Annotated in this window: 46 protein-coding genes and 1 pseudogene; 18 read left to right on the top strand and 29 right to left on the bottom strand. The window is 48.8% G+C overall.

Annotated features, from left to right (window positions below):
* The 8 genes and pseudogenes from BM091_RS14055 to BM091_RS03750 form a co-directional block, all read right to left on the bottom strand.
* Window positions 1–395 (bottom strand): annotated as a pseudogene (locus BM091_RS14055) (hypothetical protein); the annotation flags it as partial.
* 89 nt (window positions 396–484) lie between these two features.
* Entirely contained in the window at window positions 485–1,351 is an 867-nt protein-coding gene (locus BM091_RS03780) for an ABC transporter ATP-binding protein (RefSeq protein ID WP_093393615.1), read from the bottom strand.
* Window positions 1,352–2,197 carry an HDOD domain-containing protein gene (locus BM091_RS03775; RefSeq protein WP_093393614.1) on the bottom strand — a complete coding sequence of 282 codons (846 nt, stop codon included), beginning with the start codon at window positions 2,195–2,197 and terminating at the stop codon, window positions 1,352–1,354.
* Between the two features lie 19 nt (window positions 2,198–2,216).
* Entirely contained in the window at window positions 2,217–3,374 is a 1,158-nt protein-coding gene (locus BM091_RS03770) for an MFS transporter (RefSeq protein WP_093393612.1), read from the bottom strand.
* Window positions 3,375–3,464: 90 nt separating this feature from the next.
* Window positions 3,465–3,767 carry a hypothetical protein gene (locus BM091_RS03765; RefSeq protein ID WP_093393611.1) on the bottom strand — a complete coding sequence of 101 codons (303 nt, stop codon included), beginning with the start codon at window positions 3,765–3,767 and terminating at the stop codon, window positions 3,465–3,467.
* On the bottom strand, window positions 3,764–4,081 hold the full coding sequence (locus BM091_RS03760; protein WP_093393609.1) for a LapA family protein: 318 nt from the start codon (window positions 4,079–4,081) through the stop codon (window positions 3,764–3,766). Before BM091_RS03760 ends, BM091_RS03765 begins: the two co-directional genes overlap by 4 nt.
* Window positions 4,078–4,569, bottom strand: a complete 492-nt coding sequence (locus BM091_RS03755) for an HIT family protein (RefSeq protein WP_093393608.1) — start codon at window positions 4,567–4,569, stop codon at window positions 4,078–4,080. Before BM091_RS03755 ends, BM091_RS03760 begins: the two co-directional genes overlap by 4 nt.
* 9 nt (window positions 4,570–4,578) lie before the next feature.
* Window positions 4,579–5,076, bottom strand: a complete 498-nt coding sequence (locus BM091_RS03750) for a metallophosphoesterase family protein (RefSeq protein ID WP_177193516.1) — start codon at window positions 5,074–5,076, stop codon at window positions 4,579–4,581.
* Window positions 5,077–5,413: 337 nt separating this feature from the next.
* On the opposite strand from BM091_RS03750, the gene BM091_RS03745 reads away from it, so the two are divergent.
* Window positions 5,414–8,071: a 1-acyl-sn-glycerol-3-phosphate acyltransferase gene (locus BM091_RS03745; protein ID WP_093393605.1), complete on the top strand. Its 2,658-nt coding sequence runs from the start codon at window positions 5,414–5,416 to the stop codon at window positions 8,069–8,071.
* A gap of 2 nt (window positions 8,072–8,073) precedes the next feature.
* Here the strand turns inward: BM091_RS03745 and BM091_RS03740 are convergent, their stop codons facing one another.
* Both BM091_RS03740 and BM091_RS03735 read right to left on the bottom strand, forming a co-directional pair.
* Entirely contained in the window at window positions 8,074–8,766 is a 693-nt protein-coding gene (locus BM091_RS03740) for a hypothetical protein (RefSeq protein ID WP_093393603.1), read from the bottom strand.
* A 31-nt stretch (window positions 8,767–8,797) separates the two neighbouring features.
* On the bottom strand, window positions 8,798–10,129 hold the full coding sequence (locus BM091_RS03735; protein ID WP_093394258.1) for a glycerate kinase type-2 family protein: 1,332 nt from the start codon (window positions 10,127–10,129) through the stop codon (window positions 8,798–8,800).
* Between the two features lie 245 nt (window positions 10,130–10,374).
* Between BM091_RS03735 and BM091_RS03730 the strand changes: the two genes are divergently transcribed.
* A complete protein-coding gene (locus BM091_RS03730; RefSeq protein WP_093393601.1) occupies window positions 10,375–11,715 on the top strand; it encodes an inositol-3-phosphate synthase in 1,341 nt (446 codons plus the stop codon).
* A gap of 21 nt (window positions 11,716–11,736) precedes the next feature.
* Here the strand turns inward: BM091_RS03730 and BM091_RS03725 are convergent, their stop codons facing one another.
* Complete coding sequence (locus BM091_RS03725) at window positions 11,737–12,876, bottom strand: pyridoxal phosphate-dependent aminotransferase (protein ID WP_177193515.1); 1,140 nt, start codon at window positions 12,874–12,876, stop codon at window positions 11,737–11,739.
* Between the two features lie 217 nt (window positions 12,877–13,093).
* On the opposite strand from BM091_RS03725, the gene BM091_RS03720 reads away from it, so the two are divergent.
* The 6 genes from BM091_RS03720 to BM091_RS03695 all read left to right on the top strand — a co-directional run bounded on the left by BM091_RS03720 (window position 13,094) and on the right by BM091_RS03695 (window position 20,149).
* Entirely contained in the window at window positions 13,094–13,921 is an 828-nt protein-coding gene (locus BM091_RS03720; protein ID WP_093393598.1) for a DUF169 domain-containing protein, read from the top strand.
* Window positions 13,914–15,206: an efflux RND transporter periplasmic adaptor subunit gene (locus BM091_RS03715; RefSeq protein ID WP_093393596.1), complete on the top strand. Its 1,293-nt coding sequence runs from the start codon at window positions 13,914–13,916 to the stop codon at window positions 15,204–15,206. The genes BM091_RS03720 and BM091_RS03715 overlap by 8 nt, the downstream gene beginning before the upstream one ends.
* Window positions 15,207–15,219: 13 nt before the next feature.
* The gene (locus BM091_RS03710) at window positions 15,220–15,915 is read left to right on the top strand and encodes an ABC transporter ATP-binding protein (protein WP_093393595.1); all 696 of its coding nucleotides are present in this window, start codon (window positions 15,220–15,222) and stop codon (window positions 15,913–15,915) included.
* Window positions 15,912–17,123, top strand: a complete 1,212-nt coding sequence (locus tag BM091_RS03705) for an ABC transporter permease (RefSeq protein WP_093393593.1) — start codon at window positions 15,912–15,914, stop codon at window positions 17,121–17,123. Before BM091_RS03710 ends, BM091_RS03705 begins: the two co-directional genes overlap by 4 nt.
* 78 nt (window positions 17,124–17,201) lie before the next feature.
* Window positions 17,202–18,638, top strand: coding sequence for a CoA activase (locus tag BM091_RS03700; protein WP_245735253.1), 1,437 nt, complete (start codon window positions 17,202–17,204; stop codon window positions 18,636–18,638).
* Window positions 18,635–20,149 (top strand): Rne/Rng family ribonuclease, encoded by a 1,515-nt coding sequence (locus tag BM091_RS03695; RefSeq protein ID WP_093393591.1) that lies wholly within the window; start codon window positions 18,635–18,637, stop codon window positions 20,147–20,149. Before BM091_RS03700 ends, BM091_RS03695 begins: the two co-directional genes overlap by 4 nt.
* On the opposite strand, the gene BM091_RS03690 is transcribed toward BM091_RS03695, so the two are convergent.
* From BM091_RS03690 to BM091_RS03665, 6 genes are all read right to left on the bottom strand, one after another.
* Complete coding sequence (locus tag BM091_RS03690; protein WP_093393589.1) at window positions 20,101–21,741, bottom strand: bifunctional aminoglycoside phosphotransferase/ATP-binding protein; 1,641 nt, start codon at window positions 21,739–21,741, stop codon at window positions 20,101–20,103. The genes BM091_RS03695 and BM091_RS03690 overlap by 49 nt on opposite strands.
* On the bottom strand, window positions 21,741–22,520 hold the full coding sequence (folE2, locus tag BM091_RS03685; protein WP_093394255.1) for a GTP cyclohydrolase FolE2: 780 nt from the start codon (window positions 22,518–22,520) through the stop codon (window positions 21,741–21,743). The genes BM091_RS03690 and folE2 overlap by 1 nt, the downstream gene beginning before the upstream one ends.
* Window positions 22,521–22,565: 45 nt before the next feature.
* Window positions 22,566–23,342, bottom strand: a complete 777-nt coding sequence (locus tag BM091_RS03680; protein ID WP_093393587.1) for an ATP-binding protein — start codon at window positions 23,340–23,342, stop codon at window positions 22,566–22,568.
* 13 nt (window positions 23,343–23,355) lie between these two features.
* On the bottom strand, window positions 23,356–24,006 hold the full coding sequence (locus tag BM091_RS03675; protein ID WP_093393585.1) for a DUF3786 domain-containing protein: 651 nt from the start codon (window positions 24,004–24,006) through the stop codon (window positions 23,356–23,358).
* 115 nt (window positions 24,007–24,121) lie between these two features.
* Window positions 24,122–24,412 carry an AF1514 family protein gene (locus tag BM091_RS03670; RefSeq protein ID WP_093393583.1) on the bottom strand — a complete coding sequence of 97 codons (291 nt, stop codon included), beginning with the start codon at window positions 24,410–24,412 and terminating at the stop codon, window positions 24,122–24,124.
* Window positions 24,409–25,095: a transglutaminase-like domain-containing protein gene (locus tag BM091_RS03665; RefSeq protein ID WP_093393581.1), complete on the bottom strand. Its 687-nt coding sequence runs from the start codon at window positions 25,093–25,095 to the stop codon at window positions 24,409–24,411. Before BM091_RS03665 ends, BM091_RS03670 begins: the two co-directional genes overlap by 4 nt.
* Before the next feature lie 229 nt (window positions 25,096–25,324).
* Here BM091_RS03665 and BM091_RS03660 point away from each other — a divergent pair, with 229 nt between their 5' ends.
* The 3 genes from BM091_RS03660 to BM091_RS03650 all read left to right on the top strand — a co-directional run bounded on the left by BM091_RS03660 (window position 25,325) and on the right by BM091_RS03650 (window position 31,318).
* On the top strand, window positions 25,325–26,539 hold the full coding sequence (locus BM091_RS03660) for an EAL and HDOD domain-containing protein (protein ID WP_093393579.1): 1,215 nt from the start codon (window positions 25,325–25,327) through the stop codon (window positions 26,537–26,539).
* Between the two features lie 317 nt (window positions 26,540–26,856).
* Window positions 26,857–29,541: a formate dehydrogenase subunit alpha gene (gene fdhF, locus BM091_RS03655; protein WP_093393577.1), complete on the top strand. Its 2,685-nt coding sequence runs from the start codon at window positions 26,857–26,859 to the stop codon at window positions 29,539–29,541.
* A gap of 142 nt (window positions 29,542–29,683) precedes the next feature.
* Complete coding sequence (locus BM091_RS03650; RefSeq protein ID WP_093393575.1) at window positions 29,684–31,318, top strand: FmdE family protein; 1,635 nt, start codon at window positions 29,684–29,686, stop codon at window positions 31,316–31,318.
* A 26-nt stretch (window positions 31,319–31,344) separates the two neighbouring features.
* Here the strand turns inward: BM091_RS03650 and BM091_RS03645 are convergent, their stop codons facing one another.
* The 3 genes from BM091_RS03645 to wtpA are packed head-to-tail and all read right to left on the bottom strand — an operon-like array spanning window position 31,345 to window position 34,165.
* Window positions 31,345–32,385 carry an ABC transporter ATP-binding protein gene (locus BM091_RS03645; RefSeq protein WP_093393573.1) on the bottom strand — a complete coding sequence of 347 codons (1,041 nt, stop codon included), beginning with the start codon at window positions 32,383–32,385 and terminating at the stop codon, window positions 31,345–31,347.
* Entirely contained in the window at window positions 32,372–33,160 is a 789-nt protein-coding gene (locus BM091_RS03640) for an ABC transporter permease (protein ID WP_093393572.1), read from the bottom strand. Before BM091_RS03640 ends, BM091_RS03645 begins: the two co-directional genes overlap by 14 nt.
* Window positions 33,161–33,175: 15 nt before the next feature.
* Window positions 33,176–34,165: a tungstate ABC transporter substrate-binding protein WtpA gene (wtpA, locus tag BM091_RS03635; protein ID WP_218148798.1), complete on the bottom strand. Its 990-nt coding sequence runs from the start codon at window positions 34,163–34,165 to the stop codon at window positions 33,176–33,178.
* Window positions 34,166–34,448: 283 nt separating this feature from the next.
* Between wtpA and BM091_RS03630 the strand changes: the two genes are divergently transcribed.
* Window positions 34,449–34,793, top strand: coding sequence for a winged helix-turn-helix domain-containing protein (locus tag BM091_RS03630; protein WP_218148797.1), 345 nt, complete (start codon window positions 34,449–34,451; stop codon window positions 34,791–34,793).
* 139 nt (window positions 34,794–34,932) lie between these two features.
* Here BM091_RS03630 and BM091_RS03625 read toward each other — a convergent pair whose 3' ends face one another.
* From BM091_RS03625 to BM091_RS03600, 6 genes are read right to left on the bottom strand one after another with little or no spacing between them, the layout of a single operon-like run.
* Window positions 34,933–36,306, bottom strand: coding sequence for a multiheme c-type cytochrome (locus tag BM091_RS03625; RefSeq protein ID WP_093394253.1), 1,374 nt, complete (start codon window positions 36,304–36,306; stop codon window positions 34,933–34,935).
* 40 nt (window positions 36,307–36,346) lie between these two features.
* Window positions 36,347–36,667 (bottom strand): cupin domain-containing protein, encoded by a 321-nt coding sequence (locus tag BM091_RS03620; RefSeq protein ID WP_093393567.1) that lies wholly within the window; start codon window positions 36,665–36,667, stop codon window positions 36,347–36,349.
* Between the two features lie 15 nt (window positions 36,668–36,682).
* Entirely contained in the window at window positions 36,683–37,210 is a 528-nt protein-coding gene (locus BM091_RS03615) for a NapC/NirT family cytochrome c (protein WP_093393566.1), read from the bottom strand.
* Window positions 37,211–37,245: 35 nt separating this feature from the next.
* Window positions 37,246–37,854 carry a TetR/AcrR family transcriptional regulator gene (locus BM091_RS03610; protein WP_093393564.1) on the bottom strand — a complete coding sequence of 203 codons (609 nt, stop codon included), beginning with the start codon at window positions 37,852–37,854 and terminating at the stop codon, window positions 37,246–37,248.
* A gap of 42 nt (window positions 37,855–37,896) precedes the next feature.
* Window positions 37,897–38,598, bottom strand: coding sequence for a c-type cytochrome (locus BM091_RS03605; RefSeq protein ID WP_093393563.1), 702 nt, complete (start codon window positions 38,596–38,598; stop codon window positions 37,897–37,899).
* Between the two features lie 18 nt (window positions 38,599–38,616).
* Window positions 38,617–39,099, bottom strand: coding sequence for a cytochrome P460 family protein (locus tag BM091_RS03600; RefSeq protein ID WP_093393562.1), 483 nt, complete (start codon window positions 39,097–39,099; stop codon window positions 38,617–38,619).
* 195 nt (window positions 39,100–39,294) lie between these two features.
* Here BM091_RS03600 and cooS point away from each other — a divergent pair, with 195 nt between their 5' ends.
* The 6 genes from cooS (at window position 39,295) to BM091_RS03570 (ending at window position 44,006) form a co-directional block, all read left to right on the top strand.
* Window positions 39,295–41,199, top strand: a complete 1,905-nt coding sequence (cooS, locus tag BM091_RS03595; protein ID WP_093393560.1) for an anaerobic carbon-monoxide dehydrogenase catalytic subunit — start codon at window positions 39,295–39,297, stop codon at window positions 41,197–41,199.
* 57 nt (window positions 41,200–41,256) lie between these two features.
* The gene (locus tag BM091_RS03590) at window positions 41,257–41,451 is read left to right on the top strand and encodes a ferredoxin (protein WP_093393559.1); all 195 of its coding nucleotides are present in this window, start codon (window positions 41,257–41,259) and stop codon (window positions 41,449–41,451) included.
* A complete protein-coding gene (locus tag BM091_RS03585) occupies window positions 41,418–42,026 on the top strand; it encodes a hemerythrin domain-containing protein (protein WP_093393557.1) in 609 nt (202 codons plus the stop codon). Before BM091_RS03590 ends, BM091_RS03585 begins: the two co-directional genes overlap by 34 nt.
* A 13-nt stretch (window positions 42,027–42,039) precedes the next feature.
* A complete protein-coding gene (locus BM091_RS03580) occupies window positions 42,040–43,215 on the top strand; it encodes an FprA family A-type flavoprotein (protein WP_093393556.1) in 1,176 nt (391 codons plus the stop codon).
* Between the two features lie 62 nt (window positions 43,216–43,277).
* A complete protein-coding gene (locus tag BM091_RS03575; RefSeq protein ID WP_093393554.1) occupies window positions 43,278–43,550 on the top strand; it encodes a hypothetical protein in 273 nt (90 codons plus the stop codon).
* Between the two features lie 27 nt (window positions 43,551–43,577).
* The gene (locus tag BM091_RS03570) at window positions 43,578–44,006 is read left to right on the top strand and encodes a hypothetical protein (protein ID WP_093393553.1); all 429 of its coding nucleotides are present in this window, start codon (window positions 43,578–43,580) and stop codon (window positions 44,004–44,006) included.
* A 480-nt stretch (window positions 44,007–44,486) separates the two neighbouring features.
* Here the strand turns inward: BM091_RS03570 and BM091_RS14525 are convergent, their stop codons facing one another.
* From BM091_RS14525 to BM091_RS03550, 3 genes are read right to left on the bottom strand one after another with little or no spacing between them, the layout of a single operon-like run.
* The gene (locus BM091_RS14525) at window positions 44,487–44,747 is read right to left on the bottom strand and encodes a hypothetical protein (protein ID WP_177193514.1); all 261 of its coding nucleotides are present in this window, start codon (window positions 44,745–44,747) and stop codon (window positions 44,487–44,489) included.
* A gap of 24 nt (window positions 44,748–44,771) precedes the next feature.
* Entirely contained in the window at window positions 44,772–45,389 is a 618-nt protein-coding gene (locus BM091_RS03555) for a hypothetical protein (protein WP_093393552.1), read from the bottom strand.
* Window positions 45,390–45,402: 13 nt separating this feature from the next.
* On the bottom strand, window positions 45,403–46,107 hold the full coding sequence (locus BM091_RS03550; RefSeq protein ID WP_093393550.1) for a flavodoxin family protein: 705 nt from the start codon (window positions 46,105–46,107) through the stop codon (window positions 45,403–45,405).
* Window positions 46,108–46,498 lie beyond the last annotated feature (391 nt).

Here is a 46,498-nt window from a genome sequence, read left to right as displayed (position 1 = left end):
TTATCCTGCTCGTGCCATCTGCGTACCTGCTCTTCCCATTTCTTATCCTGCTCATGCCACCTGCGTACCTGCTCCTCCCACTTCTTATCCTGCTCGTGCCATCTGCGTACCTGCTCCTCCCACTTCCTCTCCTGCTCCTCCCATTTTCGCGCCTGCTCCCTCCACTGTTCCTCCAGTCTCTTAATATGCTCGTCCCACCTGCGGTTAAATTCTTCACGATCACGCCTTAGTTCTTCAAGCAGGCGATCAAATCGGCTCTCCGTTTCCTTCTTGTCGGCAAAGTACTGCCTGGATAATTTCAAAATAAGTTCCTGCACCTCGGGATCGGTCTCAATGATCCTGGGCAGTTCCCGAACTATGATCTCTTTTATTTGCTCGTTTCCTATCGCTCCCATCGAACAAATCCCTCAGGCCGATTTTTGTTTTCATATTATCTCACGGTTCAGTGAATTCCAAGGCAAAGTAAACAATCCCGGAAACCCGCTCAGCCTACTCTCTGACCCGTAAGCGATAAAAAGACATCTTCGAGATTAACCCGCCGGACGGAAAAAGCTCCTGGATGGAGAACCGCATGCCGTTTGGCCTCTTCTTGCGTTGGAAAATACAGGGTATGCATCCGTTCATTTTCCACCACATCGAGAGCCCAACGCCCAAGGTCGTCGATCAGTTCCTGGGGTTTTCCCACTGTAATAATTGTTCCTTCGGATAAAAAAGCCACCCGATCGGCCAGAAATTCGGCCTCTTCAATGTAGTGAGTTGTGAGAAATATCGTCGTTCCATCCATCTGGATCTTCTTTACAAGTGCCCAAATTTTGCGTCTGATTGCAGGATCGAGCCCAACCGTGGGTTCATCCAAAAAGAGGACCTTGGGCTCATGAAGCAAAGCCCTGGCAATCATCACCCGACGTTTCATCCCGCCTGACAGCTCTTTAACGGGACTTTTTTTTCTATCCTTCAGACCGACATATTCCAGAAGATAATCAATACGCTCGCGCCGATAAGATCGACTCATATCAAAGAGACGTCCGTGAATATCCAGGTTTTCCTCAACGGTCAGTTCGTGATCGAGATTTATTGCCTGGGGTACATATCCGCACTGGCGTTTGGCATTAATAGACTCTTTTTCAACATTATAGCCGTTGACGAAGGCCTCTCCTTCTGAGGCTCTGGCAAGCCCAACGAGGATTTTTATGGTTGTCGTCTTCCCGGACCCGTTTGGTCCCAGGTAAGCAAAGAGCTCACCTTCTTTTACTTTAAGGGTAATCCCCTTCAGAGCTTCCACCTGCCGATAGCGCTTTTTCAGGCCCCTGATTTCAATTGCGACAGGCTTTGTGGCGGCTGATTCGGCCATCTACGACAAAATATCCCCCATCTCGTTCTGAATTTTCGAAGAGCAATCGTTTAAGAACTCTTCAATCAACTCCTGATCAAGCTGAAAGAACCGGGCACTTACCTGCTCTGCAAGATCAAGATCCGGCGTTTTTATGGGGCCGATTTCCAGCTTGTGAGCAAAACTATTGCCCAGATGAACAAGATGTGCAAGCTCAGGACTGATCTTAGCCCTGCCGGGCCAGTGATGGTAACCTATGGCTTCTTCAATTTCCTGCGCAAACTGCCACTTTCTGGCGAGAAGTTGACCTACATGGACATGAGCAAAGCCGAACACAAGATTCTCAACACCTATTGAATCCGTCTCCGCACCGGTATAAAGTTCCTGTATTACAATATACATTTTGCTTGGAGCTTTGAGCTGCAACACCACCTTACCTATATCGTGTAACAACCCTGCGAGGAAAGCCTCCTCTGTCCGCCTGAAACGAAGCTTCTCCGCAAGATAGCGGACGATAAAACCAACCGATACGGAATGCTCCCAGAGCAGTTTCTCCGTAAGCCCAAAAGGCTTGATCATTTCTCTTACGGCCGATGCAACTACTATGGACTTCAAAGTGTTAAGCCCGATCACCACAGTGGCTTCGCTTACAGTCTTTATGGTTCTGGGACGCCCGTAGAATGGAGAATTTGCAAGCTTGAGTATCCTAGCAGTGAGTGCCGGGTCCTGCAGGATAATCTTCTCGAGTTCCTTTGGACTCACTTCAGGATCACTCAATTTCTGCATAACCAATTGCGCAGTATGAGGAATCGTGGGAAGATCTCCGGTAACGGAAACGATCTTTTTTAAAAGTGGAGACGCCTTCATTTTAAACTTCCCCTATTTTTTAACCTTTTACACTCTGAGACCTTGCTCTGTGTGAATAATATTTCAAGCACAAAAACGCAAGTAAAGCGGCCGAGAAGGACAACAGGGCATTAAAAGTAATATTACCCGACCAGTGCCACACGGTGGGCCCGGTTATAGAACCGATAAGCCGACCCGTAAGCCCACAGGCATAATTGATCGATAAAATATAACCCTTTGCCTCTGGAACGACTTCAGAAACAAAGGCAAAGGACGATACAACGGCAACTTCTGAAAAAAAGAACATAAGCCAGAGCACGAAAACCACTGCCTCTATGCTCGCACTAACATAAGGAATAAGCAAGTAGACCAGGGCCAGCCCCGATAATCCCGTCGTCAGAATCCGTTTTTTCCCAAGCCGGTCACCTATAAGAGCCACAAGGGCTTCTCCTGCCAGTTCTCCGCTACCGATGATAAAAGACAAGACTCCCAGTGCACCCAGTCTGAGGCCGAAGGCCTCTTCCATCCAGGCACCGTAAACGATAATTAAATTTTCATTTGAAAACATCATAAGAAAAGACATAGTTAGCACCCAGAATGGTTTACTCAGGACTGTGACACCGTATCCTCGCGGCACAACAACGCGACGCTCTGCGGGAAGGGCATGTATCAAAAAAGCGGCAAGACAACCCCATAACGCAATTACCAGAAAGGGTCCCCTCCAGCCCCATGCATCCAGCACAAAGGCACAGATCGGCATACCCACAAACCAGCTCGTCGCCCAGGCAGTCTCGACGATACCGATACCCCTGGCCCTGGTTTCGTAAGGGAAAAAACTGCTTACATAGGCCTGAACTGCCGGGTCATATACGGCCTTTGCCAGACCGGTCGAAATAAAAAAGGAAATAATACCCCAGTAGGCAGGCAGTAAAAAAATTCCCAGAGCACCGACCAGAATTATTAAAATTCCCACAAACAACCCGAACCGGTAACTTCCCTTATCGAGAAAAAATCCCAGAAAAGGGCTTACCAGGCCACAGGCAGAACGCAATGTCGCCAGAATGGCAAGTTCTTCGAAGCCCACACCAATACCCCGGGATAGCGCCGGAAGAAAAGGGTAAACCATCCTGTAACTCATGTTCAACAAAGCTCTGCCGAAGAGCAAAATACCGAAATGACGAGGCTTGAGAGAAACCATGGAGACTTCCTTCCTGTGCGGACGTAAAAAAACCCAATGGCACTTCGTGCCTACCGGCCATTGGGATAAATGCCCATAACAATACTTGGATTAACTTCTCCGAAGGAGCCTGAAGATGTAGCGCTTGGAACCGCCCATGCTCAAGACAAAACCCTCACGGTCTTCGTCAATATGAACATCTCCCTCAAGAAACCTGTAATTTTCACCATCCCAAAATCTCACCATGTGAGGATAAGGTGTAGGGTTTGAAGAATTATCCAGAATTCGTACATGGTTAACCAGACCAAGATAACGTCTTTGTCCCTCGACTTCCAGATAAAGCCTGAAAAAGGCAAGAAGCCCTGCCTCCCCTGTTCGGACCTCCACTGGGGCTTCTGACCTCTGAGACATCATCCGGTCCCTCCTGCTTCGCTACTTACCTGTTGAGGTACTTTCTCTTCTTCCGTCATTTTTCGTTTCAGTTCATTAACCTCTCGTCGTTTACCCCAATAAAGCTTTATGCCCACAAAAAGCCCCGCAACCACCCCAATCAGCAAAGAGATCAGAACGATATCGCCTATCGAACTGTACCACATCATCTTCTGGCGGATGTAAAGGTCGTAGTGGAAAGGAACTTCCATGGAAAAGGTCGGCATATTTTGCTTAATAAACAAGGCTGCAAGCCCTGCCACAAGCAGGGTAGTAATCCACCTGAAAGCCCTGATCATAACGATACCTCCTTTTGAAAGTAAGGCCTGAGTTTTTCATAGGTGCTTCTTAAATGTTCAGGTATGCACCTTATGTCGGCAAGAGCGGCCATAAAATTGGTGTCGCCGTCCCACCTCGGTACCACATGAAAATGGATATGCTCCTTTATGCCTGCCCCGGCAGACTCACCGAGATTGAGGCCTATGTTAAAACCCGTGGGCTTCATGACCTTACGAAGTATGGAAACACTGTGCTGAATACACAGGTTTATGTCAAGTAACTCGTCACGGCTAAGTTCCGTAATGTCGGACACATGACGCCAGGGAGCAATGAGAAGATGACCGTTGTTGTAAGGATATTTGTTCATAACGACCATTATTCTTTTGCCCCGATAGAGTATCAGGCGTTCTTCATCACTGAGGCCTCCCCCTTCGGGGCAGAAAATGCAGTAGGGTTCACGTTTCCCGAGTATGTAATCAATACGCCACGGAGCCCACAGATTTTTCATTATTTCACCTCACATCAGCTCAATTAGTCGAACATCAAATCGAGCCCCACCACTTACTTCCACCAGAGCCAGGCTACTCTGAACAACACCACGCCCTTTAAAAAGAGAACCGGGATTTAACCAGATCAGCCCGTTTTCTCGGCCGTAATAGGGAACGTGAGAATGTCCGTAGAATACGGCATCAAGCGAGTTGATAACATCTCGGAAAGCTTCCCGGATAGAGCCTCTGAGGTTGGAGTAGGAGCCCCAACCGTGTATAAGGCCCACCCGAAAAGATCCAACGGTTATAATCTTCTTTAGAGGCAAACTAGAAATAATCGCCGGATGATCTGAATTTCCTGCAACCCCTTCAAGATGATACTGCATGAAGTAATCCAGCACAACCGGAGACGTCCAGTCTCCAAGATGAATAACCATATCCGCCCCTTCGCAATATCTGCTACAGATGAGCTCCAGCTCTTCCGTAACACCTGTGAGATGTGTGTCCGACAACACCACAATCTTCATATCCGCATCCATACCGAAAAGTACCTTTGCCCTTCCCCAAAACGTTAATAGCCCACGGAGACAGACATATACAAGACCTTTATACCTTCACCCGATGTAACTTCGATTCCGTACAGAGTTTTGCTTCTTCCACAAGGGCATTTCCGCGAAATTCTTGCATGTTATCGGACCCATGTCGAATTTTAAACACCTTTGCTCCTATGAACCGAGAAAACCCGGCCGCAAATTGCCTTGCACAGAACCCATCGTTGTTGTATCAGATGATCTCCCGGCATTTTTATCCGGAACCTCCAGCCCTCTGACTGCCGGGAAGTAAAAAATATCTTGGAGTTTTATCATGAACAAGATTCCTGCAAAGGACGTCACAGAAGAAACAAAAGACCTAGAGGGTCATAATAAATATGGATGCACAATTCCCGAACGCCCTTTTTATCCTTTAAGGTTTATTCTGGAACGACTTATTAGACTTGGCAAAATGCCCCCGGATCAACAAAAGGTGCTTGAGGAACTTTCAAAGCAGGGCGTCATTGTTTACGCACTGAGGTTCCAATCCCTTTTTGACCTGCTCTACATAAAGACGAGACTCTTCCAGATGGGTTTGCCTCACCCGGAATTCGTCTTTGACATGCGCCCCTATCGGCTGAGGCCCTTTGTCGATGCATGGTCGTTGCGGATAGCCCACCTGACACACTATCTCAAACACAGCGCCCTTCCAAACCCTTACGAGGACGGTCACTACAAAAAACTTATTGAAGAAGGAAAAACCGGAGCATTATTCCTGCTTACGACAGAAACCCAATCAAGGCGGGCAATTGCCTTCGGAGAAGATCCCCTGCAACACCTGATTGAAATTCAGTCATCAACGGAAAAACCCATCTACATTGTACCCTGTGCGGTTGTCTACAGCCGACATCCCGGCAGAGAGTCCTTCAACGACAAATCTTCATGGTTCACACAAAAAAATCCGGGAATATTGAGAAAAACCTTCTCATTCTTGAGAGGTTACCGTCATGCGGTAATAGAAATAGGCGACCCGGTAAATCTTAAAGATGTGCTGACGGAACTCTCACCCATTTCATCTGAAAGAAGAACCCAGATCTTTCAGCTCCGCAGAAACCTTCTGGACTCCGTAAACAGCATCTATAAAAGTATTCTAGGACCCGCATTGAAATCCAAACTGGAATTGAAAGAAATTATCCTGAATAACCCGAAGCTCCAAACCTACATGCGTAGAAAGGCCAAATCAACAGGTCGAAAAATCTGGGACATATACCGTGAGGCCGACAAATACCTCGAGGAAATCGCAGCAGACTATAGCTACTCCCTGATTAAGATAATGGAAAGAGCGCTCAGATGGGCATGGAATACGATTTTCGACGGGATCGAAATAGACGAAGAAGGCCTTCGTAAAGTAAAAAAAGCTGCCCAGCGTCATACTCTGGTATACATACCCTGTCATAAAAGCCACATCGATTACCTGATACTTTCTTACGTTCTTTTTCAGGCCAATCTTTCTCCACCCTTTATTGCTGCCGGCAAAAACCTTTCCTTCTGGCCACTGGGGCCCATTTTCCGCCGAGGAGGAGCCTTCTTCATCAGGAGGACCTTCAGAGGTCAACGATTCTATGCCGAAGTGTTCTCACTCTACGTGAAAACGATGGTTCACCTGGGTCATAACATAGAATTTTTCATAGAAGGCGGTAGAAGCCGTACCGGAAAGCTCATACTCCCAAAGCTCGGCCTTCTGTCCATCCTCATACAGGCCGTAGAAGAAGGTTATTGCAGCGATCTGGTTTTTGTGCCCACGGCCATATGTTACGATAGGATACCCGAAGAAGAGTCTTATGTACACGAGATAACAGGAGGAAGCAAACAGGCAGAAAACATAAAACAGCTTTTTGGACTGAGACGTTTTCTCAAGAGAAAATACGGCCGAGTATATGTCAGGTTCGCAAAACCCATATCTCTTGCCCAATACCTTGAAAGAAACAAACTGAACCTGAAAAAGATGCGCCCCAGAGAGCGTCACGAAGTTTATCGTGACTTTGCTTTCAGAATCATTAACAGCATTAATAACGTATCCGTTGTCACACCCCATGCTCTGGTTTCATCTTCCCTGTTAACCACGTCCCGGTCCGGCATCTCGCTCATCACGTTAAAGCTCACGATGCGAACCATGCTTGAGTATCTGTCCTTCATAAACGTAAAATTCTCCAGAACCTTTAACAACTACGATTCCATGCTGGAAGAAACCCTGACCGATCTGGAAAAAAGCAAGGTTATCGAGAGAATCCGTGAACCCGAAGATTCGGAAGAAGATATACTTATTTCTATTGAAGAAAAGAAAAGACACATACTGGAATACTACAAAAACAACATCATCCACTTTTTCCTTCCCCTTTCCTTCGTATCAGCTTCAATAATTGCCCAGAAGACCTTCCGCCCGAAATTGGAACATATCCTTGAAGATTACCGGTTTCTCAAAAAACTCTTTAAACACGAATTTGCCTACGACAACGACATACCAGACGAAAAAAACATCGAAAACGCCTGTGATTTTCTCTTAAGGCAAAATTGGATCGTAAATCTCGGCTCAGAAGGCGAATTTGAACTCAAACACGAAGGTTTGAGGGCCTGCGAGATTTTTGCATCGATAATTCAAAATTATCTGGAAGGTTACTGGATATGTCTCAGAGGATTGAGATTCCTGGAAAAAAAGGAAAAATATCAGGACAGAGAGTTCGTTAAGAAGATCCTTGCCGAAGGGCGTAAGGCCTTAAAACTGGGATTTATTGAAAGGCCCGAATCCATTTCCAAAATAATGTACGAGAATGCTTTAAAACTCTTCGAAGAAGAGGATTACCTGGGGAAGAGTGTCGAACGAGAGGGTAAGGAAAAAACCGAACCGAAAGAATTTTTTGTAAAAGGGCCGAGATATGACGAAATATCTGCTATGCTGCGGAAAGTAGGTCGTTTTTTGAGGCGTGATGGATAGCATCAATAACCTTTACCGCGGATAAACCATCCGCCGAATTTAGAAAATTCTTCATCATCACCGGCATCCCAGACCTGCACTCCCAGAAACCGAGCAAGTTTCTCCGCATCCTCTCTTATCTTCCCTACACTGCCGTGATCAACGACATTCACTCTATCGCCACTTTTAAGTACCAGATTAAGTTCGTGACTGCGAAAACGGCCGCCTATCGCTCCGCTGGTTTTCGATATAATCTGGATTGCTTTAATTTGATCCAGCGGAACCTCAATACCGGGATACCCCTCTCTGCGAAATACGCCCGCGGCTCTGTCAAAAATGAGACGCCTCTTTTGAGCCAGCTTCACCAGGCCGATCAGGCAAAACAAAAATCCGGCAACAACAGGTAATAAAAGGAATACTCTGTCGCTCCCTGAGGATCCTGCTCTTATAGTCACAACCAAAATAGTTCCGCCAATTCCCGCCCCCAGCAGGGATAAGAGCAGGTAGCAAATTTTGAGGGTCGGCGATCTGCGAAATTCCGCATAAATGGGGCTAACTTCCACAAACCTATGAGTACAGAAAGAAGCGCCTTCGTCTTTTCTTAGAGGCTCCCATTGAGTTTCCTTCGCCAGTGCCCCATTTTCGATTTCTTTCCTTTCACCCTTTCGAAGGCTTTCCTTTCTCTTTTTAAGATCACCGGACATTCGATTCAGCATGACTACCGACCCTTGCGAAACACCCTCAATATCAAGAGCCGGACGCAGCTACTATCACACACACCATATCCATCACATTAGTCCGAGTTGGGCCTATATGTAAATGGTCGCCGGTTGCCTTAAAAAAGTTGAAAGAATCGTTTCGTCTGAGATAGTCCAGAGCATCTATTCCGGCATTTCGGGCTTTCGATACTGTTTGTCCATCGGCAAAGGCTCCTGCAACATCCGTAGGACCATCCGTTCCGTCCGTTCCTGCGCTAAGAACCCATATATTATTCCAGCCGTCGAGCTCGACGGCACAGGCCAGTGCTAACTCCTGATTCCTGCCCCCGAGGCCATCTCCCTTTATGGTAACCGTCGTTTCCCCACCGAAAAGGAAACAGGCAGGCGGAGAAACGGGCCTCCCAGTGGCTGCACATTCTTTGGCTATGGCCGAGATGACCTTCGCAACTTCTCTGGCTTCTCCTTCCATCCTTGACGTCATTATAAGGGTTCTGTAACCTCGTTTTGTGGCCTCTTGTTGAGCTGCATCGAGAGCCATAAAGTTATTACCGACAATCAGATTGACGACGTTGTTGAATACGGGGTCACCCTTTTTGGGAGTCTCGGGTCTGACACCGGCCACTCCTTCCTCCAGCACCTTCAGAACCTTTTCGGGCACATCCGGACGAATGCCGTATTTGTCTATTATGCGTAAACAGTCTTCAAAAGTGGTCGGATCTGGCGCTGTCGGTCCAGAAGCTATCACATCCAGAAGATCACCGACCACGTCGGAAAGAATTAGAGAAAAGATCCGGGCAGGATAAGCGGCTCTGGCGAGCCCACCACCTTTTATTCTCGACAGATGCTTTCTTATGGCGTTGATTTCACCGATGGTCGCACCGCACGCAAGCAGTAATCTGGTCACTTCCTGTTTTTCCTCAAGTCCCACAGGAGCAACCGGAGCCGGCGTCAGTGCGCTTCCACCTCCGGAGAAGGCCGCAATGATAAGATCTTTATCTCCCGCCTTGCGAGCAATCCTCAGTAGCTCTTCCGTTGCCCGAACGCCGGCTTCATCGGGCACCGGATGACCTGCTTCAAAAAGGCGAATTCTCCTTAACGGCAAACCATGCCCGTATTTTACCGTAACGGCCCCATCGGAAATTCGTTCTCCGAGAATATCTTCAAGGGCTACTGCCATCGGGGCTGTGCCCTTCCCTGCTCCGATCACGTACACGCGTTCGATTTCCTTCAGATCAACACTATGAGAACCCAGAATGAGAAGGGAGCCTTCTTTTCTTACATGGCGCTTTATAGCCACCTCCGGATCCACCGCTTTTAACCCTGCTTGAAAAATTGCTACGAGATCCTGTTTAATCGACATGACATTCCCCTTTAATTTGCAATGATGCAGTTTACACCGTATCCCATCCCCCATTTGAGCCTCCGTTGATCTCAGTTTTACATCGATTCAATTGAAATAAAAATCCCTTCGAAAGCCCCCTCTACCTGCTGTGACAAAATCAACTAAGGAAAAGTTTCTTTTCGGAAGGCTCTGTGGTAAATATTTAGACCCGATGAATTATTTAAGCGGGCCGGGAATTAAAATCCAGAGACCACACGGAGGGTATGGCATTGAAAGAACAGGAAATCAGAAGAAAAGAAGAAATACTGGAGCCCCGAGGCAAACTGGGTGTCCTTATTCCCGGAATTGGCGGAGCCGTCAGCACAACCTTTATCGCAGGGGTTGAACTCGTGCGCCGGGGTCTTGGCGAGCCCGTAGGATCACTAACTCAGCTTGGAACCATCAGGCTCGGAAAGCGCTACGAATACAGAACCCCAAGAATCAAAGATTTCGTACCCCTTGCCGACATAAACGACCTGGTTTTTGCGGGTTGGGACATTTACGACGCCAACCTTTACGAAGCGGCTCAATTCGCAAAGGTTCTTCAGAAGGACCACATCGAACCCATAAAAGATTTCCTTGCTTCAATAACACCAATGCCTGCCGTATTCGACAGGCGCTTTGTACGGAACCTCGATGGCAACCACGTAAAAAAAGGAAAAAATCTCCGGGATCTTGTCGAACAGTTAAAGGAAGACATACGAAATTTCCAGAAAACACAAGGGGTGGATCGTTGCGTCATGATCTGGTGCGGAAGCACCGAGGTTTACATGAAGCCGGAGGACGTACATTCGTCGCTTCCCGCTTTTCTGGAAGCCCTTGAAAAAAGCGACGAGCGAATTGCTCCCAGCATGCTTTACGCTCTGGCTGCCCTGGAGCTAAACATCCCCTTCGTAAACGGCGCTCCTAACCTCACTGTGGACATCCCCGCCCTAATTGAACTGGCGAAGAAGAACAAGGTACCCATTGCAGGCAAAGACTTCAAAACCGGCCAGACACTCATGAAAACCATAATCGCCCCTGGCCTCAAAGCAAGGCTCCTGGGACTCGAAGGATGGTACTCAACCAACATCCTCGGAAACAGAGACGGCCTGGTTCTGGACGATAAAGACTCCTTCAAAACCAAGGAAGAAAGCAAGCTTTCCGTTCTGGATTACATTCTGCAACCCCAACTCTATCCAACACTTTACAAAAACTACTATCACAAGGTCACCATAAATTACTACCCACCCAGAGGGGACAATAAAGAAGGCTGGGATTGTATAGACATCTTCGGATGGCTCGGCTACCCCATGCAAATAAAGATAGATTTTCAGTGTAGAGACAGCATTCTGGCTGCACCGCTGGTTTTAGACCTGGTACTGTTCATGGATCTGGCTCAGAGGGCCAACATGAACGGTATCCAGGAGTGGTTGTCTTTTTACTTTAAAAGCCCCATGCACAAAGAAAACCTTTACCCTGAACACGACCTTTTCATTCAATTGATGAAGCTTAAAAATACTTTAAGATATCTCATGAAAGAAGAACAGATAACTCATTTTGGTCTGGATTATTACATGGAGTAAGTATCTGCAGGGGATGGGAGGTTAGTTGCCCATCCCCAATGCCCGGTTTTCCTTGCTATTCGCGGGAAGGTAATCACCGATGGTATCCCGTAGAGCGCGTACCCAGAGCTCATTAGTGCTGGAAAGCCCCAAGGCAATCCTAACGTATCTGTCCGAAAGTCCTTCGAAATTTCTGCAATCTCTAATCAGAATTCTGTGCCTCAGGAGCATCTGCTCTCGAAGCTCCGTAGAGTTAAGAGGTATTTCCTCCTTCAGCCTGATAAGCACATAATTCGCCGCAAAAGGCGATGACTCTATCCCCCGAATTTCCAGCAACTTCTCTTTAACCCTTTTCTTCTCCCGATCGAAAAAAGACAGGGTCTTATCAACAAACGATCGGTCTTTGAGACAAAAAACGGCCGCATGTTGGGCAAAAATGTTGACTGACCAGGGAGGAACAAAAAGGCGCAGTTTGTTTATTATGTCGGCACCTGCTACAATGTAGCCAATCCTCAGGCCTGGAAGAGAAAAGAACTTCGTAAGAGAACGTATCACCATCAGAAAAGGTTCACGGGCTGCAAGCTCTTTCAAGGAGTTTTCCTCGCAGAAATCAACGAATACCTCGTCAATCAGCCAGAAGTTCTGCCTTTTTCTAACGCTCCATTTTATGTAATCCAGAACTTCGCCGGACAAAAGCGTGCCTGATGGACTGCCCGGATTGGTGAGTATCACAACATCGGGGTTGGACGCATGTACCAGGGCGTCAAGTTGCTCAACGGTGGGCTGAAATCCCGTCTCCCAGGCAGTCCTCAGTTTTCTGATAATCACCCCGGCATTTTCGAGACTCCTGAGATATTCTCCAAAGACGGGCAGGACCACGGCAACACGGCGCCAGTTTAAAGCAAAGGGCAACCAGAAAAGAAGTTCTGTCGACCCATTACCGACGGCGAAAACCGATTCCGGTAGCCCGTGGTATTCTGCAAGAGCACGAATCAGCTCTAGATTATGAATATCCGGATAATGGACGATCTCGCCGAAGCGGCTCAACAGGTACTCTTTAAGCCCCTCGGGAGGGCCAAGCGGATTTATGCTTGCACTGAGATCGACAATCTCGTCGATACTCCAGCCGTAATTCCGACATATTTCGTAAACGTTTCCTCCATGAGAGGCAGTACCGATCACAGTAACCATCTCCTCTTGCTATGGGCGACACAATCCTGACCAGGCCTTGAAAGCTCCTTATATCTAAATTCTCCGACAATGCTCAATCCATATTTACCGGAAGCAGGTGGCATACCTATTGCCCTGCTATCTAGGGTACGCAGAGTTGTTATAATTTTGTATTATCAGCAATACTGGAATCAGCTGAAAGGTTCAACCCGAAACGGGAGGGACGGTCATGGAGAGCAAAATCGCCCGGGCACTGGGATTGCCCTTTCATCCCGTATCCCTGATCTGGACCAACAGGGAGCCCGAGAAGGCCAGAAAATTCCGGCCCGGAAAATGGGGATGTGTAATGTGGCTTTTCGCCGAAGTCGCCCGAAAGGGTAGCATGGCAGTTTTTTCTAAGGAAAACTTCGGCTGCTGGGGAGGTGGAGTCGGTCTGGGTTTTGGCAATCGATATGCAGACTTCCCCGGTGGAGAGGAATGCTTTTCTTATTTTCTTTCCACCGGTAACAGAAACCACAACACGGGCAGGCAGGTCGCTGAAGCACTCAAAGATCGTGCAAGCAAGAGCTTTCTCGAAGAGTTCCTTAACGGCGAAGGATATTTCGCCTCTCCTGAAGAAGTTAAAGAATTCCTGCAATTACTTCCCTTCCGGGAAATTACCGAAAAATACGTCGTTATGTGCCCGCTGGAAAAAATCGAGGAATTTGAAAACCCACCCAGGGTTGTTGTCTTCACGGCAGGGCCACATCAGCTTGCCGCCCTTATTATACTTGCAAACTACAACAGAAAAGGAATAGAAAATGTAATCGTACCGTATGCTGCTGGATGTCAGACTATTGGAATTTTTGCTTACAGGGAGGCTGAGTCGGAACATCCAAGGGCTGTTATGGGTCTTACGGACATTTCCGCCAGAAACTACGTAAGAAGACACCTGGGAGACCATGTCTTCACCCTGGCTCTGCCCTGGAAACTGTTCCAGGAAATGGAAGCCAATCTGAAGGGAAGCTTTGTCGAAAGGAACACCTGGAAAGAACTTATGAGGACGGCTCATGAATGAAATGGCCCACGATAGCACCCACGGTAAAGCAGGGAAAAAACGTGCGGGAATGGCGTTAGTCCTTGCCGCACTGGCACTGCTCTTTTTTATGATCTTCAGAAACAGCATCTTCGGAATATCCGGCTCCGAAGATGTAACACGGTTTCGAACAGAACCGGTTGAAAAAGGCGATCTTACTGTTACGGTTACGGCAACGGGAACCCTGGAACCCATGGATCAGGTTGAAGTGGGCGTAGAAGTTTCCGGAACCATTCGAACGGTTGAGGTTGATTATAACGATCCTGTGAAGAAGGACCAGGTTCTTGCACGGCTTGATACTTCAAAGTTCGAAGCCCAGGTGCTTCAGTCGCAGGCAAAACTCGACCTTGCCCGGGCAAAGTTAAAAGAGGCTCAGGCCGACATAAAGCTTGCCAGAAGCAAGCTGGAACAATACCGGAGGGCACGAAAACTTACGGGCGGGAAGTCGCCTTCCCAGATAGAAATGGACGAAGTAGAGGCACAGCTCGCCAAGGCCGTCGCCGCCGAAATGAGCGCAAAGGCAGAGATCGCAAGTGCCCAGGCAGAACTGGAATACAACAAAATTAATCTTTCCAAAGCAATCATTCGTTCACCCATGGACGGCATCGTACTTTCAAGACAGGTGGAACCCGGCCAGACGGTAGCCGCATCCCTTCAGACCCCTACCCTTTTTATCATAGCCCGGGATCTTAAAGAGATGGAGTTACATGTTGACGTGGATGAGGCCGACATAGGTAAGGTCAGGCCCGGACAAAAAGCGACCTTCACGGTGGATGCGTATCCTGACAAAGTATTCGACGCGGAGGTAAAAGAGATATGGCTTTCGCCGGAAACGAGTGATGGCGTCGTTACCTATGAAACCGTTCTCTATGTGCGAAACCTGGAGGGATTGCTCCTTCCCGGAATGACCGCCACCGCCGACATAATTGTAAGTGAGAAAAGGAATGTTACCCTGATCCCCAACGCAGCGTTGAGATTCCACATGCCCGATAAAAACACGGATAGAGAAGACAAAAATTCCAGAAGCGGGCTTCTCGGTATGATGCTTCCCAGGTTTCCGAGGCGAGGAGGAAACTCCACGGAGAGCGTTGCCAGGCATGCGGCTTCGGGATCTCAGGTTTATGTATGGGTGCTTAACGAGGGCAGGCCGGAGAAGCGCCTAATAGTTGCGGGAGAGTCCGATGGGATAAAGACCGAGGTTCTGTCGGGTGACATTAAACCCGGAGACGCCGTTATTGTGGGTATTATGCCTTCCGGTAAAAGCTAGGGAGATCCCAGGGATGAAAAGCCCCCTGATAAGGCTCAAGGGCATAACCAAGGTTTACGGCAAAGGAAGTGCCGCCTTCAAAGCCCTTAAAGGCATTGATGCAGAAATAGACAAAGGCGAGTTCGTGGCGGTAATGGGCGCCAGTGGCTCCGGTAAGTCCACCTTTCTCAACATCCTCGGATGCCTGGACAGTCCAACCTCGGGAAGCTACATTTTCAAAGACCAGCATGTAGAAAAATTTTCCACCAACGAACGGGCTCTTTTCAGACGACACCACATCGGGTTTATATTCCAGAGTTACAACCTACTGAGCCGTGCTACCGCACTGGAAAATGTGGAGCTACCGCTAATCTACCGGAGAATCCCAAAAAAGGAGCGACGCGCCATGGCGGCGGAAGCTCTGGAGGTAGTGGGACTTTCCGGGTGGGCTGATCACAGACCTCAGGAGCTGTCGGGAGGCCAACAGCAAAGAGTGGCCATAGCCAGAGCAATCGTCACGAGGCCTGAGGTGATCCTTGCCGACGAGCCCACGGGAAACCTGGACAGTGAAATGAGCCATGAAATCATGAAACTGCTCGTGGCCTTAAACAGAGACCTCGAACTCACCATCGTTATGGTAACCCACGAGCCGGAAATGGCAAACTATGCCAAACGGATTATCCGTTTTGTTGACGGTAGAATCGTCGATGGGCCGGAGTCTAAAAGATGATAAGGGATGCGCTGATAATTGCCTTTCGGGAATTGAGAAGGAATCTTCTGAGGTCGGTTTTAACATCCCTGGGTATAATCATAGGCGTTGCATCGGTCATCACGATGGTTACCCTGGGTAATGGCGCAACCGAACAGGTTCGCCGCCAGATAGCCAGCCTGGGCAGCAATTTACTGATGGTCCATGTAGGGCAGGCTCCCCGGGGACATGGAGGCGCCAGAGCCGAAGCACCACCATTTGATCTTTCCGACGCAAGGGCTATCGAAAGAGAAATTTACGGAATAGAGGCCGTTGCTCCAATGGCCGGCACGGCCATGCAGGTTATATACGGAAATCGCAACAGGCTCACATCAGTTTTCGGCACAACCAATGGTTTTTTTGAGGTAAGGGACTGGGAGATTGCAGAGGGCAGGGTATTTCTCGAAGGTGAAGAGCGTGCCGGAAAGACGGTTTGCATTCTGGGGCAGACGGTCGTAAAAGAGCTTTTTCCCTATGAGGACCCCATCGGGAAAATAGTCAGGCTCAAGAAACAGGCCTACAGAGTGGTAGGAGTCCTGAAAGAAAAGGGACTTTCATCCTTTGGTACGGACAGAGACGACATCGTTCTGATACCCATAAAAGCCTTTCACCGCCGCATCGCCGGCAACACCGACATAAACCGTATAGAAGTTTCGGTTCTGGACGAAAGCCTTATGGAGCAGGTCAGGACGGACATCGAAGCCCTCATGAGGCAGAGACGCCGCATAAGGCCCGGAGAACTCGACGACTTTCACGTACGGGACATGAGAGAAATAGCCGAGGTCCTTTCGGGCACAACGAAATCCATGACTTCTTTGCTTGCGGCAATAGCCGCCGTAAGCCTCCTTGTAGGCGGGATCGGTATAATGAACATCATGCTGGTCGCCGTAACCGAAAGAACCCGTGAAATCGGTATAAGGATGGCCGTAGGGGCACTACCCCGGGACGTGTTGCTCCAGTTTCTCGTTGAATCTGCGGTCATCTCATCTCTCGGCGGCTTCATAGGAATCTTTCTGGCCCTTGGATGCTCGGTATGGTTATCAAAGGTTCTTCTGGTTCCCTTTGTCCTGGATCCCCTAATTGTGGGTATCGCTTTTCTCTTTTCTGCCCTTATAGGAATCGCATTCGGCTTCTTCCCCGCCCGAAGGGCCGCTCATCTAAACCCCATTGACGCCCTCAGGCACGAGTAACGGCTCCAAAGCCTCCATCCCCACCTGCGGATGGAAAAGCTCCCCGCTCTTGTATTAAGCCCAAAAGCAAGATATAGAATGAGAGCCGGCAGGATTGTGAAAGGACGGACAATTACGCACTGCAAAGGCCAATCTGCAGAGATCGGTTCGATTATGGGAGACATAGTAAATTACTCGGTTTTCTCCAGATTCCATTCAGAAGTAGGAAAGTTTAACCTCAAGGGCAAGAGGCTCCTAATTCCGGACATGGCCCCTTTTGGAGCAAGGCTTCTTGCATCGTGCTTTCGTGCTTTTGACGTCGATGCCGTCGTAATGGAAACCTATAGGGGGCTTGATCTGGGAAAGGCCTATACCTCGGGCAAGGAATGTTTTCCCTGTCAGATTACTCTCGGAGACATTCTGTTGCATCTGAAAAGAGAAAAAGAGCGTCTGGGTTCTGCCTTCGACCCGAATCGTTACGTCTATTTCCTTCCCGAATCCGATGGCCCCTGCCGCTTCGGAATGTACAACAAGCTACAGAGACTGGTTCTGGACTCTTTTCCGGAATTCAAAAACGTTCGTATTGCCTACCTATCAACCGGAGATGCCTATTCCACAGAGGGAATTTTGCCCGAAGAAGATGCCTCCATTTTCAGAAAACTCGCCTTTGTTTCCACCGTTGCGGCCGACGTGATGGATCGGATAACATGGAGGGCCCGTCCTTACGAATCCCGGAAAGGCTCGGTCGACCAATTAGTACGGGAAGTTCTTGCTCACATGGAGAAGGTTATAGAAGCCAGAGGACGGGAGCTTCCCTTCGGAGAAATCTTTGACCTTCTTGGAGAAGCCGCCAGGGAAGCCTCCAACCTTGTGGATCGATCAATTCCACGAAAGCCTCTGATAGGAATAGTTGGGGAGATATACCTGAGGACCCATCCGGCGTCCAACCAGGGGCTCATACGGAAGATCGAAGAGTACGGCGGCGAAGTGGTGGACGCCTCCCTTGTGGAGTGGATAAGCTTCGTAAGCTATGAGAGGCTCAGAAAACTTGGCAGGGAAATAAAGCATTCGTGGAACATAAAGGCCCTGAAGAAGCTGAAAGAACTAGCCCGTTCCTGGGCTTCCCTGGCCCTTGAAGTAGCCTGGCAGAACCTTCGTCAATATCAGGGCTACAGGCGTGCTCTCACACACCTGGACATAGAACCGGACCACACGGTATGGCGAATCGAAAGATATCTTAAACGATACGATCTATTTTCCTTCGAAATCGGAACCGAAGCAGCCCTGAGCATAGGCGGCGCCATTGCTTACGTCGCGGAAGGCTTCAACGGCATAGTAAACGTATTTCCCTTTACCTGCATGCCCAGTACCATCTGCTCGGCCATTCTAAAGCCCATCCTTCAGAGGTTAAGGATTCCCTTTATCGACCTTGCCTACGACGGGTCCGTACAGCCGGGCAGAGACATGGCCATCCGCACCTTCATTTATCAGGCCCAGCAGCACCAGAAGCAACAGCAAAAGAGGCATCCCGGATGAGCAATCAGCTCCTTTTAATAAACGCCCTGTACCCCGAAGAATTCCGCATCGCTATTGTCGAAGGGTTCAACTTGGAAGGTTTCTTTATAGAGACGGCCTCCCAGACGAAACACCTCGGAAATATATACAAGGGGATAGTGGAGCAAATTCAGCCGTCTCTTCAGGCCGCCTTCGTAAACATAGGACTGGAGCGAAACGGCTTTCTACCTCTTGACGAAATACACCCCGAATACTTCGCCGTAGAACCCGTCGGTCAACCGCGTATCCAGGACCTTCTTCAGCCCGGTCAGGAAGTCCTGGTTCAGGTCGTCAAGGAAGGCGTCGGAAACAAGGGGCCGGCTCTCACGACCTACATAAGCCTTGCGGGACGCTATGTGGTTCTCATGCCCGGCTCTAATCAGCGAGCCGTTTCGAGAAAAATATCCGACGAAGAACAAAAAGAGCGTTTACGCCGCATAGCCCAGGAACTGACTCTGCCCGACGAGTTTGGAATAATCTTGAGAACCGCTGCTGCTTATCAGACCAAGCGTGCCATCATTAAAGATTTGAAGTATCTTTTAAGAATATGGGAAAATATTCGTGAAAAAACGGTCACGACACCTGCTCCTGCTCTCATATACAAAGAGCGCAGTCTGGTCATCAGAGTCGTACGGGACTATTTAACTCCGGATATAAAACGCATAATCGTCGATCAAAAGGATGTTTGCCGTGAGGTCAAAGATTTTCTGAAAATAATAACCCCACGGCATCAGCACATTGTTGAGCTTCATAAGCACGATACACCGATTTTCAGTCATTACGGGATCGAATCACAGATCGAACAGATATTTCACAAAAGAGTGTCTTTACCGTCGGGAGGCTATATAGTCATCGAACCCACTGAAGCCCTTGTTGCCATTGACGTAAATTCCGGAAGGGCCACATCGGAGCGCGATCCCGAAGAAACGAGCTTTCGTGTCAATCTGGAAGCGGCCGTTGAGATCCCGCGCCAGCTCCGGCTTCGTGACCTCGGAGGGCTCATAGTCATTGACTTTATAGACATGAACCTGGCAGCTCACAAGGCAAAGGTCGAGCAAACTCTTAGAGAAGCACTCAGAAAGGACAAGGCAAAGGTTTCGGTAGGGCGAATATCACGCTTCGGCATCCTGGAAATGTCACGACAGCACCTCGGGGTCAATGTGCAGTTCGGGACTTATCGAGAATGCCCCTATTGTAATGGCTCCGGTATGGTACAAACCCCCGAAGCGGCAGCACTGGCAATGCTGAGAAAAATCTGGAACTATCTGTGTCAGGGTACGGATTTCTCAGCCCTGCAAATCTCAACACCTCCCGATGTCGCTCACTACTTACTGAATCAAAAAAGACCCGACCTCCGGGCGCTGGAAAAACGATACGGTGTTCAAATACACATCTTCGGGGACCCTTCATTAAAACCTCACGAAAGCACGATCAAAACCATCGGTCACGGAGAAGGAAACGACCTCTGGCAGGCAGCCCACTCCCGTGCTTGATTTAACCTTTTTCGATAAAGCTCCCTGGTCAGATATGCCACAGAAAGCTCAAAATCCGTATCCGTTGATACCCTGATAAACTTTTCGTGGGGCACCTCATCCGGAGGTTCGTAGGACCTGATAAAGGGCTCAAGATGCTCAAGACGGGCATCGCTCAACTCTTTTTGATTCCCGCTCTCACGGCACATCAACCTTTCCTTCAGCACTTCCGGCGATGCTACTGCTTCTATCATAATTATGTGACACTTCGCTTCATCAAGACTTTTAAGGAAAAGCTCTCGCCAGCAAGCCCTGGAAAATGTCCCGTCCACCACGACAGAACGGCCTCTTTCAACCAGATCCGCCGTGCTCTTCGCCATAATCTCATAGATCCTGGAGCGTCTATCTTCGGAGTAGTCACCTGCACCAAAGGGACTCACCCTGACACCCGGATCCAGCCGCTTTCTGATCTCATCAGTTGACAGATATTCCCAATGGAAATCGTCTCTGATCCGAGCAGCGAGACGGCTCTTTCCCGAGGCAGGCAGTCCCATCAAAATTACCACGGTCGGCAGACCATAGGCCGCAGTATGCTCCGTCCCCAGTCTCATAAACTTCCGGGCTTTCTCAAAGGCAGGGCCGGTCAGACCGGCTTCACAGGACAGCGTCTCAAGACATGCCACCTTCGCCCTGACCAGGGCTCTATAAGCAGTGTAAAAATCAAGCAATCCCCAGAATTGAAAATCTCCGTTTTTTACACAGTACTTATCCAGAACGGCATAGGCCACATCCTCAAAACCGAGTCTGCACAGATCCATGAAGAGAAAGGCCAGATCCACCGCAACATCACCGAACCTCAACCTGTTGTTGAACTCTATGCAGTCCAGAATCTGTATTCCGTCACGGATGTAGATGTGCTCGGCTCGCAAATCCCCGTGACCGTCAACCACATAACCGTTGCTAACCCTTTCATTGAAAAGGGATCTATAGCGCACGGTAAAGGCATAAATGGCTTCTTTGAGCCACTTCAGAAGTTCAACCCCTCCGACCTCCCTGGCAAAAGGCAAAAGCTGATGGATGTTTTCGTAGGCATTAAACCTTACGTATTCTACACCTCCATATTTGGTAAAATGTGGATCGGAAACGGAAGCCCGGCCGTAAAAGTCCGCAAGACGTAAGCCGATTTTTTCTAGAATCGATTCATTGATCATATTCCCAAGGAGATAGTGCTCAAGGCTTTCTTCCTGAGGTAACTCCTTCATGACGACAGCATGCTCTACAGGCGACTCACAATCGCCCAGATAGAACTTTCCTCTACGACCGTCCAGGCAAATCTTTTCAACCCTGAGGTAAACATCCTCGGCAAGCCTTTTGTTCAATCTAACTTCCTGATGACAGTAAAATTTTCGCAACTCCGGGGTTTCATAATTTAAGAATCCAAAGTTCACGGGCTTTTTGATTTTATAGACCAATTCACCGGTAAGAAATACGACGGATATATGGGTTTCCCTGCGCTCAATCTTTGAAACCGGATGAGGATAAAATTCGGGATCTTCGAAGGCGAGAACTATCTCTGCAAAATTATCCTGCGATTTAGCATGACCTTCACCCATCACGCCTTTTTCCACCTTTCTATAAAAGCATAAGCACTGTGGTTGTGAATAGACTCGAAGTTTTCCACGTCCACGGCAAACCAGGTAATGTTGGGATCGGCTTTAAGCCTCAGGGCCACATCTCTTACGACATCTTCAACAAACTTGGCATTGTCGTAAGCCCTTTCGGTAACATACTTTTCGTCGGGACGCTTAAGAACGGAATATACGTCACAGGAAGCACAATCTTCCACCAGTTCTATAAGGTCTTCAATCCAGATGAACTTTTCGTAACGAACCGCTAACCTCACAATGCCTCTCTGGTTGTGAGCACCGTAATTGCTGATTTCCTTCGAGCAGGGACAAACGGTTGTTATGGGAACAATTACTTCAACTATGAGATCATAGCCCAGATTGCAGTCAAGTGCTCCGATGACACGACATCCGTATTCCATGATCCCCGTAGATTTTGTAACCGGTGCAAGCTTTTCTATGAAATAAGGAAAAGAAATCTCTATGTGAGCGGACTCAGCATCAAGCCTTTTCTGCATGGTCTCCAGAATACGAGGCAGATTGCGTATATCAAAATTACCGTAGAATTCGTTTAGAATCTCGATAAAACGGCTCATGTGAGTGCCTTTAAATCGCCTGGGAAGATTTACATACATGTTTATAGTGCCCACAGTATGCTGAAATCCCCTGGATTTATCCAGCACCGTAAGAGGGTATCGGATGTTCTTAACACCTACCTTGTCTATGGCAATATTTCTATGATCCCTCCGGCTCTGAACATCTACCACTATAGAGGGCCTAAAGTAGTACATGGAGTTCATTGCAACACTCTCTTATGATTCCTTTATTCCCAGGATCTGCTGAGCAATTTTTTCCATTGCTTCTCGTGTTGTATCAGAAACCCCACCGGCAAAAACCCCCTTCATATCGGCTTCAATAATGGCCTCATCGTAGGGTATGAAGCCGAGGAGCTGAAAATTTCTCAGGTTTTCCGTTATATATTCACGGTCGCGGTCCAACCTCACCTTATTGGCAACTACAAATATGCGCTCAAGCCCAATATCAGAGGCAAGCTCCCGAATCCGCTCGGCCGTCTCAATGCTCCTCTTTCCGGGTTCAACCACCACAATAAAAGCATCAACGCCACGGGCCGTCCCGCGTCCCAGGTGCTCAATTCCTGCTTCCATGTCCATTATGACGACATCATCCCTGCGAAGCACCAGATGATGCACGAGGTTCTTAAGAAGGACACTTTCAGGGCAGACGCATCCCATGCCGCCTTTCTTGACGCCGCCCATAACCATAAGCCGCACATTGTCTCCACACGGAACCGCCAGTGTGTCCGGAAGATCGTCCACCTTCGGGTTCATCTTGAAGAACCCGCCGAAAGTTCCGGGCACCGACTCCGTTCGTTCGGCAATAAGATCCTTCATCTGAGAAATGGGCACAATTTCGCCGGCATTTGGTATGCCAAGGGCATGACCCAGATTAGCATCGGGATCTGCATCGATTGCCAGAACCGAATAACCTCTCTGGCCAAACCATCTGGCCAGGAAGGCCGCTACGGTGGTTTTCCCCACGCCGCCCTTCCCGCTTATGGCTATTTTCATATCTCCTACCCCCTCAACCCTTCATTGATCTGGCAATTCCCATGAGCCGGTAAACCACAGCTCCGCTGAGATAGGCTATATCTTCGGTGGGAAGATAGGTATCGATGTTTCTGTCAAAAAGAATGGTTGCCTCGGGTTCGAACTCTTCGTCCCCCCGCCACAAAACAATCCGAACTTTTATCCTTGGGAAAACCGTAAATTCGTAAGCCAGATCACCCACTCCCTTAACCTCGACGCCTCCCAGAAGCGGCGCCGTCTTTGCAAAGAGATCGGGATCTGAACCAAAAGTTCTCAGGAAAGGATCCCTCGCCCGGCGTTGAAAGGCATCAAAATAAAAGTGACCCGAGGGTATGTCACGAAAAGTGATCCATTCACCCGTTTCCGGCTCACCGGAAGCGTTCAGGGCATAATGGGCAATGAGAATCTGATCCGTAAGGGATATTTCCTCTTCCGAGTCGGTTCGAAAAATGGCTACCTGTCCCGAACTCACATCGACCCTAATCGAAACGGGAATGCCAAGGAAGGGATATTGCATCTCAATGGAGCCATCGTCCGTAACCGAAACCCGAGCACCCGCTTTCCCCGCAAGATGATGAATGTTAGAAGAAGCAAGCTTTTCTTTGGCAATTCTCAGAGCTTCTTTATAATCGTCAATTCTGGGCACAGAAACTCCGCCTCCTTTAGCTTGTAAGCAAACTGTACAACCAGGTCAAAAACCTTTCAGACTATACTTCATATATTTTTCGATTAAAAGGCCTGACTGTGAAAAGATACACGTTCTATACGAAAACGAACACGTATTCGCCTTCGTTAACATCCACTATTAGCCGTCCACCTCTAGATTTCGCATAAACAACCCAGCCAGGCAGCAATTCAGAACAACAGGTCACATCGGGAAAAGACCTGTCGCTCTTGTGGTCATACCAGGCAAGTACCATGGGATCGTCAATCCTTCTCCGGGCTTCCCGTGCTGCCACTTCCTGAGCCCCAATGAAATCATTCCCGGGAAAATCCAGCGCAATCACGTCAGTCCACGCCATACTTCTGTCCCACTTTTTCGAGCACTTCATCCCTCATCCTTTCCCTTTTCGATCTCATCGATCCACCGATTTATTCTTTCTCTACCGTACACTCTTTCCCAGGCCGCCAAAATTTCCGAAACGGGGATGTCTTCTCTGTGGCCGTGGTATCTAACATACTCCATGAATCGCCTGCTTCCCGACTCTGTTCCCCCGATTTCTGGATCAGGAGCATAGGCCTGAAGAAGAGCATCATCGGTGCCGTTAAAATCCAGAGGGGGAACCCCAAAACGCCTGCAGGTATTCACGTCAAAAGTGGGAGAAGCCTTAACCCAGCGTCCTCCGATATACATCTCCACGTATCCGTGATAGCTCACAAGGTCGGTACCCAGCCTCTCCAGAAAACGTCGGGTTGCCAGATGGTTCTTCACATCGGCAAAAGCAGGTCTGGCGGGGATGCCAACGCAGCGGCACAGCGCACACATAACAGAGGCCTTACCTATGCAAAAGCTGGAACCTCGCTTAATTATCCAGCTGGCCCTGTAATGTTCTTCCCTGTAAAAAGGAGCATAGGGATCATAGCGTATTCGATCTCTGACCCAGTAATAGAGTCTAACAGCCTTTTCCACCTCACCGGAAACCGTTCCTGCTACCTCCCGAGCGACCTTCACAACCTCGGGATTTTCCGAATCTATAACACTCGTCGGCCTGAGATAAATTTTTAAGTCTTCCATCGTTTACGCCTCTTCTCTGACATCCTAATCTTAAGTACCCGACAGCAGAATCACAAGATCTCAAGCAAAAACCTTATCCAAAAAAGCCCCGGGAAGCCACCACTTTCCAGGGCCTTCTTCACCCGGGCAGTCGACGGGATAAAGACCGCACACTCGGTTTGCGGTTACCGTCAAAGTGTTGTAAATCTATGAAACAAAGTTAATTAGGACTTCCTGAGAGTGAGAAAAAATGAACGCTTTTGTAGCAAGACAGCCCATATTTGACAGAAATAAAAACCTCTGGGGATACGAAATACTCTACAGGCCTGCATCGGATGCTTCGGAAGCAAACATTGCCAATCCCGAAGAGGCCTCATACACGGTTCTTCACAATCTCTTAATGGTTCTGGATTTTGCAGAGTTTGTTGACGGTACCAGAGGTTTCATCAACTTCCCAAAAGGCCTTATTCTCGAGGGTATCCCGGCCGCACTGCCCACCGAAAACACCATAATCGAAATTCTGGAAGACACGGAACCGGGGCCGGAGGTTCTGGAGGCCTGTAAAAGGCTGAAAGATCGGGGTTACTCAATAGCCCTGGACGACTTTACACTTCGAAACTCAAAGCAACTGCCATTTCTGGAGTTTGCGGACATAATCAAGGTAGATTGTCTTGCAAGCCCTGTGGAAGAGTGGGGGGAAATAGCGAGGACTTATGGCCGCTCGGGAAAACTTCTTCTTGCCGAAAAGATCGAAACTCACGAAGCCTTCAAACAGGCTCTGGAGCTGGGTTTTCACCTTTTTCAGGGCTTTTTTTTCAGCCGGCCCGTTACCGTACTTCGTAAAGATATTCCCTCTGCCGTAATGAGCAGGATGAAGATCATGGCAGAGCTGGCATCGACAAGAGAAATGAATCCTGAAGATTTTGAAAAGCTTCTCAAGCAGGACCCAGGACTCACTTACAAACTGCTTCGTTACATAAACTCACCGGCGGTAGGAATGAGAACTCGGGTCACCAACATAAGACGAGCCGTCATATTGCTGGGGGAAAAAGAGGTCAGACGATGGTTGTTTATCGTAATCTACGGCCAGTTATTCGGCACGGCAAATCCCTACAGACTCTTCGAGCACTCTCTCCAGAGGGCCCGGTACATGGAATTACTCGCCGGGGATACATCAAAGGTTAAACCCGAGGAAGCCTTTCTTACGGGATTGATTTCCACTCTGGATGCTGTTCTGGAATGTCCCATGGAGGAAATACTTAAAAAGCTTCCGGTAGCAACCTCCATAAGGGAAGCCCTTTTGCAATTCAAAGGCCCTGCGGGCACTCTTTACCGGCTGGTTTTATCGCATGAACAGGATTCTTTAGAAGAGGTCGTAAATCTTTCAAGGCTTTTCGGACTGCCCATAAGCAGGCTTACAGAGCTTTACCTTGAGTCGCTAAGATGGGTTCAGCAGATTCTCTAACCCGGGTCGCCTTTTTTGGGTCACGACGAGTCTGATGAAAACCAGCTACCCCCGCCTTTAAGACCGACCTGATGGTTTAAGTCCCCGTGGGTTAATCCTCTTTTAAGCGGCCTGTGGGTATTTATTTATTGACAAGTCGGACTTATTTTATTATGTCATATTTGACATATAACTAGAATCCAGGCCCCTTCTGAAAAGAATCGGGAAATCCGTGAAAAAACGATGGCGAAACAGGGGGATGCACTCGGAAAAACGGGACGCCACCGTAACAGTTGATTTCAAAGAACCGGAAACCACAGGATAAAGAGGAATCGAAAATGAAACCGGTAAGGGTAAAGATTGACGGCCGTGAAGTCCTTGTCACAGAAGGCACCACAATCCTGCAGGCAGCTGAGAAGGCGGGTGTTCCTATTCCAACCCTGTGTTTTCACAAAAGGCTAGAGCCTGCCGGGATTTGCGGCATCTGTGCAGTTGAAGTAGAAGGCAACCCCGAACCGGTGCTTGCATGTAATACTTCGGTATCCGAGGGAATGTCCATCGTTACATCATCCGATAAACTAACGGCAATGCGCAGAGAAATTCTGAAAAACTTACTGGCACATCATCCCATGGATTGCCCGATTTGTGATAAGGCAGGCGAGTGTGAATTACAGGACCTGGTTTACAAGTATAATGTAACGGGAGTCGGAACCCCCAAGCCGATTTCAAAATTCACAGAAACCTATACGACCACCTTTATAAGAGCATGGCCGGAGCGCTGTATATCCTGTCTCAGGTGCGTTAGAGCTTGCAGTGAGCTCCAGGGCAACTATGCCCTTTCGGTTGTCGACGGACCGGAAGGTGTCCTAATTTCTTACGACCCTTCAAAATGCGTATCCTGTGGCGAGTGTATCCAGATATGTCCTACGGGTGCACTGACCGAAAAAAAAGCGTGGGAACGATGGCGAATCTGGCAAATAGAAAGAAAGGTTCGGACAACCTGTCCCTATTGTGGCGTAGGATGTCAGTTACTACTTCATGTGAGGAAAGGGAAAATCGTAAAGGTAACGGGCGTGGAGGATGCCGAACCCAACCGGGGTCGACTATGTGTAAAAGGGAGATACGGTTTTGATTTTATATATTCTGAAGAACGTCTGAAGACCCCTCTTATCAGAACGAGCGCAGGATTTAGGGAAGCTTCGTGGAACGAGGCTCTGGATCTAATAGCCAGACGTTTTAAAGAAATCATCAAGCTCCATGGGCCCGATGCGATAGCCGGGGTAAGTTGTGCCCGAAGCATCAACGAAGATTCCTACAATATGCAAAAGTTCTTCCGCGCGGTGATCGGAACCAACAACATCGATCACTGCGCCAGGACCTGACATGCTCCAACCGTCGCCGGTCTGGCGGCTGCTTTCGGATCAGGAGCGATGACCAATTCCTTCGGCGAATTTGCCAGGGCAAGGTTATTCCTCGTCATAGGATCCAACATGACCGAGGCTCATCCTGTAGCGGCCACCTTCGTAAAGGAAGCGGTGAGAAAAGGGGCTCAGCTTATCGTCGTCGATCCGAGACGGACCGGCATAGCAGAACATGCCACAGTTCATCTTGCACTGCGAGTAGGCACCGATATCGCTCTGCTGAACGCTATAATGCACGTGCTCATTGAGGAAGATCTTTACGACAGAGAATACGTAGAGCGATGCACAGAAGGCTTTGAGGAACTGGCGCAAAAAGTTAGGGAATATCCTCCTGAACGGGCTGCCGAAATTTGCAGCATTGACGCTTCCACCATCCGAAATGTGGCCAGACTACTCGCCTCCGTTAAACCGGCCATGCTGATCTATACCCTGGGAATTACCGAGCACACCTGTGGGGTAAACAATGTTCTCAGTTGCGCAAACCTACAAATGCTACTCGGAAATGTGGGACTTGAGTGCGGCGGCGTTAACCCTCTTCGAGGTCAAAACAACGTTCAGGGGGCCTGTGACATGGGCGCTCTGCCCAATGTATATCCTGGCTATCAGAGGGTTGATGTACCGGAAATTCGCAAAAAGTTCGAGTCCTTTTGGAGTGTCCCCCTGCCTCCAAATCCCGGTCTTACCATTCCGGAAATGCTTGACGGCCTTCTCGAAGGTAAGGTCAGAGGGTTTTATGTATTCGGCGAGAACCTGGCCAACACGGAGCCCAACATCCGACACGTTGAACGATGTTTAGAGGCAGCGGAATTTCTGGTGTGCCAGGATATTTTCCCCACAGAGACCACCCGCTTTGCCCATGTAGTATTACCGGGAGCAGCCTGGAGCGAGACCGATGGTACCTTTACCAATAGCGAACGGCGGGTTAACAGAGTCAGGGCCGTGAGCAGACCACCGGGACTGGCAATGCCCAGCTGGTTGATATTTAAGGAACTGGCCCGTCGCTTCGGACACGATTGGTCATCAAACAGTGCCAGAGAAATATGGGACAACGAAATCCGAGTCCTCTGCCCTCAATTTGCCGGAATAACCTATGCCAGACTGGAACAGGGCGGGCTACAGTGGCCGGTGCCACAGGAGGATCACCCGGGAACGGTTTATCTTCATAAAGACGGTAAGTTCCTTCGGGGGCGGGGGCGCTTTCACGCAGTGGACTGGACGCCTCCAGCAGAAATCCCCGACGAAGAATACCCTTTTGTGCTCAGCACGGGGCGACGCCTCTATCACTACCACACACGCACGATGACCGGCCGCTGCTGGGGTCTGGATGAATTGATGCCCGAGGAAACCGCTGATATTTCACCAGAGGATGCTGAAAGGCTGGGTATAAAGGACGGAGAATTGATAAAGGTTCGATCCCGTCGCGGCGAAGTCGTAATAAAGGCAAGAGTTACGTCTCAAGTACCCCGGGGCATGGTGTGGATGTCCTTCCATTTTCGCAGCACCGATGCCAACTGGTTAACAAACCCGGCATTTGATCCGGTAACAAAAACGGCAGAGTACAAAGCCTGCGCTGTGCGTATAGAAAAATTAGACTCAAACTAAAGTCCATCGGAGGCGGACAGGACAACGTAGTGGTCTGATGGTCGATACCTGAAACGGGTAATGCAAAGGTCAGGACAGGAAGTCTGACTTTGTCGGTTCTGTTATGTTAAAATAAACATATATGACGATTCGGAGAAGCCCTATGAAAATAGGACCCCACGACTTCGACCGATTCATCGACGAAATAAAAAAATTTCACGGTTCCGTCGCTCCCGGCGTGGTTATTGGGGGCTACATGGTGGAAGTAGCACGGCAGTCAATGCCTGAAAACGTTCTCTACAATGCCATCGTCGAAACACGCAAATGTTTGCCCGATGCCGTCCAGCTGCTCACACCCTGTACATTGGGTAACGGCCGACTGCGTGTAATTGACCTTGGACGATTTGCCCTGAGCCTCTATGACAGACGCACGGGCAGGGGGGTTCGGGTTTCAATTAACATGGATGAATTGGACAAATGGAGCGAAATCAGAGCCTGGCTTTTGAAAATCAAGCCGAAGAGCGAACAAGATACATCTCTGTTGCTGAAACAGATCCGAGAGGCCGGCCACGAACTATATCGAAGATCCTTTATAAGGATTTCAGACCGATTTAAAGAGCCCAAGATTAATAGACAAATTGGGATATGTCCTCAATGTGGAGAGCCCTACCCTGCGGAACATGGGCGCATATGTAAGGCCTGTCAGGGAGAATCACCTTATGTGTTTTCACAATCAGCACCCTTTCAGGATGCCGAAACCCTGCCGTTTCTTTGCAAGCTTCCCCTGCAACTCGCTGTCGGGCATACGGCCTTGCATGATATGACTCAAATAGTTCCCGGAGTCACCAAAGGAGCTGCCATCACCCGTGGTCAAAAGATCACTGCAAAAGATCTATGCCGGCTTCAGCATATGGGACGGCGCACCATCTACGTAGCCTGCGACGATTGGTCTTCGAATGGGTTCATCCACGAAGACGAAGCGGCCCTTGCTTTTGCCGAAGCCATGGCAGGTCCAGGAGTTCGCCTAAACTTGCCAGCCAGAGAAGGCAAAATCAATTTATTTGCCGACCGAGACGGCCTCCTGGTTGTCGAGGAGGATCGCCTGGAGCAGTTCAACATGATAGAGGGTGTAATGTGCGCAAGTCGCAAGGGTTATGTACCGGTAAATCACAATGAGATTGTTGCGGGCACTCGTGCCATCCCTCTCTTCTTGGCCCGCAAAACCTTTGACAGGGCCATGGCAGTTCTGGAAAAGGGTCCCTTTTTTAAGATACTGCCCCTGCGGCCCTCCCGCGTAGGCATTGTGATTACCGGAAATGAGGTCTTTGAAGGGCTTATCCAGGACAGTTTCACGCCCCTCATAACGGCCAAGGTGGAAAGGTTTCAATGTAGGGTCATACAGAGCTGTATTGTGCCTGACGATAGGCTGGTCATTCGACAGACTGTACTAAAGCTAATAGACAGAGGCGCTGAGCTCATTGTAGTGACTGCCGGTCTATCCGTTGATCCTGATGATGTAACAAGATGTGGGCTCATAGATGCAGGAGCTGAGGACATAATTTACGGGGCGCCAATCCTACCGGGAGCCATGACACTGATAGCCCGCATAGGCGATATTCCCATAATAGGCGTCCCCGCCTGTGCCTTATACTTTAAGACCACCAGTTTTGACCTGTTGTTGCCACGATTGCTTGCCGGGATACCTGTAACCCGAAAGGATCTGGCCCGTCTGGGGCATGGCGGTTTGTGCCTGAACTGCAAAACCTGCACATATCCCAGGTGTTCCTTCGGTCGCTAAAGTGCAAAAGAATGGATTGCCGGTATTTAAAATATGTGGATTGCTTCGGGAGGTATTACCACCGTTATATACTGCCCTTCCGATATCCCCATGTTCAGGGCCATAGCCATAGGAACATGGACGGTAAACTGAACAGAGCTAACTTTTACAGTAATCTCACAGGTAAAACCTTTTTTAGCGCAACTCGTAACCGTGCCTGAGAACACGTTGATCTGTGCCACTGATGAATCTAATCTCGGCACTATCCTAATGAGTTCCGGCCTAAAAGCCAGCTTACCAATCTTCCGGTCCTCAGGTTTAGGAGGTTGAATTAACAAACCATTAATAAAAGCATGGGTGCCGTCAAATCGGGCATCGAAGACATTTCTCATCCCCACAAAATGTGCCACAAAAACGGTAGCAGGACGTTGGAAGATGTCCCATAAGTTACCCACTTGCTCTAGCCCCCCCTTATTCATAACAGCTCCCCGGGTACCCAGAGAAAGGGCCTCGGTAAAGTCATGGGTCACCATAATAAAAGTGGCACCCGTGTATTCCCATATATCCTTTAACAACATGCCCATTTCATCACGAAACGATGGATCCAGTGCGGAAAGCGGTTCATCCATAAGCAGCAATGAAGGTCGCACAGCCAGAGCCCTGGCCAAAGCTACACGTTGCTTCTCGCCGCCGCTGAGGTTAACGGGCTTTCTATGTAATAGGTGGCGAATGCCGAGTTTTTCAACCAGACGGGCAACATAACTTGTTGTGCTTTTCACATCACGATCTCGAAACTTAAGCCCATATTCTATATTTTCTTTGACGGTAAGGTGCGGGAAAAGGGCCTGATCCTGATATACGATGCTTATCCCGCGTTTTTCAGGGGGTAGTTTTGTCACATCCCGGTCGTTAATTAAGACTCGACCAGATGTTACAGGAACAAGCCCGGCAATGGCTTCTAAAACGAGGGTCTTTCCAGCACCAGTAGGTCCCATAAGAACAAAAAACTCTCCTTTATTTACCGTAAAACTGATGGGCCCTACCTGAAAGAATCGAAGTGAGATATACAAATTATCAATCAAAATCATTATTGTTCTTTAGGGTTATCCAGCGAACTACTATAAATAGAACCATACATACCCCTACAAGTAACACTGCCACAGGCTGAGAATACCTAAGACCATAACTTTCGAAACGTTCGTATATCAACACGGGGGCTGTAACCGGATGATAGGCTATAACAACCACCGCACCGAATTCGCTAATAGCCCTGGCACCGCTCATGATTAATCCCGCAACAACGCTACGCCAGCTTAAAGGGAGCGTGACTCGCAAAAACGTGCTTGCCATGGAAGCCCCTAGGCTTCTCGACACATTCTCTAGCCTTGGAGAAACTGCTTCAAATCCGTCTCTTACCGTGTTTATGTAAAAGGGAAAACTGACGAAAGTAAGTACTATAACTATACCGGTAACACTACCCATTATTCTAATTCCTGCGTCTAGCAGAATTTTCCCTATAATATGATCCCTACCGACTACCCCCAATACGGCAATTCCCACTACTGGATGTGGGATCACCACGGGAAGATCTATCACGGCCTCCACCAATCTCTTACCCAGGAAATTAAACCTGGCCATCAGGTAAGCCAGAGGCGTTCCGAAAACAAAGACAATAAACGCCGAAATCCCTGAAGCAATTAAACTCAATCGGATTGAGTTAATGACATCCCTATCTTTTACTGTTTTAAGCAAAACATCAGCCGATGACGATGTGACCAGCTCAAGCAAAGGTAGAAAAATACAAACCAAGACAACGCACCCACAATATAAATTTATTCGGTAAAAAAGCCCCTTAGGAATCATGGAACATCCGACCAATTACCGATCCACATCCACGAGGGCTCTAAGGACCTCGGGTAGTTTGTCCTTCACATCCTGAGATGAAACCTTACAAGGTATAAGAGGAGGTTGTCCCATTGCTTTCAGAATTTTTAAACCACCCTTTGGATCCAGCATATAGGCCAAAAAAGCGATAGCAGCTTTTCGGTTGGGGGCGGATCTCAGAAGCGTAATTCCATAGGTACAAGATTTCCCTTTCATTTCAATGAAAGAGCCCGGCTTTTCACCTGCAACCCGAACCACAGCCTGAGCATAAAAGGGATCATAAGCATAATTACCTAAGTTGATCTGGTCAGGTAGAGTAACATACTTTAAGCCATGTTGAACGGCCACAGACAGGTACTCCCAAGCATAATCCATGTTGCCTGTCTGAAGGAGACTTACAAGTTCGACGGATTTTGGTCGAATCTGAGGCCGATTGGAAAGAAGTTTGTTATACAGTCCCGGAAGCCTATAATACTTTTCAGCGAGTTGCATCACCATCAGAGCCCGATAACCGCAGGGGTCCAAATTAGGGTCAGAATGTCCCCATACAACATCTTTACGCTGAAGGATCTGATACCAGTTCCGGGCATTTATTTGAGTTGCGTAGCGACTTTTCTTGGTATAGCACAGAACAAGCTGATTCGAGGCAAAGCGGATATTCCAATCTGCATATAGAGGAATAAGAATCTTGTCAATTACTTCATAATCAGCTGAAGCCATAATATCGCATGGCTTATGCAACTCCGAAATCTTTCTTGCAGCCTCCACACTGCCGCTGGCTTCACGGACTATGTCAATTTCGGGGTGGGCTTCTTCGAAGGCCCTCTCCATAGCTTCGAAGGGAACAGAAAGACTACCCGCATGAAAAATAATGACCCGACCCTGTAGCTTTTCACCCGCCCAAGAGTAATGAATGATTACCCCCAGAAGCGCTGTGTAAAATACCATCACCATTATCAACGCCTTAAGAGATCTCATTCCCATCCCTCCAATAATTATTAGTTACTTTATGACACTTGAAATGTCTTACTGCGTTATATGTCATTTTAAGCATATATCAAGGCATCTGGAGGAAGTCAACAAAAATCTAGGAAAGCTTTGGAATTGACGAAGTTCAAAGCAAATGCTACGTGTTTATGTCGCTTTGAGCATAACTAAAGAAAACTGCATAAAGACCCTCAATGGAGCCTTAACAATGGCAAGGGGCAATAGAGATTGCCATCATGATACAACACATGCCCAAACAAAAAAGCCGTTGAAAGTTCGTATGAGGATCCATCTGTGGCTGGAAGCCGAAGAAGGCCAGATTTTCGGTCTGGGCCGGGCACAACTACTGGCCAGGATTGCCGTCCACGGTTCACTTAAAAGGGCAGCAGAAGACCTGGGTATGTCCTATAGAGCCGCCTGGGGAAAGGTTAAGAAAACCGAAGATGTCATAGATGCCAGACTCATAAAACGAAGCGGCACCAGGAGGGATGGATACGAACTCACCGAATTTGGCCGGAACTTACTGGATTCCTTTAACATCTGGTTCGGCGAGGTAGAAGAGATAGCACTTCAGAAAGCCAGAACGCTATTCCCCTGGAGTATTGAAAAATACGGCGACGAATAATTAAAATCGAAAAAACATAACATTACCGCCAAATCCAGGGCGGCTTTTTCCCTCTTCGGGTTCAAGACCCTTCTAAACCGATGGGACGTTGCAGCAGGCCATTACCGGACAGAGCCGGCAATCGCCTCGGTTCTCTCCGTTATTTCTCGGCCTTTCCGAAGACCTCTGGAGGCCGCTCGGTACTTCCCGTGGCATTGGGATAGTCGGGAGCTCTATAAGCCTTCTTCCCCGTCTCCAGAAGATGCCTGGCCTCTTCCATAAAAGCATTGTAGCGCTTCTTGCACTCATAAAAGCCGTGCCACCAGGCATAATCGGGGGCCATCATGGCTGCTCCCATTCGGGCTCTCCTGCCTTCATGATGCCATAGCTCATAGAACTCAACCTCAAGCCTCTCGTCGAAAAACTTCGTCTTGTCCAGCAGTCCCTTCTCATACAGTCTGTCCAGCATCTCTTTGGCAGGTTTAAAATAAACCTCGTTGTATTCCCGAATTACCGCATCCATCTTCGCGTAATGATCTTCCACCCATGTTTTCCCATGACACTGCATGCATATAGCCTGCATCTTCTGCCGCTCCACCTCCCAGTTGGTCTTTGCCGGAAAGGCCTGGAATTCCGAAGGACGCACCGTGAGAGGAGCCTGGGTCTCCCAGGAGAGCCGTTCCGTTACGTCATGGGAGGTGAGAACGGTACCTGCACCGGAGATGTGACAGGATGCACAGGTTGGTCCCCTGAAATCCACTCCCGGAGTCCAGGTTCCCGGAGCAGCATCCCAATTATAACCGTCTCCAAAGGCGGTGTATATGTCCCCGTGCTTGGATTCCATGTAGATCTCGATCTGGGGATGATCCGGTCCGAGATGGCACTGCCCGCAGGCCTCCGGCTTTCTCGCTTCCATCACGGAGAATCTATGCCTGGTATGACAGCTCGTGCAACTTCCACGACTGCCGTCGAGATTTACACGCCCCACGCCGACGTTCGGCCAGGTAGCGGGATCAAGTCTTCCATCCTTCATCCTCAGCACCGACCCGTGGCAGTGGAAACAACCAGACTGCCTTTCAACGTCGCTGTTCATCCCCAATTTAAGCCATGGGTCAATTTTCCATATTATTTCAATCGTGTTTGCGTGTTTGCTTCTCGAATACTGGGTTACCTCATCAGGATGGCATCGCGAACAATCCTTAGGGGTTACGACGGCCGAAACGGGAACCCGATATTCCTTGCGCCCATAAGGGGTATCGTTTCTTTCATACTGTTTGTAATGATCCACGCTGACATCGGGATCAAACTCCTCAGCCCTGTGACAATCTATACAGGTTATAGCAGCGCTGGCATGCCTGCTGTTAGCCCAATCTGCAAAAATCCCGGGGCTCTCCCGCCTGTGACACTCAATACAGGCAATACCCTCAGGCGGGATACTGCGTTCTATTCGAAATTCCTTGACTTTAGGGGTATTTATCCCCGTTTCAGAAAACGACGGGATTGCGCAAAGTAAGAAAAGGCAAAAAGACACCATACCCAAGGCCCTTATCCCACTCATGCCATTCCCTCCCCGGTTATTCACGAACCATAACCAATAACATCTTAAAGGGTTTAACCGCCCTGACCGAATGGGGTTCCCCTGCGGGGAGCATCATCATTTCCCCGGAGTTAACCCTGTGAACAGTGTCCGATAAAGTTATCTCAGCTTCGCCGTCTACAACAAAAACAAGAGCATCAAAAGGTGCAGTATGCTCGCTTAAACCCTGCCCTTCGTCAAAGGCAAAAACCGTCACGGTACCGGACTTTTTCTGAACGATTGCCCGGCTTACAATAGAACCCTCTTGATAATCAACCAGATCTGTCAAGGGAACGACCGGAGTTCCGTCCTTTTTCATATTTCCCTCCGGGGTTTAAAACCTGTAAACAAATTGAGACCTATCTAAATGAACCAAGTTTTTATGACAGTCGAAACACTTCTTTTCATAGCCTTTACGAGGGTAAATAACACTTCGATGGGCAAGCATGGCTCCCCGCTTATGGGGCATGTAGAGGATATTGCGATGACATTTTAAACACTGGTCGTTTTTTATGGTCTCATAGGCCCGATTTCTTGATTTTTCACGGCTATAAGAATCGGAGCCTTTTACGAAGTGAACAAATATATCCTTGGCACCGTGTAAGGTCTTTGCGTAAAAGAATTCCACGGTGTCGTGGGGCGCAGGCAAATGACAGTCCATGCAGTCCGCAACAACACCCTGACCGTTGTTCACGTGAGTGGACGTCTTCCAGGCGTTATAGGCAGGCTGGATTTCATGACAGCTTGCACAAAAGCCTGGAGTAGATGTTCGGACCATCGTGTAATAGGTCATGGAAAACAGCGGAAAACCGAGGAAGATACCCAGGGCCACAAGCAACATTGCCTTAACTTTCCGGCTCATCGGATTACCTTTTTACTTCCCTTCAGGTAAAAAAATCAGACCGTTACAGATTCTCTAAATACTCGCCATGCCTGTTTGGCGTACTCCGTAAAGTCGAACTCTCCTTCGCTTGTGTGCCATAGAATAGCCGCAGGCTGGACTATTCCGAGAAACATAAGCGCCACCGCTTCAGGATCGAGATCCTTCCTGATCTCACCTTCATCCTGACCTCGTTTAACAAGCCCTGCAATTCTTCCAACATGTTCCCGAATTATCTCGCCCAGCACTTTCCTGCGCGCTCTGCTATCACCAACAATTTCTTCAGAAAAGAGAACCCGGGGGATTGCACCATGAGCTTTGATCATATTCACATGCCTGTTCAACAGTTCATCCAGTGCAGACAGAGCCGAAAAATGATGACCAACGGCATCCTCAAAATGCTCTCTTAAATTTTCTCTTACGAAGCCGAGAATAGCGTCCAGCAACTCTTCCTTGCTTCTGAAATGCCGGTATAGTGCAGAAGGAACCACCCCGACTTCCGAAGCCAACCGGCTGATACTCAGGCTGCTCAAACCCTCAGACTGCACAATACGTAAAGCCGCTTCTATGAATTCTCTGCGCCTGTCCGCTTCAGACCCTCCAATCCCCTGTGAAGTCTTATTCACGTTACCAACTTATGGAAGTCCTGTCAAATCGAAAGGAAGGTCTCACAGAGTCAACAGGAATTCTATTATGGCTTTTTTGTGTTCTTCAGAAAGGCCTTGAAAAGACGGCATCGTACCGTAGGGGTTGTTCAGCTGATCCAGAAGGTTTTCACGGGTCACCGGCCTACCGCTTAAAGGAAGGTTATTAAGCCGGGAAAGCCCTTTAAGACCGGGACCGATTTTCCGATCCGAGCTATCCGAATAGTGACATCCGGCACACAGGGAATTGAAGATGGATTGACCTTTCTTTACCAGATCCCTTTTCTGCGAATCGGCGTGCACATGACCACTGCCACTATGAGCCAGAAAATACGTACCCGACGAAAGGACAAGAGTGGTCATTAGAGATGCAAAAATAACCATACCAAGGCCCGGAACAAATGAATACAGTTTTCTGTAACTCCTTACTATTAAAATTTTCACCATCATCAGAAAAAGCAGGATTAAAGCCGTAAGAGCATGAACGGCTCCCCGGGGAGTCATCGCACCAGAGGTTTGTTTAATAAGATATACACAAAGCAGGGAGATAAATAACATCCAGAGAAATCCCATCCACCCAACAGTTTTGTGGAGTTTTCTCAGCACCTGAGGATTTGAGGTTTTGTTCTGCCTCCCTAAAACCTCAAAGATAACGAGCATGTTAAAAATGCCCACGCCGAACAAAGGCAGTGAGAGCCAGGCCTTCAACTTAATCAATCCTTCCATTCCCGACTGCTCCGCTGCTCACTTTGCAACATGCAAAAATCTCCAGTCGGCATTCCTGTGTACCCCGTGACATTTTATGCATCCCTCCATCCTGCCGGCAGCCATTATCTCACCGTTGGGCCCGTACTTTGCCCAAAACCAGTCGCCCCCGTCCGGATTAAAACCTTTAACCCTGTACATCGGGGTTACGGCCATAAGTGTTTTTTTATCCTCGGCATAGTTCTCCTTAACTATTATGGCCCCATAAGGCATGGGTTTGCCTTCAAGAGCAGCCCTGTAGGCCAGATCGTTGACATATACTTTCAAAAAAGCCCCATGAGGACTCGTGCCCCTGTAAAGACCCTCCTTCCCCGGGAAAAAATTCCATGTTCGATAGGGATTTTCCTCAACTATGTATTTCCAAAATTCAGGGCCCTTCGGCTCCGGCATACCATCACCGGCCATACCGTGCATCATGCAGCCGGACAAGAAAATAAAAAAAGCAAAGCTCACAAAAGGCATTTTCACACCCTCCTGGTGACCAAAAATTCACATGTTCGGATTATATTTTCCAGATCGCTAATCACTTTTTAACAATAATTCGGAAAAGGTCAAGGTTACTTCTGAATAATCAACGCTTTCTATAAGGACTTGACCCGGTGCTCACTTTAAATTCTAATGTGATAGAACATTCACGCAAAAAAGGAGGTAAGCAAAATGGAGGGAACCAGGGTATCCTATCATGATAGTGTACGAAAAATGGTCGAGCGCCTGCGCAGTGACGGGATCACCAATCTCTGGGATCGATATGTTTCTCAGGGTCTTGGAGACAACCCGGACAAGAGATGTCCTTTCTGTATGGCAGGAGTGCGCTGTGATCTTTGTTCTAACGGCCCATGTCGTGCCGATGCTGCCAAAGATAAACGGGGAGTATGCGGAATAACCGCCGATGGTATGGCAATGCGTATGATGGCTCTAAGAAACGTCATGGGCGCCTCTACCTATCATTACCACACGGAGCAGACCGTAAGAACACTGAAAGCCACCGCCCTGGGAAAGACGCCCTTTTCCATATCAGAACCTTCTAAACTTCGAACATTTGCCACCAGACTGGGTATAAACACAAACGGATCAGATGCCGAGGTAGCGCTCAGGCTCTGTGACTTCGTCCAGACCGACTTTCAGCGGCCTTCTCATGAGCCAAGCCTTATCGTGTCGCAACTTGCCCCCCGGGAACGCCAGAAGGTCTGGAAAGATCTGGGCATCTTCCCCGGTGGTATATATGCCGAGATGCTCCGTGTAACAAGCTCCTGTCTGACCAACGTGGACGGATATTTTGCAAGCCTGGCCCTTAAAGCCATGAGAATGTCTATAGCCATGGCTTACCAGAGTCAGATTGTAAACGAATACTGTCAGGACATTCTGTTCGGTATTCCCAGGCCTCACCGCATGCGGGTTGATCTGGGCGTTTTAGATCCTGATTACGTTAACGTCGTACCTAACGGCCATGAACCATTTATAGGATTCGCCCTCGTCCAGGCTGCCCGGAAACCCGAGTGGCAGGAGAAAGCGAAAAAAGCGGGAGCCAGGGGTATCCGGGTTATAGCCAGCATAGAAACCGGGCAGGAGATGATACAGCGATGGGCAATGGATGACGTATTTTACGGCTTTACCGGAAACTGGATCATGCAGGAACCTTTGCTGGCGAGCGGCTGCATTGATCTCTTCGCCTGCGATATGAACTGTTCACTTCCCGTAGATCCCATCTATGCAGAAAAATATCACTTCAAGCTTGTGCCGGTAAGCGACCTTGTTGCCTTCGAAGGGGTATCGGATCGAATCGATTATATACCCGAAGAGGTTGAGCAACAGGCTGAACGCCTGCTTGAGATGGCCATAGAGAATTTCCCGGAAAGAAGAAGAAAGGTAAGTCCCGTCACGGGCCTCAGGATGGGTGAAGCCGTCGTAGGATTTTCGACCGAAAGCATCCTTGATGCCCTTGGAGGCAGCCTGGATCCCCTTTTAGGGGCTATCAAAGAAGGCTCAATACGAGGAGTTGCGGGATTCGTTTCCTGTACTACCCTACGGGATACCGGACAGGATGTACACAGTGTCAGAATGGCCCGGGAGCTTATTGCAAGAGACATTCTTGTTCTGTCCATGGGATGTGGAAATGCCGCCCTTCAGGTTGCAGGCCTGTGCCTGCCGGAAGCCAGAGAGCTGGCAGGCCCCGGACTTAAGAAGGTGTGCGAAGCCCTGGGTATTCCGCCGGTTCTGAGTTACGGGACCTGCACCGACACGGGACGCTGTGCAGATCTGCTCTTTACCGTCTCAGAAGCTCTGGGCGGCGTTCCGATACCCGATCTTCCCGTTGTAGCCGTTGCGCCTGAATACATGGAGCAGAAGGCAACTATCGACGCAATCTTCGCCCTGGCCTTCGGTCTCTATACCTACGTGAATCCGGTTCCACCGGTAACGGGAGCTCCCAATCTCGTTAAACTGCTCACGGAGGATCTTCGCGAGGTCACCGGGGGATTATTAAACGTAAACCCCGATCCCGTCCAGGCAGCCGAAGCCCTGCTCGGTCACATTGAAAGTAACAGAAAGAAACTCGGAATCTAATGAGAAAGAAGCCGGCCCCGCAGCCGGCTTCCAAATAACCCGAAAGGAGGCAAAACCATGTCAAGACGCCTTTACCTTGATGAAGACTGCTGCGTGGGTTGTGGCACCTGTGCAGAACTCTGTCCGGAAGTATTTGAAATGGACGAAGAAAACGAGAAGGCCCGCCTCGTAAAACCCGAAGGTGGGGATGAAGACTGCATTGAAGAGGCCATCGCCTCATGTCCCGAAGAATGTATCGGGTGGGAGGAATAGCCATGTTTTCTCGTGAAAAACAAAAGGCTCTTGATATTCTGGAACGGGAACATCAGGTCATACTGGGCATGCTGTCGGTGCTGGACCGCATATGCAGTACCGGCAGGCCAATAGATGACGAGTTCCTGGAGGATATGGAAAAGATTATCGCCTTTTTCAAAGAGTTTGCTGACCGCTGCCATCACGGCAAAGAAGGGGCTCTGTTATTCCCCGCTCTGGAAGTTCACGGAACGGAAGAGGTGAAACTTGCCGTAAAGGAGCTTTCGGATCAGCACGTTAAGGGCAGGAAGCTGGTAGCCCAAATGAAGAACGCTCTGGAGGAAATGAAAAAAGGAAACCAGGCCGCCCTCGAAGGGTTTTGTAAATCCGCAAAAGAGTACGGTGATTTTCTCAGGGGACACATAGCTGCGGAAGATGAAGATCTCTTTTTAACGGCCCGTTCTCTCCTTCCGGATCTGGAGCAGGATAGGCTTGTCCGGGAATTTGAGAGAGTTGAGCACGAGGAAATAGGTCAGGGTGTCCATGAAAGATTACACAGGGTCGCCCATGAGATGTCCGAGAAGTACAGAGATTAATGAGGAGGCTCTCATGCATTATCAGATTGCCAGCGGAGTTTTCTGGGTAGGAGCTCTGGATCAGGACAGGCGCCTTTTCGACAGCTTAATACCGCTGCCTGACGGTACCAGCTATAACGCTTACCTCGTAAAGGGCTCCCACAAAACGGCCCTTATAGATACGGTGGATCCCTCTAAAACCGAAATACTGATCAACAATCTGGAAGATATTCCCCACATCGATTATGTGATCTCTCACCATGCGGAACAGGATCACTCGGGAAGTCTGCCTGTCATCATGGACCGGTATCCTGAATGTCAACTATTGTGCTCCGAGAAAGCCAGGGAGATGCTTCTGGATCTCCTCGACATCCCCGCGGGTAGAATCCGCGTGGTTGCAGATGGAGAAAGCCTGTCCCTCGGAAACAAAACCCTTCACTTTATTTACACTCCCTGGGTTCACTGGCCTGAAACCATGGTTACGTTCCTTGAAGAAGAAGGCATCCTTTTCAGCTGCGATTTCTTCGGATCTCACCTGGCAACCACAGATATTATGCAAGATGGTAACCATTCAGTCCTGGAAGCGGCAAAAAGATACTTCGCCGAAATCATGATGCCTTTCAGGCATATCATTCAGAAAAATCTGCAAAAGCTTGCTTCGCTGAACATAAGACTTATCGCTCCAAGTCATGGGCCTGTTCATGTAAATCCAAGAGGGATTTTAGATGCTTACGCCGGGTGGTCCTCCGGAAATGTCAAGAATCTGGTTATTATTCCTTTTGTTACGATGCACGAAAGCACAAGAATGCTGGTGGATTGGCTTACAGAGGAGCTGGTTTCTCGAAATATCCCCGTTGAGCAGTTTAACCTAACCGTGTCCGATCCGGGCAGGCTGGCAATGGCTCTTCTTGATGCGGCCACGGTCATTATAGGGACACCCACGATGCTTGCAGGCCCTCATCCTCTCGCCGCTTATGCTGCTGTTGTTGCAAACGCCCTGAGGCCTCCAACCCGATTTATCGGAATCATCGGGTCTTACGGCTGGGGAGGGAAAACGGTTGAGACTCTCAGAGCCCTCTTGAGTAATATGAGAGCCGAGTTTTTTGATCCCATTCTCGTTCAGGGAAAACCAAAAGCCGGTCACAGGGATGAGATCTCCAGGCTGGCGGAACTAATCAGGAAGAAACACATTTCAGCAGGATTGATTTGATTCAGGAAACAATGATGATTATTGTTTTTAAAAAATAAAAACTTCGGACAAAGGAGGGAACCATGACCTGCGCACATTGTACAACCGGCATAGACTCTACGGTGATATGTCAAAAGATCAGGGAGATTTATCCCGACATCGGAAGGTGTGGCATAGAGGTATCGGCTCAGTACGATGATCAGGCAAAGGCCTGGGCGGTAACGCTTTCCAAAGAGGGTCATACGCTGAAGACCTTTCTGGACGAAGAAGACATCAGGGCCTGTCAGGAAGGGCGGGAATGTATTCATCTGGGCACGCAGATTGAGCAATTGAAAAAGAACCTGGGTCTGACATAAGAAGAAGTATCGAAAAAGGGGAAAGCCATGAAAGACAGGAGAAGTTTACATTTAAAAGTGCAGGAAATGTGTGATTGCTACGCATCTACAGATCCACTAAAAGAAATGTCGGCCATGGAAAAATCGGCATCAGAAGACGTAGAAGAATCGGCAATAAAATGGCTTGCCCTTGCCATACTCCATGGAATAACCGAAGGAGCCGAAAAAATTTCCCTGACCCTTGAAGAAGACGGTTCCGTCAACGCTAAGGTCCAGTATCGCAAGGCTACTCTTCCTTCACCGCCTTCAGAAGTTGGGAAAAAAGCGGTCGAGATAATAAGACAGATTACCCACATTGAAACCCCGAAAGGAAAGCTACCTCTTGCGGTGGGCATTCGTGACAGCAGTACAGAAGTGATCATTAAGCTCAAGAAAGACAACGGAAAAGAAAAACTCACGATCAAATTTCCCGATTAGACCTATACACCGCAGGCTTCGGGTTTGAACCCGACCTGCGGTGTTTCTCCTTTATGCCGTTTTTATACCGTCATTCTGTGATAGATATTACCCAGTTTTAAAATCTAAAGATCGGGCAAATAGCGCAAAGTAACGGGTTCGTGACGGTAAGGCAAGAGGAGAGAAGATGGTTGCACTGACGATTACCCTCACGGCAGAGAAGTGGACATAATTCCAATGAGAAGGCCAGGCGTTATCAGGTCAGTCCCGAGGAGTTACTACGGATGAGCCTCGAAGAATTGCTCACCCGCCCGGATGAAGACTTTCAGCAGGCTATGGAGTATGTGCTTACCAAGAATGCCGAACTTAATCGAAGGCTGACGTAAGGCTGAAGGGTGATGCGCTACCTAACTCTCCATGAGGTCCTCGATTGTATCATCGGGTTATGGAGCAATCCGGGACGGCAATAAACGCATCGGCAATGCAGCCATGGAAACATTTCTAGGGCTGAACGGCTACGAGATAGAAGCTTCGGTTGATGAGCAGGAGCAGGTGATCGTGCAGGTGGCCTCGGGTGAAATGAGGCGAGAAGCGTTTACGGAGTGGTTGCGTGCCCACATTGTGCCAAGGATTCGAGCGGGGCAACCGGATTGAAAGCCCGACGTTCAGTAGCCTATCGGTTATAGCCGATCCGCCGACGGCATCGCCGGATTGGTGCTCGTCACCGGAGCTAGCGGCTACGTGGGCCGCCAACTCCCGCACCGTTGTTTCTCCTTTGTTTCTCCTTTATGCTCTTTTAATACCCTCACGGTCGATCAGCATGAACTTCCAGGGCGGGCCTATGTCATCGCTTATCTTTTCAACGGAGGAAATCCTCTTCTCAATCTCCTTCACCAGCTCTCCGACTCCCGCCCCTTCTTTCACCATCTGCATCAGGGTCACTTCCAGACTCATAATTCTCGGTACCGAGAAAACAGGGCCTACCTGCTCTCCGTCAAGGCTGGGCAATTTTTTCTTGTTCCATATCAGAAACATCTTGAAAGCATCTTCCGGAGCGTCATATCCTACAAGCAAAAAATGAATGTAATGAGTTGGATCAACGGGCACCACCTGACATTTCTTCCTCATAAAAGCTTCATACTCACCGGCCAGAAAGGCAACCAGAGCATGAAAAATCCGGTTAAGCTCCTCGAGACCCTCATCATGAATGAAGGCGGCTGCTTTTTTGGCCATTTCCACGGCCTCGGGCGCGCCTCCCGCGGCAATAAGAGCATTTTTCCCAACAGGAATAATCCTATCGACCTGAACATTGACAACTGACCCATCGGGACTCCAGCCCATGGCTCTCCCATCGGTCACAACAACGGCGCCGTCTCTGGCAATCGCTGCAGCTACAAAGGACATCTTTCTCCCTCCCTCAAACCGATTCTTTCATCTTTTCAAAAAGCAACTTCTGCATCTCCCGGGTAACCTCTTCTCTTGAACATTCAGCCAGGTCCCGGGCCAGTAACTCACCTGCCCGCCTGGCAGAGTTCATTAACTCCCGGTCTTTCCTGACGTCCGGTGCGAGCTCCTGCAGAACTTTATTTTTTGCTTCATCGCCGTAGAGCATGTAAGGTATTCCAACCTTGCACTCGTGACCGAAACCACAAGAGTAGCAGGAAGCGGCTCCTTGTCCTGTAACCCTGGCAACGGGTTTTATGAAGTTGTACATCATGTACATTTCTATTTCTTCGGCCGGAGGAACTCCCGATGTACCTCCTATTCCGACGGCAACGGCCCGTTTACCCCAAAGCAGATTGCCCTCACGATGCCTGAATTGAAACCATCGCTCCAGAAAGGCCCGGGTAAGGGCATTAATTCCCGAATAGTAGTTGGGCGCGCCGATTACGTAGGCATCCGCCTCCACGATTTTCTCTCTCAATTCCTCCATATCATCCTTAACCTTACATACGTTGTCTTCGGCACATTTCAGGCAGGCTATGCAACCACCTATTTTTTTTCCTCTGAGTGAAATAAGCTCGTAATCCAGCCCTGTTGCATCCAGAACCGCTTTAACGGTTTGATAGACACCAGATTGCTCTTCTTTTCTGGGACTTCCGGAAATACCCAAAATTTTCATAATGTTCCTCCCATCAGGTTTAGCACTTCGCTTTTGAGCTGGTAATAAAGAATCTTATTGTAATGACCCCTATGAATCAAGACCAAAATTCACGTTATTGAAAAGACGATGATCCTCCGTTGTTTATGGTTGGCGGAATCAAAGGGTCATACCCCTTCGGCCTTCGCTCCAGGCCTTGACAACCGGTTTTGGGCCTGATGAACGGAAGGCGGTTTTGGCGGTTGCACTGAGGAAAAGGCGTTGGCTGCTAGGCCCTTGTCCTTTTTCCATGATACCAGGCCCAAAACCGGCAAGCCCTTCGGGTTGTCAAGGCCGTTTCGCTCCGGCTTATGCCTCCGGCGGGGCGGTTCCCTAAGGAAAAGACGACAGAGCCCCTGAATTCGTCACGCTG

Source organism: Thermodesulforhabdus norvegica (assembly GCF_900114975.1).
GTDB lineage: Bacteria > Desulfobacterota > Syntrophobacteria > Syntrophobacterales > Thermodesulforhabdaceae > Thermodesulforhabdus > Thermodesulforhabdus norvegica.
Note: the sequence above shows the minus strand (reverse complement) of the source record. Positions and strands in the feature narration are given on the sequence as shown.

Excerpts from the sequence above, each read along its gene's own strand:
- BM091_RS03645 (WP_093393573.1), bottom strand. The coding sequence starts at position 32,385 with ATGATTTTGATTGATAATTTGTATATCTCACTTCGATTCTTTCAGGTA.
- BM091_RS03575 (WP_093393554.1), top strand. The coding sequence starts at position 43,278 with ATGACCTGCGCACATTGTACAACCGGCATAGACTCTACGGTGATATGT.
- BM091_RS03640 (WP_093393572.1), bottom strand. The coding sequence starts at position 33,160 with ATGATTCCTAAGGGGCTTTTTTACCGAATAAATTTATATTGTGGGTGC.
- BM091_RS03630 (WP_218148797.1), top strand. The coding sequence starts at position 34,449 with ATGAGGATCCATCTGTGGCTGGAAGCCGAAGAAGGCCAGATTTTCGGT.
- BM091_RS03585 (WP_093393557.1), top strand. The coding sequence starts at position 41,418 with ATGTCCCGAAGAATGTATCGGGTGGGAGGAATAGCCATGTTTTCTCGT.
- wtpA (WP_218148798.1), bottom strand. The coding sequence starts at position 34,165 with ATGGGAATGAGATCTCTTAAGGCGTTGATAATGGTGATGGTATTTTAC.
- BM091_RS03745 (WP_093393605.1), top strand. The coding sequence starts at position 5,414 with ATGAACAAGATTCCTGCAAAGGACGTCACAGAAGAAACAAAAGACCTA.
- BM091_RS03770 (WP_093393612.1), bottom strand. The coding sequence starts at position 3,374 with ATGGTTTCTCTCAAGCCTCGTCATTTCGGTATTTTGCTCTTCGGCAGA.
- BM091_RS03570 (WP_093393553.1), top strand. The coding sequence starts at position 43,578 with ATGAAAGACAGGAGAAGTTTACATTTAAAAGTGCAGGAAATGTGTGAT.
- BM091_RS03590 (WP_093393559.1), top strand. The coding sequence starts at position 41,257 with ATGTCAAGACGCCTTTACCTTGATGAAGACTGCTGCGTGGGTTGTGGC.
- BM091_RS03580 (WP_093393556.1), top strand. The coding sequence starts at position 42,040 with ATGCATTATCAGATTGCCAGCGGAGTTTTCTGGGTAGGAGCTCTGGAT.
- BM091_RS03600 (WP_093393562.1), bottom strand. The coding sequence starts at position 39,099 with ATGCCTTTTGTGAGCTTTGCTTTTTTTATTTTCTTGTCCGGCTGCATG.
- cooS (WP_093393560.1), top strand. The coding sequence starts at position 39,295 with ATGGAGGGAACCAGGGTATCCTATCATGATAGTGTACGAAAAATGGTC.
- BM091_RS03550 (WP_093393550.1), bottom strand. The coding sequence starts at position 46,107 with ATGAAAATTTTGGGTATTTCCGGAAGTCCCAGAAAAGAAGAGCAATCT.
- BM091_RS03690 (WP_093393589.1), bottom strand. The coding sequence starts at position 21,741 with ATGGGTGAAGGTCATGCTAAATCGCAGGATAATTTTGCAGAGATAGTT.
- BM091_RS03625 (WP_093394253.1), bottom strand. The coding sequence starts at position 36,306 with ATGGTGTCTTTTTGCCTTTTCTTACTTTGCGCAATCCCGTCGTTTTCT.
- BM091_RS03650 (WP_093393575.1), top strand. The coding sequence starts at position 29,684 with ATGAAAATAGGACCCCACGACTTCGACCGATTCATCGACGAAATAAAA.
- BM091_RS03755 (WP_093393608.1), bottom strand. The coding sequence starts at position 4,569 with ATGAAAAATCTGTGGGCTCCGTGGCGTATTGATTACATACTCGGGAAA.
- BM091_RS03750 (WP_177193516.1), bottom strand. The coding sequence starts at position 5,076 with ATGAAGATTGTGGTGTTGTCGGACACACATCTCACAGGTGTTACGGAA.
- BM091_RS03700 (WP_245735253.1), top strand. The coding sequence starts at position 17,202 with ATGAGAGCCGGCAGGATTGTGAAAGGACGGACAATTACGCACTGCAAA.
- BM091_RS03720 (WP_093393598.1), top strand. The coding sequence starts at position 13,094 with ATGGAGAGCAAAATCGCCCGGGCACTGGGATTGCCCTTTCATCCCGTA.
- BM091_RS03670 (WP_093393583.1), bottom strand. The coding sequence starts at position 24,412 with ATGAAGTGCTCGAAAAAGTGGGACAGAAGTATGGCGTGGACTGACGTG.
- BM091_RS03615 (WP_093393566.1), bottom strand. The coding sequence starts at position 37,210 with ATGAGCCGGAAAGTTAAGGCAATGTTGCTTGTGGCCCTGGGTATCTTC.
- BM091_RS03775 (WP_093393614.1), bottom strand. The coding sequence starts at position 2,197 with ATGAAGGCGTCTCCACTTTTAAAAAAGATCGTTTCCGTTACCGGAGAT.
- BM091_RS03730 (WP_093393601.1), top strand. The coding sequence starts at position 10,375 with ATGGCATTGAAAGAACAGGAAATCAGAAGAAAAGAAGAAATACTGGAG.
- BM091_RS03710 (WP_093393595.1), top strand. The coding sequence starts at position 15,220 with ATGAAAAGCCCCCTGATAAGGCTCAAGGGCATAACCAAGGTTTACGGC.
- BM091_RS03660 (WP_093393579.1), top strand. The coding sequence starts at position 25,325 with ATGAACGCTTTTGTAGCAAGACAGCCCATATTTGACAGAAATAAAAAC.
- BM091_RS03555 (WP_093393552.1), bottom strand. The coding sequence starts at position 45,389 with ATGTCCTTTGTAGCTGCAGCGATTGCCAGAGACGGCGCCGTTGTTGTG.
- BM091_RS03765 (WP_093393611.1), bottom strand. The coding sequence starts at position 3,767 with ATGATGTCTCAGAGGTCAGAAGCCCCAGTGGAGGTCCGAACAGGGGAG.
- BM091_RS03715 (WP_093393596.1), top strand. The coding sequence starts at position 13,914 with ATGAATGAAATGGCCCACGATAGCACCCACGGTAAAGCAGGGAAAAAA.
- BM091_RS03735 (WP_093394258.1), bottom strand. The coding sequence starts at position 10,129 with ATGTCGATTAAACAGGATCTCGTAGCAATTTTTCAAGCAGGGTTAAAA.
- BM091_RS03760 (WP_093393609.1), bottom strand. The coding sequence starts at position 4,081 with ATGATCAGGGCTTTCAGGTGGATTACTACCCTGCTTGTGGCAGGGCTT.
- BM091_RS03740 (WP_093393603.1), bottom strand. The coding sequence starts at position 8,766 with ATGCTGAATCGAATGTCCGGTGATCTTAAAAAGAGAAAGGAAAGCCTT.
- BM091_RS03680 (WP_093393587.1), bottom strand. The coding sequence starts at position 23,342 with ATGAAAATAGCCATAAGCGGGAAGGGCGGCGTGGGGAAAACCACCGTA.
- BM091_RS03605 (WP_093393563.1), bottom strand. The coding sequence starts at position 38,598 with ATGGAAGGATTGATTAAGTTGAAGGCCTGGCTCTCACTGCCTTTGTTC.
- BM091_RS03665 (WP_093393581.1), bottom strand. The coding sequence starts at position 25,095 with ATGGAAGACTTAAAAATTTATCTCAGGCCGACGAGTGTTATAGATTCG.
- BM091_RS03705 (WP_093393593.1), top strand. The coding sequence starts at position 15,912 with ATGATAAGGGATGCGCTGATAATTGCCTTTCGGGAATTGAGAAGGAAT.
- BM091_RS03620 (WP_093393567.1), bottom strand. The coding sequence starts at position 36,667 with ATGAAAAAGGACGGAACTCCGGTCGTTCCCTTGACAGATCTGGTTGAT.
- BM091_RS03695 (WP_093393591.1), top strand. The coding sequence starts at position 18,635 with ATGAGCAATCAGCTCCTTTTAATAAACGCCCTGTACCCCGAAGAATTC.
- BM091_RS03780 (WP_093393615.1), bottom strand. The coding sequence starts at position 1,351 with ATGGCCGAATCAGCCGCCACAAAGCCTGTCGCAATTGAAATCAGGGGC.